This is a genomic window from Stenotrophomonas sp. STEN083 (assembly GCF_056759195.1).
In genome coordinates this window covers 1-46,611 of the sequence record NZ_JBRRCU010000031.1, presented here as the reverse complement: position 1 = coordinate 46,611, position 46,611 = coordinate 1, and the positions used below count along the sequence as shown (strand labels likewise).

The following is a 46,611-nucleotide window of genomic DNA, read 5'->3' as shown; positions in this document are numbered from 1 at the left end:
CGGGGCGCCTGCGGGTGGCTGAGTGCTGGGCGCCCCTGTCGGGGCCGCGCCCGGGGGGGGCGGGGGCGTCGCCGGAACACCGGGTTGCGGTGTTGGGGCGGGCACTACAACCTCGCCAAACATACGTACCAGTAGGGATTGCGCCAGAGCCAGTGCTGCAACTTTGGTCGCAGTGGTGAGCTAGACTGTGGGCCCTGTCGTGGCCGCAAGGCCACCCTGAACGGAATTGTCATCCCGCATGAGTTGGCTCAGCAAGTTGATGCCGTCCGGCATCCGTACCGACAACACGCCCTCCAAAAAACGCAGCGTCCCTGAGGGGCTGTGGGAAAAATGCAGTAGCTGCGGCGCGGCCCTGTACCGCCCGGAGCTGGAAGAAAACCTTGAGGTCTGCCCGAAGTGTGGGCACCACATGGCCATCCGCGCGCGCGCGCGCCTGGCCTCGTTGTTTGATGCCGACAGCACCAGCGAGATCGCCGCCCGCCTTGGGCCGACCGACGTGCTCAAGTTCAAGGACCAGAAGAAGTACGTCGAACGCATCAAGGCCAGCCAGAAGAACACTGGCGAGTACGACGCGCTGGTTGCAATGCGTGGCCTGCTGAAGGGCCGCCCGCTGGTGGCCTCTTCGTTCGATTTCGCCTTCATGGGTGGTTCGATGGGTTCGGTGGTCGGTGAGCGTTTCACGCTGGCGGCTGAGACGGCGCTGGAAATCGGCTGCCCCTATGTGTGCTTCTCCGCCTCCGGTGGCGCACGCATGCAGGAAGGCCTGTTCTCGCTGATGCAGATGGCCAAGACCTCGGCCGCGCTGGCCAAGCTGCGCGAAGCCGGTCTGCCCTACATCTCGGTGCTGACCCATCCCACCACTGGTGGCGTGTCAGCCTCATTCGCGATGCTTGGTGATATCAACATTGCGGAACCGCAGGCGCTGATCGGCTTTGCCGGCCCGCGCGTGATCGAGCAGACCGTGCGCGAGAAGCTGCCGGAAGGCTTCCAGCGCTCGGAGTTCCTGCTCGAGCATGGTGCCATCGATCAAATTTGCGACCGCCGTGAAATGCGTGACCGCCTGGCCGATCTGCTGGCCATGTTGGGCCGTCAGCCGCAGCATGAGGAAGTAGCAGCCTGATGGGTACGCGCAAGTATTTTGGTACCGACGGCATCCGTGGCCGGGTCGGCAAGGGTGTCATTTCCGCTGATTTTGTACTGCGGGTTGGTAACGCATTGGGCCGCGTACTGGTAGCGCGTAGCGGCGGTGCACAGCCGACCGTGGTGATCGGCAAGGACACGCGCATCTCCGGCTATATGTTTGAGTCGGCGTTGGAGGCGGGCCTGGTCGCTGCAGGCGCCAACGTGCAGCTGATTGGGCCGATGCCGACCCCGGCGGTGGCGTTCCTGGCGCAAACGCTGGGTGCCGATGCCGGCATCGTGATCAGTGCCTCGCACAATCCACACTATGACAACGGCATCAAGTTCTTCTCGGCCGAAGGTGAGAAGCTCGATGACGCCACCGAGCTGGCGCTGGAAGCGGCGATGGATCAGCCGTTCTCGACGGTGGAGTCCGAGCAGCTCGGCAAGGCGGTCCGCGCGCGCGATGCGGTCGGTCGTTATATCGAGTTCTGCAAGGCCAGCGTGCCGCGTAATTTCTATCTGCGCGGGCTCAAAGTCGTGCTCGATTGCGCCCACGGTGCTACCTATCACGTGGCGCCGCTGCTGTTCCGCGAGCTGGGTGCCGAGGTGACCGCGATCGGTGCCGAGCCCAACGGCGTCAATATCAACGACGGTGTGGGCTCGACCCATATCGACAATCTGGCACGTAAGGTGACCGAGGTTGGCGCCGATATCGGTATTGCCTTCGACGGTGATGGTGATCGTGTGCTGATGGTCGACCACACCGGCGCAGCGGTGGATGGCGACGGCTTGCTGTACGTGCTGGCCAAGGCGTGGCAGGCCAATGGCCGCTTGCGTGGTCCGGCGGTTGGCACGCTGATGACCAATTACGGGTTGGAGCAGGCGCTGGAGCGCCTGGGCATCCCGTTCGTCCGCGCCAATGTCGGCGACCGTTATGTGCACAAGGCGCTGGTCGAGGGCAATGGCGTGCTGGGCGGTGAAGCCTCTGGTCATATCCTGTGCCTGGATCGTGCCACCACCGGTGATGCCATCGTCAGTGCATTGCAGGTGCTGGAAGTGCTCGGCGATGCTGGTGTGAATCTGCACCAGGCCCTGCAGGGGCTGGTGATGGTGCCGCAGAAGACGATCAATGTGCGCCTGGAAAGTGGTGCGCGTGAAGTCGTTGCCAGTGCCCCTGTACAGGCTGCGCTTGCAACCGCACAGGCAGCAGTTGCTGGGCGGGGCAGGGCATTCCTGCGGCCGTCGGGTACCGAGCCGGTGGTCCGGGTCACGGTCGAGGCCGATGAGGCCGGGCTGATGACTGCCACCCTTGAGGCGCTGGCCGACGCGGTTCGTTCGGCTACCGCACAGGTTTGAGCTGGATCATAGTGGTGTCGCCGGGACGTCGGTTTCAATAGCCGGCGTCCCGTTCCCTTCTTTGGAGTTTTGTATGAGTTCCCGTATTCCCACCCTCGATATCACCCGTTTCGATACTGACCGTGACGCCTTCGTGGCCGAACTTGGCGCGGCGTATCGTGAGTGGGGTTTTGCGGGTATTCGCAATCACGGCATTCCGCAGGCGGACATCGACGCCGCGTATGACGTGTTCAAGGCATTCTTCGCGCTGCCTGAAGATGTGAAGAAGCAATACCACATCGCTGGCGGCGGCGGTGCGCGTGGCTATACCCAATTCGGCGTGGAAACCGCCAAGGGCTCCAAGCATTTCGACCTGAAGGAGTTCTGGCATATCGGTCGCGAGATCGCCGATGACTCCAAGTACCGGGAGGTGATGCCGCCGAACTTGTGGCCGAGCGAAGTGCCGGGCTTCAAGGAGCATGGTTATGGCCTGTACCAGAAGCTCGATCAGCTGGGCTCACGCGTGCTGTCGGCGCTGGCCCTGCATATCGGCCTACCCGAGACCTATTTTGCCGACAAGACCAACAACGGCAACTCGATCCTGCGCCCGATCCACTATCCGCCGATCACCACCGATGACATCCCCAACGTGCGCGCTGGCGCACATGGCGACATCAACTTCATCACCTTGCTGGTCGGTGCCAGTGCGGCCGGCCTGGAAGTGCAGTCGCATGAGGGTGAGTGGGTGCCGTTCACCTCCGACGCCGACACCATCGTGGTCAACATCGGCGACATGCTGCAGCGCCTGACCAACCATGTTTACCCGTCCACCATCCACCGCGTGGTCAATCCCCCGGGTGAACTGGCACGCAAGCCGCGCTATTCGGTGCCGTTTTTCCTGCACCCGAACCCGGACTTCCTGATCGACGTGCTGCCTTCGTGCATCACCGCGGAGAATCCGAGCCGCTATCCGGAGGCGATCACCGCCCATGGCTTCCTGGAAGAGCGCCTGCGCGAAATCAAGCTGAAGTAAGCCGGCGCTGGTTTCGCCAGCTGTCCTATCGCGCCGCCGCGGCCCTGGCCCGGCGGCGTTTTTGCGTCTTGTCTTCCGTTGTCCGCAGGTTGTCCTGCCGATGTCCGCATATCGGCTATCCTTTGCCGATACTTTTTACCGGGGAGTTATGCCTGAATGCGCCAAAAAATCGTTGCTGGTAACTGGAAGCTGCATGGCAGCCGTCAATTCGCCACCGATCTGGTCGGGCAGGTGGCTGCTGGCCTGCCGCTGCCTGGCGTGAGCCTGCTGATCCTGCCGCCGCTGCCGTACCTGGGCGATCTGGTCGAGGATTTCGAGGGCGCGGAGCTGCTGTTCGGGTCGCAGGATGTGAGCAGCAACGAAAAGGGCGCCTATACCGGCGAGGTTTCGGCCAGCATGCTGGTGGACGTTGGCGCCACTCATGGTTTGGTCGGTCACTCCGAGCGCCGCCAGTACCACAACGAAAGCAGTGAGCTGGTGGCGCGCAAGTTTGTTGCCGCGATCCATGCGGGCCTCATCCCGGTCTTATGTGTTGGTGAGACGCTGGAGCAGCGTGAAGCTGCGCAGACCGAGGCGGTGATTGCCTCGCAGCTGGCGCCGGTGTTGGATCTGGCTGGGGTCCAAGCCTTCGCCAAGGCCGTGGTGGCGTATGAGCCGATCTGGGCAATTGGCACTGGCCGTACCGCCTCGCCGGAGCAGGCGCAGGCCGTGCATGCGTTCATTCGTGGCGTAGTCGCCGAGCGCGATGCTAGAATTGCCGATTCGTTGTCGATCCTTTATGGCGGCAGCGTCAAGCCCGACAACGCAGCAGAGCTGTTTTCACAGCCTGACGTCGATGGCGGGCTGGTAGGTGGCGCTTCGCTGGTGGCGGCTGATTTTCTGGCCATCGCGAGGGCGGCCGCCAGTCGCTAACGGGTAATTGTCCGGGACGGATTTCTAAAATGCTGATGTTGATCCTCAATGTGGTCTATGTGCTGGTGGCGCTCGCGATGATCGCGCTGATCCTGATGCAGCGTGGCTCGGGTGCCGCCGCTGGTTCGGGTTTTGGTGCCGGTGCGTCGGGTACGGTGTTCGGTGCGCGTGGTGCGTCCAACTTCCTGTCCAAGAGCACCAAGTGGCTGGCCGTGGTGTTTTTCGGCATCAGCTTGTTCATGGCGTGGTATGCCAGCCATGGTTCGCGTCCGACGGACCAGGGCGTGGGCCTGATGAGTACGGTCGAAACGGCGGCTCCGGCTGCTGCGCCGGCGGCGCCGGCAGGTGAGTTGCAGGCCGTTCCGGCGGCTCCGGCTGCCGCGGCGGTGGGTGAAGTGCCGCAGGCAACGGCTCCGGCGGAAAATATTCCTGCCAAGAGTGAAGAAAAGCCCGCTGAACCCGCACAGAAAGACTGAAGACGGTTACAATACGCGGCGCACTGCGAAGCAGCTGCGCTGACGTAAGCCCAGGTGGCGGAATTGGTAGACGCACTACCTTGAGGTGGTAGCGACTTAGGTCGTAGGGGTTCGAGTCCCCTCTTGGGCACCATTGTTTTATGCGGGTACACGGGTTGCAGCAGCTTCCCGTCGTGGCAAGTCCCGTTCATCCCCCATGCCTTGGCACCTGCAGGTGTCCCGGGCAGAGGCAAGAGAGAATCGCTGTGCTGGCCGAATATTTGCCGTCTCTGCTGTTTCTGATCGTCGCCACCGGCATTGGCGTTGCGCTGATGTTGATCGGTCGGTTCCTCGCTCCGCGTTCGCCGGACACCGAGAAACTCTCCGCCTACGAGTGTGGCTTCGAGGCGTTCGAAAACGCGCGCATGAAGTTCGACGTGCGTTACTACTTGATCGCCATCCAGTTCATCGTCTTTGACCTGGAAATCATCTTTATTGTGCCCTGGACCCAGGTGTTCATGGAGCTCGGCGCCCGTTCGCTGGTCACCATGGGCTTGTTCGTGGGCATGCTGTTCCTCGGCTTTATCTACGTGTGGAAGAAGGGAGCGCTGGAATGGGAGTGATCCAAACTCTCGACGGCCTGATGAACAACCCCGTCCCGGAAGGGCGGGTTGATGACATTCTGCGGCCTGAAGGCGATAACCCCCTGCTCGAGAAGGGCTATGTGACCACCAGCGTTGATGCGCTGTTGAACTGGGCACGTACCGGCTCGATGTGGCCAATGACCTTCGGTCTGGCCTGCTGCGCGGTGGAAATGATGCACGCTGGTGCGGCGCGTCTGGACCTTGATCGTTATGGCGTGGTGTTCCGTCCCTCGCCGCGACAGTCCGACGTGATGATCGTTGCAGGCACCCTGGTCAACAAGATGGCCCCGGCGCTGCGCAAGGTCTACGACCAGATGCCGGACCCGAAGTGGGTCATCTCGATGGGTAGCTGCGCCAATGGCGGCGGTTACTACCATTACTCCTACGCAGTGGTGCGCGGTTGTGATCGCGTGGTGCCGGTGGACGTCTACGTCCCGGGTTGCCCGCCGACCGCCGAAGCGCTGGTGTACGGCATTTTGCAGCTGCAGAAGAAGATCTGGCGAACCCAGACCATCGCACGCTGACCCCTTTTCAAATCAAGAGCACGCCAGCCCCCATGGCCCAGCAAGCACCTTCTCTCATCGATAAACTTCGCGCCCGCTTTGCCGGTGCGCAGGTTGTGGTGGTCGAACCGCGCGGCGAAGTAACGCTGGAAGTGGCTGTTGCCGATTGGCACGCAACCGCTCTGGCGCTGCGTGACGAGTTCGGCTTCGAGCACGCCACTGATCTGTGCGGCGTCGACTACCTTGGCTACGGCAGCGACGAGTGGGATACCTCGGACGTTTCCTCGCACGGCTTCAGCCGTGGCGTTGAAGGCAGTGGCGCAGGCCGTTTCGCCTGGGGTGAATTCCCCAGCCACGAAACCGCCGAAGGGGCCCAGCCGGACGCACTGCCCAAGCAGCGTTTCGCGGTGGTCTGCCAGCTGCGCTCCTACCAGCACAACCAGCTGCTGCGCATCCGTTGCTACGCGCCGAGTGAGTCGCTGCCGGTGGTGGCCTCGCTGACCGATATTCATCCGGGCCTGAACTGGTTCGAGCGCGAAGCGTTCGACCTGTACGGCGTGATCTTCGAAGGTCACCCGGACCTGCGTCGCATCCTGACCGACTACGGTTTCGTGGGCCATCCGTTCCGCAAGGATTTCCCGCTGATCGGCAACGTCGAAGTGCGTTACGACGAAGAAAAGAAGCGTGTGGTCTACGAGCCGGTGACTTCGGTCGAGCCGCGCGTAGGCGTGCCGCGTGTTATCCGCGACGATGCCCGCTTCCAGACTGCTGAAGGCGAGCGCGCGCAGACGGAGGCAAGCAAGTGAGTGCGGACGTAAAGAAGGAATTCCACCAGGCCTCGCAGGCCTTTGCGAGCAATCCTGCTGAAGCCAAGCAGGAGATCCGCAACTACACCATGAACTTCGGCCCGCAGCATCCGGCCGCACATGGTGTGTTGCGCTTGATCCTGGAAATGGACGGCGAGACCATCATGCGCGCCGATCCGCATATCGGCCTGCTGCACCGCGCGACCGAGAAGCTGGCCGAGTCCAAGCCGTTCAACCAGTCGATCGGTTACATGGATCGACTGGATTACTGCTCGATGATGTGCAACGAGCACGCCTATGTCCGCGCCATCGAAACCCTGGTGGGTATCGAAGTGCCGGAGCGTGCGCAGTACATCCGTACCATGTTCGACGAAGTCACCCGCGTCCTGAACCACTTGATGTGGCTGGGCTCCAACGCGCTCGATCTGGGCGCGATGGCGGTGATGCTGTACGCCTTCCGTGAGCGCGAAGAGCTGATGGACTGCTACGAAGCAGTCTCCGGCGCGCGCATGCACGCGGCGTACTACCGTCCGGGCGGCGTGTACCGCGATCTGCCGGACACCATGCCGAAGTACAAGGAATCGCGTTGGCACAAGGGCAATGCGCTGAAGCGTCTGAACGCTTCGCGCGAGGGCTCGCTGCTCGACTTCCTGGAGAACTTCACCAAGGAGTTCCCGGGTCGCGTTGACGAATACGAAACCCTGCTGACCGACAACCGTATCTGGAAGCAGCGGACCGTTGGTATCGGCGTGATCACCCCGGAGCATGCAATGGCTTGGGGCATGACCGGCGTGATGCTGCGCGGTTCGGGTATTGCCTGGGATCTTCGCAAGAAGCAGCCCTACGCCAAGTACGACGCGGTCGATTTCGACCTGCCGTTGGGCACCAAGGGCGACTGCTACGACCGTTACCTGGTGCGTATTGCCGAGATGCGCGAATCCAACCGCATCATCAAGCAGTGCGTGGCTTGGCTGAAGGCCAACCCGGGTCCGGTGATGGTCAAGAACTTCAAGGTCGCCCCGCCGGCTCGCGCCGAGATGAAGGACGACATGGAAGCGCTGATCCATCACTTCAAGCTGTTCAGTGAAGGCTACTGCGTGCCGGCCGGCGAAACCTATGCGGCGGTTGAAGCGCCCAAGGGCGAGTTTGGCTGCTACTTGGTTTCCGACGGTGCCAACAAGCCGTTCCGCGCCCATCTGCGCGCGCCGGGCTTCGCTCATTTGTCCTCGATCGACTCGGTCGTGCGCGGCCACATGCTGGCCGACGTGGTGGCGATGATCGGCACCTACGACCTCGTGTTCGGCGAGGTTGACCGGTAATGCCGGCGGATCACACATCGTCCGTTGCCTGCGCGGCCCTGCCGCCGCAGGCATCGGTTTTTCAGCTTTTGGTATTCGTTGAGGTCGGCCTATGAAGGCGACGGGTAATTTCGAGGCGGCGCGCAACGTCGACCCGATGGTGGTGCTGAGCGACAAGACGCGCGCTCACATCGATCACTGGCTGTCCAAGTTCCCGCCGGACCGCAAGCGTTCGGCGGTGCTGCAGGGCCTGCATGCCGCACAGGAGCAGAACCAGGGTTGGCTGAGCGACGAGTTGATCGCCGGCGTGGCCAAGTACCTGGATCTGCCGTTCGTGTGGGCGTACGAAGTTGCAACCTTCTACTCGATGTTCGAGACCGAGAAGGTTGGCCGCAACAACGTCGCCATCTGCACCAACGTCAGCTGCTGGCTCAATGGCGCCGACGACATCGTCCGCCACTGCGAGAAGAAGCTGGGCATCAAACACGGTGAATCGACCGCCGACGGCCGCGTCTACCTCAAGAAAGAGGAAGAGTGCCTGGCTGGTTGCGCTGGCGCACCGATGATGGTCATCAACGGCCATTACCACGAGCGCCTGACGCTGGACCAGGTCGACGCGCTGCTGGACGGGCTGGAGTAAGGCATGGCACACCACGAAACCAAGGGCCCGGTTGGACCGGCGCCGCTTCCGCACAACGTGGTCTACACCACGCTGCATTACGACACCCCGTGGTCGTACGAAAGCTATCTGAAGACCGGTGGCTACGCCGCGCTGCGCAAGATCCTCGAAGAGAAGATCCCGCCGGCCGACGTCATCGAGATGGTCAAGCAGTCCGGCCTGCGTGGCCGTGGCGGTGCGGGCTTCCCGACCGGCCTGAAGTGGTCCTTCATGCCCAAGGGTGATGTGCAGAAGTACATCCTCTGCAATTCCGATGAATCCGAGCCAGGCACCTGCAAAGACCGCGACATTCTGCGTTACAACCCGCACTCGGTCGTGGAAGGCATGGCAATCGCCTGTTACGCCACCGGCTCGACCGCGGCGTACAACTACCTGCGCGGTGAGTTCCACCACGAGCCTTTCGAGCACTTCGAGCAGGCCCTGGCCGATGCCTACAAGCACGGCTGGCTGGGCAAGAACGTGCTGGGCAGCGGCTGCGACATCGATATCTATGGCGCGTTGGGCGCTGGCGCCTACATCTGCGGCGAAGAAACCGCGCTGATGGAATCGCTGGAAGGCAAGAAGGGCCAGCCGCGTTACAAGCCGCCGTTCCCGGCCAACTTCGGCCTGTACGGCAAGCCGACCACGATCAACAACACCGAGACCTATGCCTCGGTGCCGGCGATCATCCGCAACGGCGCGGAGTGGTTCAAGAATCTGAGCCTGACCAACAACGGTGGCCCGAAGTGCTTCTCGGTCTCCGGTTGCGTGACCAAGGGCGGCAACTTCGAAGTGCCGTTGGGCACCACCTTCGACGACCTGCTGGCGATGGCCGGTGGCCTGCGTCCGGGCCGCAAGCTGAAGGGCGCAATCCCGGGCGGCGTGTCGATGCCGGTGCTGACCGCCGAGCAGCTCAATGGGTTGGCGATGGACTACGACACCATCCGTGCACTGGGCTCGGGTCTGGGTTCGGGTGCCATCGTGGTGCTGGATGACAGCGTCTGCTGCGTCAAGTTCGCCTGCCGCATCAGCCAGTTCTTCCACAAGGAATCCTGTGGCCAGTGCACCCCGTGCCGTGAAGGCACTGGCTGGATGCACCGTGTGCTGGAGCGCATCGTCGCCGGCCAGGCCACGATGGAAGACCTGCATCAGCTGAAGACGGTTGCCGGCCAGATCGAAGGCCACACCATCTGTGCGTTCGGTGAGGCGGCAGCGTGGCCGATTCAAGGCTTCCTGCGCCAGTTCTGGAACGAATTCGAGTACTACATCGTCAACGGTCATTCGATGGTTGACGGCAAGAAGGTGGAGACTGCTGCCGCATGAGCGCGCAACCGGTAAATCCCAACGTACCGCCGGATCACGTGACCATCGATATCGATGGTCAGTCCCTGGTCGTACCCAAGGGTTCGATGATCATCCAGGCCGCCGACAAGGCTGGCATCCCGATTCCGCGCTTCTGCTACCACGAGAAGCTGCCGATCGCCGCAAACTGCCGCATGTGCCTGGTCGACGTTGAAAAGTCGCCCAAGCCGTCGCCGGCCTGCGCAACTCCGGTCATGGATGGCATGAAGATCCAGACCCGCAACGAAAAGGCGCTCAAGTACCAGCGTTCGGTGATGGAGTTCCTGCTCATCAACCACCCGCTGGACTGCCCGATCTGCGATCAGGGCGGCGAGTGCGAATTGCAGGACGTGTCGCTGGGCTACGGCCGTTCGGTCAGCCGCTTCAACGAGCGCAAGCGCGTCGTGGTCGACGAGGACATGGGGCCGCTGGTCGCCACCGAGATGACCCGCTGCATCCAGTGCACCCGCTGCGTGCGCTTCACCGCTGAAGTCGCTGGCACCTACGAGCTGGGTGGCATGTCGCGTGGTGAAAACCTGCAGATCGGTACCTACGACGGCAAGCCGTTGACCACCGAACTGTCCGGCAACGTCATCGACGTGTGTCCGGTCGGCGCGCTGACCAACAAGGTGTTCCAGTTCAAGGCACGCCCGTGGGAACTGACCGCGCGCGAGTCGCTGGGTTACCACGATGCGATGGGCTCGAACCTGTTCCTGCACACCCGTCGCGGCGAAGTGCTGCGCGCGGTGCCGCGTGACAACGAGCTGGTCAACGAATGCTGGCTGTCCGATCGCGATCGTTATTCGCATCAGGGCCTGTATGCAGCCGACCGCGCGGTCAAGCCGCTGCAGAAGGTCAATGGCGAGTGGAAGGAAGTGAGCTGGGCCGAAGGTCTGGCCGCTGCCCGCGAAATCTTCGAAGCCAACCGTGGCGACGAGCTCGGCGTGCTGGTGCACCCGGCAACCTCGAACGAGGAGGGCGCGTTGCTGGCCCGCCTGGCCGCTGGCCTGGGTTCGAACAACATCGACCACCGCATCAACAACCGCGACTTCTCCGATGCGCCGGTTGCTGAAGCGTTTGGCATGTCGCTGGCCGATATCGAACACGCGGATCAGATCGTTGTGCTGGGTAGCAATATCCGCCACGAACTGCCGCTGCTGCACGCCCGTCTGCGCAAGGCGCAGACCACCAACGGCGCCAAGATCCATTCGATCAACCCGGTTGATTTCGACTTCGCGTTCAAGCTGGCTGGCAAGCACATCGTTGCACCGTCGCGCTTCGTTGAAGCCCTGGGCAACGCGCAGCTGGTCGACGCGGTGAAGGGCGGCAACAACACCGTCATCATCGTTGGCGCGATTGCTGAAAATCACCCGCAGGCCGCTGCCATCCGTGCCGCTGCCAGCGCGTTTGCCGCTGCTACCGGCGCCAAGCTGTGCCGCATCCCGCAGGGCGCCAACGCACTGGGCCTGGCCCAAGCTGGCGTGCTGCCGGCCGGCAAGGACGTCAATGCAATGCTGGCGCAGCCGCGCAAGGCTTATGCCCTGTACGGCATCGAGCCGGGCCTGGACTTCGCCGATACCGCCGCTGCCCGCAAGGCGCTGGCTGGTGCCAAGGTTGTGGCCTTCAGCCATTTCGCCTGCACCTCGACCCGCGATGTGGCCGATGTGATCCTGCCGATCGGCGCGCTGCCGGAAATCGACGCCACGCTGACCAATCTGGACGGCCGCAACCAGGTCGCCCGTGCTGGCGGCAAGCTGCAGGGCGAGGCCCGTGAGGGCTGGCGCGTGCTGCGTGCGCTGGGTGGTGACATGCAGTTGGCCGGTTTCGGTTTCACCGATCTGGCAGGTCTGCGTGCGGGTCTGCAGCCGGTCACGGTCAAGGTTGCCGCTTCGGCGCAGCCGCAGCTGACAGGCGAGGGCTTTGAAGTGGCCTCGACCCCGGCGATCTACCGCACCGATGCCGTTGTGCGTCGTGCGCAGGCGCTGCAGTCGCATCCGCTCAACAATGATCCGCGCATCGTGCTCAATGCCGATGATGCCGCGCGTCTGCAGCTGAGCGAAGGTCAGATGGCCAAGGTCGGTACCGATGCTGGTCGCGCCACGCTGTCGGTTGTGGTCGACGCCCGCGTCGCCGCCGGTACGGTGTGGATTGAATCGGGCCACGGCGCAACCGCGCCGCTGGGTGCCGCTCGGGTAACGGTGGTGGCTGCATGAACGAGTTGCTGTTAAACGCGATCGACCCCTTGTTCCAGTGGTTCATGTCACTGGGTGACATCGGCATCGTGCTGTGGACGGTGATCAAGATCCTCTTGATCGCCATGCCGGTGATCATTTCGGTTGCCTTCTACGTGCTGTGGGAGCGCAAGCTGATCGGCTGGATGCACGTGCGCCACGGGCCGATGTATGTCGGTCTGGGCGGCCTGCTGCAGGCCTTCGCCGACGTCACCAAGTTGCTGTTCAAGGAAATCATTGCCCCGGCCAGCGCACACAAGGCGATGTACATCATCGCGCCGCTGATCGTGCTGGCACCGTCGTTCGCGGCGTGGGCAGTGGTTCCGTTCGACTACAAGCTGGTGCTGTCCAACGCCAACGTCGGTCTGCTGTACCTGCTGGCGATGACCTCGCTGGGGGTGTACGGCGTGATCCTCGCCGGTTGGGCCTCCAACTCCAAGTACGCCTTCCTCGGTGCGATGCGTTCGGCCGCACAGGTGGTCAGCTACGAAATCGCGATGGGCTTCGCCCTGGTTGGCGTGATGATCGCCGCCGGCAGCCTGAACCTGACCGACATCGTGCTCGCGCAGAAGGGTAGTTCGGGTCTGTTCGACTGGTTCCTGCTGCCGCTGTTCCCGCTGTTCGTCGTGTACTGGGTGTCCGGCGTTGCCGAAACCAACCGCGCGCCGTTCGACGTGGTGGAAGGCGAGTCGGAAATCGTTGCTGGCCACATGGTTGAGTACTCCGGCGGTGCGTTCGCACTGTTCTTCCTGGCCGAGTACGCCAACATGATCCTGGTCAGCTTCCTGATCTCGATCTTCTTCCTCGGTGGCTGGCTTAGCCCGCTCCAGGGTTGGATCACGGCGGACATCTCGCCGTGGATCAACTGGATCTGGACCGGCGGTTGGCCGTGGCTGCTGCTCAAGGTGCTGTTCTTCGCCAGTGCGTATATCTGGTTCCGTGCCAGCTTCCCGCGCTTCCGCTATGACCAGATCATGCGTCTGGGCTGGAAGGTGTTCATCCCGCTGACCATTTTCTGGATCGCGGTGACGGCACTGATGGTGTTCTACGGCGTGATCCAGAAGGGCGTTTGATTCATGAATAAGATCACCCACTATTTCAAAAGCCTGCTGCTCCTGGAGTTGCTCGGCGGCTTGTGGCTGACGCTGAAATACGCGTTCAAGCCCAAGTACACCGTGATGTACCCGATGGAGAAGTTCCCGCAGTCGCCGCGTTTCCGTGGCCTGCACGCCCTGCGCCGTTATCCCAACGGTGAAGAGCGCTGCATCGCCTGCAAACTGTGCGAAGCGGTGTGCCCGGCACTGGCGATCACCATCGACTCGGCCAAGCGCGAAGACGGCACCCGCCGTACCACGCGTTACGAAATCGATCTGTTCAAGTGCATCTTCTGCGGCTTCTGCGAAGAAAGCTGCCCGGTGGACTCGATCGTCGAGACCCACATTCTCGAGTACCACTTCGAGAAGCGTGGCGAGAACATCATCACCAAGCCGCAGCTGCTGGCAATTGGCGACCGGCTTGAAGCCGAAATCGCCGAGCGCCGCGCCGCCGACGCTGCCTTCCGCTGAGGTCTTGAGATGGATTGGGTAAATATTTGTTTCTGGTTCTTCTCCATCATTGCCGGCATTTCCGCGGCAGCGGTGATCAGTGTGCGCAACCCGGTGTACGCCGTGCTGTGCTTGATCCTGACGTTCTTCTCCATTGCCTGCGTCTGGCTGCTGGTGGGGGCCGAGTTCCTCGGTGTCACCCTGGTGCTGGTCTACGTTGGCGCGGTGATGGTGTTGTTCCTGTTCGTGGTGATGATGCTGGACATCGACACGACGAACCTGCGAGAAGGCTGGGTGCGTTACCTGCCGGTCGGCCTGGTGGTCGCGGTGGTGATGCTGGTGCAGATGCTGACCCTGATCGGCATCAAGGCACGCACCGCGCCGTTCCCGGTGGACAACGCCGCTGCGGTGGCCGCCGATACGTCCAACATCACCTGGCTGGCACGCAGCCTGTTCACTGAATACCTGCTGCCGTTCGAGTTCGCGGCCGTGATCCTGACCGTGGCCGTGGTGGCAGCCGTGATGCTGACCCTGCGCCGTCGTGAAGGCCTGAAGACGCAGAACCCGACCGAGCAGACCATGACCAAGGCAAAAGACCGCCTGCGCATGGTCAAGATGGCCGCCGAGAAGCCGGTGGTGCAGGTCGATACGCAACATGACGGTGGCGAGGAGGCCAAGCCATGATTTCTCTGGGCCATATGCTCGCGCTGGGCGCTGTGATGTTCTGCATCAGCGTTGCCGGCATCTTCCTCAACCGGAAGAACATCATCGTGCTGTTGATGTCGATCGAACTGATGCTGCTGTCGGTGAACATCAACTTCATCGCCTTCTCGCGTGAGCTGGGCGACACCGCCGGTCAGCTGTTCGTGTTCTTCATCCTGACCGTGGCCGCGGCCGAAGCTGCAATCGGCCTCGCGATCCTGGTGACCTTGTTCCGTACTCGCCACACCATCAACGTGGGCGAAGTCGATTCGCTGAAGGGCTGATCCGAAGATGGAAATCACTCTCTCCAAGAGTCTGTTGATTGCAGTGGTGCTGGCACCACTGTTCGGCAGCATCATCGCCGGCCTGTTCGGTCGTCAGGTGGGGCGCAAGGGCGCCCAGTACATCACCATCCTGGGCGTGGCCATCAGCTGCGGCCTGTCGGTCTACATCTTCTCCCAGCTGTTGTGGGGCGGGGCGCAGCCGTACAACCAGAACGTCTACACCTTCTTTGAAGTTGGCCAGTACGCGGCCCACGTCGGTTTCATGATCGACCGTTTGACCGCGATGATGATGGTGGTGGTGACCTTCGTGTCGCTGCTGGTCCACATCTACTCGATCGGCTACATGTCCGAAGACGACGGCTACCAGCGTTTCTTCAGCTACATCTCGCTGTTCACCTTCTCGATGCTCACCCTGGTGATGAGCAACAACTTCCTGCAGCTGTTCTTTGGCTGGGAAGCGGTGGGCCTGGTGTCGTACCTGTTGATCGGTTTCTACTTCAAGAAGCCGACCGCCATCTTCGCCAACATGAAGGCGTTCCTAGTCAACCGCGTTGGTGACTTCGGCTTCCTGCTCGGTATTGCCGGCATCCTGTGGGCCTTCGGCTCGCTGGACTACGCAACCGTGTTTGCCAATGCCAGCACCGTGCTGGGCACTGAGACCACCGGTCACGCCATGGTGCAGCTGATTGGCGACAACCAGTGGAGCGTGGCGACCATCATCTGCATCTGCCTGTTCATCGGTGCGATGGGCAAGTCGGCACAGGTGCCGTTGCACGTGTGGCTGCCGGACTCGATGGAAGGCCCGACCCCGATCTCGGCACTGATCCACGCCGCGACCATGGTCACCGCGGGTATCTTCATGGTCACCCGCATGTCGCCGCTGTTCGAGCTGTCGCAGACCGCGCTGGACTTCATCCTGTTCATCGGTGCCACCACTGCGTTCTTCACCGGCCTGATCGGCATCGTGCAGACCGACATCAAGCGCGTGGTTGCCTACTCCACCTTGTCGCAGCTGGGCTACATGACGGTTGCTCTGGGTGTGTCGGCCTACTCGGGCGCCGTGTTCCACCTGATGACCCATGCCTTCTTCAAGGCGCTGCTGTTCCTCGGTGCCGGTTCGGTGATCATGGGCATGCACCATGAGCAGAACATGATGAAGATGGGCGGCCTGCGCAAGTACATGCCGATTACCCACATCACCATGTGGATCGGTACGCTGGCCCTGGTCGGCACCCCGTTCTTCGCCGGTTTCTACTCCAAGGACACCATCATCGAAGCTGCCGCGATGCACGCGCACGCTGCCGATGCTGGCTGGGTTGCCCTGTACGGTTACTGGGCGGTGCTGGGTGGCGTGATCGTCACCAGTTTCTACAGCTTCCGTCTGCTGTTCCTGACCTTCTTCGGCAAGGAACGTTTCCGCGACGCGCATGATGATCACCACGCTGATCATGCTCACGGCCACGATGACCACCACGGTCATGGCGCGCACGAGCCGCATGAGTCGCCGCTGGTAGTGACCATTCCGCTGATCCTGCTTGCCATCCCGTCCATTCTCATCGGCTTCTTCACCATTGGCCCGATGCTGTTTGGTACCGGTTGGGACGGCCATGCCGCCGCTGCCGGCATCCCCGGCCAGACCATGTCGTTCTTCACCGGCATCGTCGATTTCTACGACCCGGCGCGCGATACCATTGCCGCGGTTGGCAAGGAGTTCTGGCACGGTTCGGTGGCCTATGCTGTACACGGCATGCAGATGCCGGCGTTCTGGCTGACGGTTGCAGGTTTCGCGCTGGCCTGGGTGTTCTACATCTGGAAGCCGGAGCTGGCAGGACAAGCTCGCAAGACCCTGGCACCGGTGGTATCGGTGCTGGAAAACAAGTACGGCTTCGACAAGCTCTGGATCGACGGCTTTGCCGGCGGTGGTGTGCAGCTCGGCAAGGCCGCCCGTGCCGTTGATAGCACGGTCGTCGATGGGGTGATGGTCAATGGTTCGGCGCGTCTGGTCGACCTGGCTGCCAACCTGTTGCGCCGCACCCAATCCGGTTTCCTCTACCACTACGCGTTCGCGATGATCATCGGCCTGATTGCCCTGTTGGGCGTGCTGATGCATTTCTGGCGTTGACCTGTACGGAATAGAAGACGTGTCGAACTGGCCTCTACTTAGTATTCTCATTTGGCTGCCGATCATCGGCGGAGCCTTGATCCTCGCCTTGCGTAACGCCCAGGCTGCTCGTTGGGCATCCCTGGCGGTGGCATTGCTCACCTTCCTGCTCAGCCTTGGCTTGCTCAGCGGCTACGACCGCGGTGCTGCCGACGTGATGCAGTTCGTCGAACAGCATCCGTGGATCCCGGCGTTCGACATTGGCTACAACCTGGCCGTTGACGGTATTGCCATCGCCCTGATCCTGCTGACCACGCTGATCGGCGCGTTGGCACTGATCGGTGCCTGGGGCGTGGTCGACAAGCGCGTCAATCAGTACGTGGCTGCCTTCCTTATCCTGGAAGGCGTGACGGTCGGTATTTTTGCCGCCACCGACGCGATGCTGTTCTACGTGTTCTTCGAAGCCATGCTGATCCCGATGTTCCTGATCATCGGCGTCTGGGGCGGTCCGCGTCGTATCTACGCGGCGATGAAGTTCTTCCTGTACACCTTCCTCGGCTCGGTGCTGATGCTGGTGGCACTGATCTATCTGTACCTGAAGGGCGGCAGCTTCCAGCTGGTTGACCTGTATCAGCTGCAGCTGTCGGGCAAGGAGCAGACCTGGATATTCTTCGCGTTCCTGATCGCTTTCGCGGTCAAGGTGCCGATGTTCCCGGTACACACCTGGCTGCCGGACGCGCACGTTGAAGCGCCGACCGCCGGTTCGGTGATCCTGGCGGCGATCGCACTGAAGATTGGTGGCTACGGCTTCCTGCGCTTCAACCTGCCGATCGTCCCCGATGCCAGCCACGAGTGGGCATGGCTGGTGATCGCGCTGTCGCTGGTGGCGGTGATCTACGTTGGCCTGGTGGCGATGGTGCAGGACGACATGAAGAAGTTGATTGCTTATTCGTCGGTCGCGCACATGGGTTTCGTCACCCTGGGTACCTTCATCGCGCTGTGGCTGGTACGTGATGCCGGCAGCGCCGACGCCGCTCGCCTGGGCCTGCAGGGCGCCATGGTGCAGATGATTTCGCACGGCTTTGTGTCCGGCGCGATGTTCTCCTGCGTGGGCGTGCTGTATGACCGCATGCATAGCCGCCGCATCGCCGATTACGGCGGCGTGGTCAATGTGATGCCGTGGTTTGCTGCCTTTGCATTGCTGTTCTTCATGGCCAACTCCGGCCTGCCGGGCACCAGCGGCTTCGTTGGTGAGTTCATGATCGTGCTGGCTGCATTCCAGTGGAACCCGCTGGTTGCCCTGGGCGCTGCTACTACGCTGATCATCAGTGCTGCGTATTCGCTGTGGCTTTATAAGCGAGTGTTCTTCGGTGAGGTGGGCAACGCCCACGTCGCCGAGCTGAAGGACATGAATGGTCGTGAGTGGCTGGTAATGACCGTGTTTGCGGTCGGTACGCTGGTGCTGGGCTTCTATCCCAAGCCGTTGACCGATCTGATGGAGCCGTCCATTGCCCATCTGGCGATGCAGATCGCTTCTAGCAAGCTGCTGTAAGCGGCTCGTCGAGAGTATTGATTCCAGGATTTGATGATGACCACGCCGACGCCCCTGCCGTTGACCATGACCGACCTGCTGCCGTTGCTGCCCGAACTGGTAGTGATTGGCGGTGCCTTTGCCCTGCTGATCCTTGATCTGTTCATCAGCACCAAGCACAAGGTCTGGACCCACTTCATTTCGGTGGCGATCCTCGCTGTCGCCTTCATCATGCTGTTGAACGGCGTGGGCGGGCAGGGCGAGGTATTCCACGGGATGTTCATCCGTGACAACGCTGCTGACGTCATGAAGACCGTCGTAGTGCTGGTCAGCGGCCTGAGCCTGATCTACGGCTGGAGCTACCTGCGCGAGCGCAATCTGTACCAGGGCGAGATCCCGGTGCTGATCCTGTTCGCCACCGCTGGCATGATGATCCTGGTGTCGGCCGGCAGCTTGCTGATGGTCTACCTGGGCCTTGAGCTGCTGGCGCTGTGCTCCTACGCGCTGGTTGCCAGCAACCGTGAGAACAAGCTCGCGGCCGAAGCCGGCATGAAGTACATCGTGCTGGGTTCGCTGGCGTCCGGCCTGCTGCTGTACGGCATGTCGCTGATCTATGGCGCCACCGGCTCGCTGCACCTGGACGTTATCCATGCATCCATTGCTCATTCCGATGAGCGCCTGCTGCTGTTGACCGGTGCGGTGTTCATGGTTGCCGGCGTTGCCTTCAAGCTGGGCGCCGCACCGTTCCATATGTGGCTGCCCGACGTGTATCAGGGTGCGCCGGCGCCGATCGCGCTGTTCATCAGCTCGGCACCGAAGCTGGCTGCGTTCGGCATGGCCTACCGCCTGCTGGAAATGGGCGTTGGCCCGCTGTCGGCCGAACTGCAGTACGTGCTGGCCGGCCTTGCCGCGCTGTCGCTGGTCATCGGTAACCTGATGGCCATCGCCCAGAGCAACCTGAAGCGCATGCTGGCTTACTCGACCGTGTCGCACATCGGCTTCCTGCTGATGGGCATCGCCGGTGGCGGCGAGGCGGGCTATTCGGCGGCGCTGTTCTACGCCATCGCCTACGCCATCATGTCTACGGCGGCATTCGGCGCGATCATCGCCATGTCGCGTGCTGGTTTTGAAGCCGAGAACATCGAGGACTTCAAGGGCCTGAACGCGCGCAGCCCGTGGATGGCAGGCCTGGTCCTGTGCATCATGGCGTCGCTGGCTGGTATCCCGCCGTTCCTGGGCTTCTGGACCAAGCTGTCGGTGCTGAGCGCGGCCGTCAATGGCGGCCTGCTGTGGCTGGCAATGGTCGGTGTGCTGTGCGCTGTGATTGGTTGCTTCTATTACCTGCGTGTCATCAAGGTCATGTACTTCGATGAGCCGGTGGGCGAGCCGCTGCCGCGCAACAATGACCGCATCCTGGGCATCGTGCTGGGCGTGAATTCCGTGCTGCTGCTGGTGCTGCCGCTGGGTCTGGGCCCGATCATGGAGTGGATGCGCAATTCTTTTGCACATTTGTAATAAAAGACGTTACAAATCTGCGCGAAGTGTGTATTATTCACCTCCTGAGTTGACGACCTCACCGCCCAGCGGAAAGGTCGGAACCGCCTGATAAGTGGTTCAGCCGGAAGGGTTTTTCCGGGTTTCTCTAGCGGTTAGAGAGAAACGCGAAGTAAATAAGTCTTGCATTATCGACTTGGTTACTTCATAATTCCGCTTCTGATGCGGGGTGGAGCAGTCTGGCAGCTCGTCGGGCTCATAACCCGAAGGTCGCAGGTTCAAATCCTGCCCCCGCTACCAGCTTCGGTCTTTGCAACACGATGTGTTGATGAGGCAAAAGTTGGGCTCGCAAGAACGGCTGCTTCCGTTCTTGCAACCGGGATCCGGTCATCGGATCCAAACGGACAAAGGGCCCACGTGGGCCCTTTGCTGTTTCTGGAAATCAGAAACCCCGGTTGGGTAACAACCGTTCTCTAACTTACGAATCAAGGCTGGCTGTGAGCGACAAGGCTACTGAAATCGCGAATCTGCTGGGCCCCACCGTGCAGGCGTTGGGGCTCGAGTTGCTTGGCGCCGAGTATCTGCCGGCCCCGGGCGGCGCAACGTTGCGCCTGTATATCGACGTGCCGCTGGCCGAGCAGCCTGAGCGCATGGTCAACGTTGAAGACTGCGAGCGGGTGAGCCGCGAGGTTTCCGCGCAGCTGGACGTCGAGGACCCGATCAGCGGCAATTACACGCTGGAAGTGTCTTCGCCGGGCGTGGACCGTCCGTTGTTCTCGCTGGAGCAGTTCGAGCGCGCCATTGGTGAATCCGCCAAGGTCGGCTTGAAGCTGCCACAGGAAAACCGCCGTCGCCTGCAGGGCGAAATCGTCGCGGTTGACCTGGAGCAGGGCACGGTGACGTTTGTGGTCGACAACAAGCCGTTTGTGGCTTCGTTCGACAACATCGACAAGGCACGCATCATTCCGGACTGGGCCGCGCTTGGCCTGGCACCGACCAAACCGACGGGTCCGGCCCCCAAGCAGGGCAAGACCAAGAATAATTCCAATAACGAAACGGCGGCCAAAAAGCCGCGCGCGGAGTGAGCCGATGAGCAAGGAACTTTTGCTGGTAGTTGACGCAGTCGCCAACGAGAAGGGCGTGCCGCGTGAAGTCATTTTTGACGCGATCGAGGCCGCACTGGCTTCTGCCGCGAAGAAGCGTTATGCCGAGGAAGAAGTCCTGGCGCGCGTTTCGATCAACCACAAGGACGGCACCTACGAAACTTTCCGTCGCTGGGAAGTGGTTGCTGATGACGTGGTGATGGAGTCGCCGGACCGTCAGATCCGTTTGATGGACGCTATCGATGAGGCCGACGGCGTTGAAGTCGGCGACTACATCGAAGAGCAGATTGAAAACCCCGATTTCGGCCGTATCGCAGCACAGGCTGCCAAGCAGGTCATCGTCCAGCGTGTGCGCGAAGCCGAGCGCCAGCAGGTGGTGGATGCGTGGAAAGACCGCGTTGGCGAACTGGTCACCGGTGTGGTCAAGCGCGCTGAGCGCGGCAACATCTATGTTGATCTGGGCGGCAATGCCGAGGCCTTCATTCCGAAGGACAAGGGCATTCCGCGTGACACGCTGCGTGCCGGCGACCGCGTACGCGGTTACCTGGCCGAAGTGCGTTCGGAGCCGCGTGGCCCGCAGCTGTTCATCAGCCGCGCTGCCCCGGAATTCATGATCGAGCTGTTCAAGCTGGAAGTGCCGGAAGTCGGCCAGGGCCTGGTTGAGATCAAGGCCTGTGCACGTGACCCGGGCGACCGCGCCAAGATCGCCGTGCTGGCCCACGACACCCGCACCGATCCGATCGGCGCCTGCATCGGCATGCGCGGTTCGCGCGTGCAGGCAGTGTCCAACGAGCTCAATGGCGAGCGCGTGGATATCGTGTTGTGGAACGACAACCCGGCCAACTTCGTCATCAATGCGATGGCACCGGCTGAAGTCCAGTCGATCATCGTTGACGAAGAAAAGCATTCGATGGACCTGGCCGTGGCGGAAGATCGCCTGGCCCAGGCAATCGGCAAGGGCGGCCAGAACGTGCGTCTGGCCAGCCGCCTGACCGGTTGGCAGCTGAATGTGATGACCCAGGACCAGGTGACCGCCAAGTCGGAAGCCGAGCAGGGCGTCGCCCGTCAGCTGTTCATGGACAAGCTGGAAGTGGACGAGGAAATCGCCGGCATCCTGGTGTCCGAAGGTTTTGGTACGGTGGAAGAAATCGCCTACGTGCCGGTTGGTGAGTTGCTGGCAGTGGAAGGCTTCGACGAAGATATCGTTGAAGAACTCCGTGCCCGCGCCCGCGATGCGCTGCTCAATGAAGCGCTGGCGGTGGAAGAGGGTGCTGACGGCGATGTGCCGGCAGCAGATCTGCTGGCGCTGAAGGGCATGGATGAGGCTACGGCGTATGCGCTGGCTGGCCACGGCGTGCGCACAAGTGAGGATCTGTCGGATCTGGCTGCCGACGAGGTTCTGGAGTTCGGCATCGAGGGCATGGATCTGGAGCGCGCCGCGGCGTTGGTCCTGGCAGCCCGCGCCGAGGAGATCGCCCGCCTGGAGCGCGGCGAATGAGCCAGCGATGAACAGTGCCCTGAGCCGCTCAGGGCGTAGACTCCGCGCTGCCTTCGTTCGTGACGAGGGGGCGCAAACAAGATCATAGGATCCGAATGTCGCAGCAAACCACCATCCGCAAGCTCGCCGAACTGGTCAATACGCCGGTCGAGAAACTGCTTGAACAGCTGTCCCAGGCCGGGATGAAGTTCAGCGGTCCCGACCAGGTCGTCACCAGTACCGAGAAAGTGAAGCTGCTTGGCTTCCTCCGCCGTTCGCACGGCAAGGAAGAGCAGCCGGTCGAAGACGCCGAAGCCGCAGCCAAGAAGATCACCCTGAATCGCCGCAAGCATCAGGAAGTGACCGTCAACGCTGGCCGCAGCAAGACCACCGTCAATGTGGAAGTGCGCCAGAAGCGCACCTATGCAAAGCCGGAAGGTGGCAAGCCTGCGATGACGCCGTCCGAAGAGCGCGCCGATATCCTGCGCAAGCTCGAAGAATCGCGTCAGCGCAATCTCGACGAGCAGCGCATGCTGGCCGAGAAGGATCGCGCCCGCGACGAAGGTATTGCAGCCAAGAAGGCCGCTGAAGAAGCCGAGGCTGCTCGCGTTGAAGCCGAGAAGCTCGCGGCTGAAGAGGCTGCCAAGGCCGCTGCTGCAAAGCCGGCGCCGGCACCCGCACCGGCAGCTCCGGCACCGCGCGCAGCGCGTCCGGCAGCCGCCGCTGCACCAGCCCGTGCACCGGCGCGCGATGACCGCGGCAACAACGCCAATGCAAATGCCAATGCAAAGCCGGGCAAGCGCAATGAAGGTGGCGGTGATGGCAACCGTTTTGGTGGCCAGCTGCACCTGTCGGCGTCTGATCGTGCCCGTCGCGGTAATGGCAACAACAGTAATTCGCGCGGTCGTCCGGGTGCACGTGCACCGCAGGGTCGCCGTGGCAATGAGGCATCGCGTAGCGGTGGCGGTAGCCACGCCTTCGAACGTCCGACCGCACCGGTGGTGCGTGAAGTCGCCGTCGGCGACACCATCACCGTAGCCGATCTGGCGCAGAAGCTCGCGCTCAAGGGCGGCGAGGTGGTCAAGGCGCTGTTCAAGATGGGCGTGATGGCTACCATCACCCAGACCATCGACCATGACACCGCTGCGCTGGTTGTTGAAGAGCTCGGCCACACCGTCGTGCGCGCCAACGCCAACGATGCCGAAGATGCACTGCTGGCAATCACTGGTGCCGATGAGCGCGTGGCTGTGCCGCGTGCACCGGTCGTGACCATCATGGGCCACGTCGATCACGGCAAGACCTCGCTGCTGGATTACATGCGCCGCACCAAGGTTGCCAACGGCGAAGCCGGTGGTATCACCCAGCACATCGGTGCTTACCATGTGACCACGCCGAAGGGCGTGATCAGCTTCCTCGATACCCCGGGCCACGCCGCGTTCACCTCGATGCGTGCACGTGGTGCGCAGCTGACCGATATCGTGGTGGTGGTTGTCGCCGCCGACGATGGCGTGATGCCGCAGACCAAGGAGGCCATCCAGCACGCCCGCGCCGCAAACGCGCCGATCGTGGTGGCAATCAACAAGATCGACAAGGCCTCGGCCGACCCGATGCGCGTCAAGAACGAACTGCTTGCTGAGCAGGTCGTGGCCGAAGATTTCGGTGGTGACGTGCAGATGGTGGAGATCTCGGCCAAGACCGGTCTGGGTATCGACGACCTGCTGGACGCGATTTCGCTGCAGGCCGAAGTGCTGGAGCTGAAGGCCGTGGCCGATGGCCGCGCCAACGGTGTGGTCATCGAATCCTCGCTGGACAAGGGCCGTGGCCCGATCGCGACGGTGCTGGTGCAACAGGGTCTGCTGAAGAAGGGCGACTACCTGGTATGCGGTATCCAGTACGGCCGCGTGCGTGCACTGTTTGACGAAACCGGCGCCCAGGTCTCCGAGGCTGGTCCGTCGATTCCGGTGCAGGTGCTGGGTCTGTCGGGTGTGCCGGAAGCCGGTGATGACTTCGTCGTGGTTGAAGACGAGCGTCTGGCCAAGGACGTCGCGCAGACGCGTGAAACCAAGCGCCGCGAGTCGCGTCTGGTCGCCACTGCCGGCAGCCGCATGGAAGACATCATGTCGCAGCTGGGCAAGGGCGAAGGCCAGCAGGTGCTGAACCTGCTGATCAAGGCCGACGTGCAGGGTTCTGTGCAGGCGCTGAGCCAGGCACTGGTCGCGCTGTCCAGCGACGACATCCGCATCAACGTGATCCACTCCGGTGTGGGCGGCATCACCGAGTCCGACGCCAACTCGGCTGTGGCTTCCAAGGCCACCGTCATCGGCTTCAACGTGCGTGCGGATGCTTCGGCCCGTCGCATCATTGAATCCAACGGCGTTGATCTGCGTTACTTCTCGATCATCTATGACGTGATCGATCAGGTGAAGCAGGTAGCTTCCGGTCTGCTCGGCGTGGAAATCCGCGAAGAGATCATCGGTATCGCCCAGGTCCGCGACGTGTTCCGCAGCTCCAAGTTCGGCGCGGTTGCAGGCTGCATGATCATCGAAGGCGTGGTGAAGCGGAACAAGCCGATCCGCGTGCTGCGCGACAGCGTGGTGGTGTTCGAAGGCGAGCTGGAATCGCTGCGTCGCTTCAAGGAAAACGTCGAAGAAGTTCGCAACGGTACCGAGTGCGGTATCGGCGTGAAGGCTTACAACGACGTCAAGCCGGGCGACCAGATCGAGTGCTTCGAGCGTATCGAAGTGCCGCGCACGCTGTAACGGCTGCGATCGAGGTGCCGGGAGTCGGGACGCGCTGAGGCGGGTCCTGATGAGCGGGGCCTGCAGCGGTCGGGTTGGGGAATCGTGAGTTGTAGCCGTCAATGCGGTTGCAGCGAGCGGTTCCCTTCCGGTTTCATTGAAATTCACTCTTTATTGCTGATACTTGCCTGATGCCTAAGACTTTCCATCGTACCGACCGTGTTTCCGCTCAGATCCGCCGTGATCTGGGCACACTGGTGCATGCCGCCGTGCGTGAATTCGGCCTGCCTTCGGTCAGTGTGTCGGACGTGGAAGTCACCCGTGACATGGCCCACGCCAAGATCTTCGTCACCGCGCTGATGCCGGAACGTGCGGATGAGGCGATGAAGGGGCTGCGCGAACTGACGGTTGAGCTGCGCATGTCGCTGGCCAAGGCAATGAAGCTGCGGCATGTGCCGGAGCTGCATTTCCACTACGACGATTCCGTCGACCGTGGCGAGCGCATCGACAATCTGCTGCGCGACCTGGTGCCGCTGGCGGAGCCTGAGTCCGACGCCGACAAAGGCACCGATAAAGAGTAATCGCAGCAGCCCGTAAGGGCTGTTGTCATGTCTGGCCTGCGCGTTGGCGCAGACGGCTTTTTCGTTTTCCGCCAGGTGTGCCGCGTGCGCACCGGCCCGCCTATGGTGTTGCATGCGTCCCCGAATCCAATTCCGCCGCCTGGACGGCATCGTTCTGCTCGACAAGCCGGCAGGCATGAGCTCCAACACCGCGCTGCAGGTTGCGCGTCGCCTGTTCCGTGCTGAAAAGGGCGGTCACACCGGCAGCCTTGATCCGCTGGCCACCGGCTTGCTGCCACTGTGCTTCGGCGAGGCGACCAAGATCGCCGGCCTGTTGCTGGGCTCGGCCAAGGCCTACGACGCCGAGATCCGGCTGGGCAGCACCACTGATACCGATGATGCCGACGGTGCCGTGTTGCGCGAGCGGCCCGTACCCGAATTCAGCGATGTGCAGCTTCAGGCGGTCTTGGCCACCCTGACCGGCACGATCCTGCAGCGTGCGCCGATTTACTCGGCGCTGAAGCAGGGCGGCGAGCCGCTGTACGCCAAGGCCCGTCGTGGTGAGGCCATCGAGGCACCCGAGCGTGAAGTGCAGGTGCAGGCAATCGACGTGCTGGCCCGTGAAGGCGAGCGCCTGTCGCTGCGCGTGACCTGTGGCTCGGGCACGTATATCCGCAGCATCGCCCGCGACTTGGGCGAGTTGCTGGGCTGTGGCGCACATGTCACTGCGCTGCGCCGGCTGTGGGTGGAGCCATTCATGGCGCCGAAGATGATTGGCCTGGATGCGCTGCGCACAGTGGCCGAATCCGGTGATGAAACTGCCTTGCTGGACTGGTTGCTGCCGATCGAGCAAGGCTTGAGTCAGTTCGCCCGGGTTGAGCTGGATGCCGGCCAGGCGGCTCGGTTCTGCCTCGGTCAGCGTCTGCGCAATCCGGCTTGGCCGGCAGGGTTGGTGGTGGTTTACGGCGAAAGTGGCAAGCCACTGGGTCTGGGCCAGGTCGAAGAAGGTGGGCGGTTGGGCCCGCAGCGCCGCTTCAATCTCTGAACGGGCAGGGACGAACAGTACCTTTAACGGCACTCCCGCCTTGTCCCGGATGGTTGTGACCGTTACAATTTTGCGGCCCTAGAAAGGGCAACTGCCTGCTTCGGTAGGCAGCCTATTAATCGGCGAGCTTCGCGGTGCGTCATGAGACGTTCCTGCCGGCCCCGCATCTGAAGAGAAAAACCATGTCGATCGACACCCAGAAAGTAATTGAAGAAAACAAGCGCGCCGCTGCTGACACCGGCTCACCGGAAGTCCAGGTCGCCCTGCTGACCGCTCGCATTGAACTGCTGACCGGCCACTTCAAGGAACACAAGAAGGATCACCACAGCCGCCGTGGTCTGCTGCAGATGGTCAATCGCCGCCGTAGCCTGCTCGACTACCTGAAGAAGAAGGATGTCGCACGTTACAAAGCATTGATCGAAAAGCTCGGCCTGCGCCGCTAATCGATATCCGCCGCGGCGCAGCGATGCGCCGCGGCTTTGTTTTAAGCGCTTCAAAATCGTAGTAGACCGGCCGGAACCGCCCGGCCAGCCGTTACCGGCATGGGCTGGCAACGGACCAATCGAAGAAAGCATTTCAAGGATCCCCCGTGGCAAAAATCACCAAAACCTTCCAGTACGGCAAACACACCGTCACGCTTGAAACCGGCGAAGTCGCCCGTCAGGCCGGCGGCGCAGTCATCGTCAAGATGGACGACACCGTGTTGCTGGTCACTGCCGTCGCCGCCAAGAGCGCGCGCGAAGGCCAGGACTTCTTCCCGCTGACCGTTGATTACCAGGAAAAGTTCTACGCCGGTGGCCGTATCCCGGGTGGCTTCTTCAAGCGTGAAGGCCGTGCGACCGAAAAAGAGACGCTGATCTCGCGTCTGATCGATCGCCCGATCCGTCCGCTGTTCCCGGAAGACTACAAGAACGAAGTGCAGATCATCGCCACGGTGATGTCGCTGAACCCGGAAGTGGACGGCGATATCGCTGCCCTGATTGGTGCTTCGGCCGCACTGTCGCTGGCCGGCACCCCGTTCAAGGGCCCGATCGGCGCTGCCAAGGTTGGTTACAAGGACGGCCAGTACATCCTCAACCCGACCGTGTCGGAGCTGAAGGAATCGCAGCTGGAGCTGGTGGTCGCTGGTACCGCCAATGCCGTGCTGATGGTGGAATCCGAAGCCGCACTGCTGTCCGAAGACGTGATGCTGGGCGCCGTGACCTTCGGTCACCGCGAAATGCAGAAGGTCATCAACGCGATCAACGAACTGACCGTTGAAGCCGGCACCAAGCCGAGCGATTGGGTTGCCCCGGCCAAGAACACCGCGCTGATCAGCGCCCTGCAGGAAGCCGTCGGCGGCAAGCTCGGCGAAGCCTTCCAGGTGCGTGACAAGCTGCAGCGTCGTGACGCCATCTCGGCGATCAAGAAGGACGTGGTCGAGACCCTGGCTGGCCGCGTTGCCGCTGAAGGTTGGAACTCGGCCGAGCTGTCGAAGGAATTCGGCGAGCTGGAATACAGCACCATGCGTAACTCGGTGCTGGACACCAAGGTCCGCATCGACGGCCGTGCGCTGGACACCGTCCGCCCGATCGCCGTGAAGACCGGCGTGCTGCCGCGTACCCACGGTTCCTCGCTGTTCACCCGCGGTGAAACGCAGGCCATCGTGACCATCACCCTGGGCACCGCCCGTGATGGCCAGGTGATCGACGCCGTTGCCGGTGAGTACAAGGAAAACTTCCTGTTCCATTACAACTTCCCGCCCTACTCGGTCGGTGAGTGCGGTCGTTTCGGTGCGCCGAAGCGTCGTGAAATCGGCCACGGCCGTCTGGCCAAGCGCGGTGTGCTGGCTGTGATGCCGTCGCTGGAAGCCTTCCCGTACACCATTCGCGTGGTGTCGGAAATCACCGAATCCAACGGCTCCTCGTCGATGGCTTCGGTCTGCGGTTCCTCGCTGGCCCTGATGGACGCCGGCGTGCCGGTCAAGTCGCCGGTTGCGGGTATCGCCATGGGTCTGGTCAAGGAAGGCGAGCGTTTCGTCGTCCTGTCCGACATCCTGGGTGACGAAGATCACCTGGGCGACATGGACTTCAAGGTCGCCGGTACCGCCGAGGGCATCTCCGCCCTGCAGATGGATATCAAGATCGAAGGCATCACCGAAGAAATCATGAAGCAGGCATTGCAGCAGGCCAAGGCTGGCCGTCTGCACATCCTGGGTGAAATGGCTCATGGCCTGACCACCCCGCGTGCCGAGCTGTCGGATTACGCGCCGCGTCTGCTGACCATCAAGATCCACCCGGACAAGATCCGCGAAGTGATCGGCAAGGGTGGTTCCACCATCCAGGCCATCACCAAGGAAACCGGCACCCAGATCGACATCCAGGACGATGGCACCATCACCATTGCTTCGGTGAACAACGCCGCTGCACAGGCCGCCAAGGCCCGCATCGAGCAGATCACCTCGGACGTCGAGCCGGGCCGCATCTACGAAGGCAAGGTCGCCAAGATCATGGACTTCGGTGCATTCGTCACGATCCTGCCGGGCAAGGACGGTCTGGTCCACGTGTCGCAGATCTCCAGCGACCGCGTCGAGAAGGTTGGCGACGTGTTGAAGGAAGGCGATCTGGTCAAGGTCAAGGTGCTGGAAGTCGACAAGCAGGGCCGTATCCGCCTGTCGATGAAGGCAGTCGAAGAAGGCGAGGGCACCCCGGCCGAATAAGGCTGCGGTGTTGTATCGCTGAGAAGAAAAGCGGGCCTTGTGCCCGCTTTTCTTTTGCCCGGCAAACAGCTGTTGGACGGCTAGCCCCTCCTCCTGTAGTGCCGAGCCATGCTCGGCAGGGGCCTTCCCGGCAATACATCAGGTTTTGTAGGAGCGGCAGCAGCCGCGAAGCCGATAGCCGATCAGATTGCGGGCATCACCGGAGTTTCGTTACTGCCAGCTTCGCGGCTTACGCCGCTCCCACAAAGCATCGCGTGCGAGCACCCGTAGTGCCGAGCCATGCTCGGCAGGAGCTGTCCCGACAATCCATCAGGTTTTGTAGGAGCGGCAGCAGCCGCGAAGCCGATAGTCGATCAGATTGCGGACATCACCGATGTCTCGTTACTGCCAGCTTCGCGGCTGACACTGCTCCCACAAAGCATGGCGCGCGAGCACCCGTAGTGCCGAGCCATGCTCGGCAGAGGCTTTCCCGGCAATCCATCAGGTTTTGTAGGAGCGGCAGCAGCCGCGAAGCATGGCCTGTAGTGCCGAGCGATGCTCGGCAGGGACTGTCCCGACAATTCATCAGGTTTTGTAGGAGCGGCATCAGCCGCGAAGCCGATAGCCGACCAGATTGAAGGTATAGCCGGTGTTTCATTGCTGCCAGCTTCGCGGCTGATGCCGCTTCTACAGGATTTTTGCGGGCCTTACCCAGTGCAGCATGGCTGCGTGTACAGCCGGCACTCTCTATCCCTGATCCGCAATCACCTGCTTCGGCCGATAGCGTGCAAACACACGCCTGCCAGCATTCCCCAAGGTGCAAGCGGGAGTGGATATGGCAGCTTGGCGAAGTGCGGGCAAGGCGATTCAACATCACTCAAACATCGCGTTCGCCGGAAAGGCTGTAGCTGCGTGTTTTCTGGCCGGTATCTGCATGGCCATCCTGGCGCCAGCTTTGCCCCCGGCTTGGCTGCGCTGGGCAGCATTGTCGGCAGGCGTTTTGTTATGGGTCGCAGCTCCGAACGGTCGCTGGCTGGGCGCGATGTTGGCCGGCTTGGGCTGGACTTGCCTGCATGCAGGCTGGGGCTTGGATCAGCAACTGGTGGCACACAGGGAGGCGCAGGAAATCACGGTAACTGGCGTTGTAAGCAGCCTTCCCCAGCATGAGGTTCGCCGTACTCGTTTCCAACTACGCTTGGATGCCGGTGCTGATCTCCCTGCAGACCTGCGCGGGCGCGTGGCGCAGGTCGCCTGGTACGACGACTTCGGTGCGACAGAGTCCGGTCCGCGAATGCAGCTGCACGCGGGCGAACGCTGGCGGTTGAATCTGCGCCTGCGCGCACCGCGAGGACTGATCAACCCCGGTGGCTTTGACGCCGAGAGACACGCCCTGGCGCAAGGCATTGCCGCCAACGGAGTCGTGCGCCATTCGCCTGCACCGCAACGGTTGGCTGCAGCTGCAGGCCTGGCAGCATGGCGTGAACGCATGGCCGCGCGGATCGCAGCACAGGTTCCGGCCGCGTCCTCGCGCCATGTTCAGGCCCTGGCGCTAGGCGATACACGCGGTCTTGGCGAGGGCGACTGGCAGGTGCTGCGCGCAACCGGCCTGACCCATCTGATAGCAATCTCGGGGTTTCACGTTGGCATGGTTGCACTGTGCGCAGCATGGTTGGTGGCAGGGCTCTGGCGCCTGCTGCCTTGGTGCGGCCGCTATTGCCCGCGTCCGCAAGCTGTTGCTATTGGTGCGTTGTTTGGAGCAACGACGTACGCGGCAGTGGCTGGGTTCGGCTTGCCAACGGTGCGCACCGTGTTGATGGTTGCGGTGGTGGTGCTGGCACGACTTGGGCGCAGGCCGGTCGATGTGGCTGGCGCATTGGCCTTGGCGGCATTGCTCGTACTGTGTCTGGCGCCATTGTCGGTGTTGACCGCTGGCTTCTGGCTGAGCTTTGCCGGGGTGGCGTGGTTGCTGTGGTGTCTGCCTGAGCGCACACATTGGCTGCGCGGGTTTTTGTCGGCGCAGCGCGTTGCGACGCTGGGTCTGTTGCCACTGACGGTACTGTTGTTCGGCCAGGCCTCGGCGATCGGTCCATTGGCCAATCTGGTCGCAATTCCCTGGTGGAGTCTGGTCGTGGTGCCGCTGGCGCTGATCGGTACGGCACTGGAGGCGGTCTGCAGTGACGCGGGCGGTCTGGCCTGGCGGGCCTCGGCATGGTGCTTCGATCTGAGCTGGCCGCTGTTCCAGTTGCTGGGCAGTGGTCGCTATTCATTGTGGTGGCTGCCCGAGCCGGTGTGGTTCGCCTTGCCTTTGGCATTGCTCGCGGCAGTGTGGCTGTTGCTGCCGGCTGGTGTTCCGGGCAAGTACCTGGCCGTTCTGCTGTGGTTGCCGCTATGCCTGCCATGGCGCGACAAGCCCGAGTCCGGCGAGTTCGAGCTGGTCACGCTGGATGTGGGGCAGGGCTTGGCAGTGCTGCTGCGTACCAGTCAGCACACACTGCTGTTCGACACCGGGCCGGCGGTAGCTGATGGCTTTGATGCCGGCGAGCGGGTGGTGGTGCCTGCATTGCGTGCCTTGGGCGTACCGCGTCTGGATCGGGTGGTGGTCAGTCATGGCGATCATGATCATGCCGGCGGACTGGCGGCGGTGCAGGGCGTTCTGCCTCTTGCGCAGGTATTGATGCCGCCAGGACTGGGCTCGGGGACAAACGCCGAATCTACCTGCGAGGCAGGTCAGGCCTGGCAATGGGACGGGGTGCTGTTTGAGTTTCTACACCCCACGCCAGGTTTTCCCTATCTGGGCAATGAGTCCAGTTGCGTGCTGCGTGTCCAGGGCGCTTATGGAGCGGCCTTGCTGACCGGCGACATCGGCGAGGTGATCGAGCAGCGCCTGCTCAAGCAAATCCCGGCAAAGCTGCGTGCTGATGTTGTGCTGGTTGGCCACCATGGCAGCGGAGGGTCCTCCAGCCATCGTTTTGTCGCGGCAACCGATGCGCGGCTGGCGCTGATCTCCAGTGGCCATGGCAATCGCTTCGGTCACCCGCGGGGTGACGTGGTGGCGCGCTGGCAGCGTTCCGGGGCCGAGGTGCTGACCACGGCCGGGAGCGGGGCGCTACAGGTCTGGCTGGGCAGGGAGGGTTTACAGTTGCGTGAGCGCAGAATCTGGCGTTCAAGGCTATGGGACGCCGCTGAGCGGGTGCGGGCGGCTGCTATCCTATCTGACATCAAATACGCGGCCACGGCGCCGGAGGGTTGAAACGTGTGGGAATTGGTCAAAGCCGGCGGATGGCCGATGGTGCCGTTGCTGTTGTTGGGCGTGCTGGCGTTGGCGATCGTCCTGGAGCGTTTCTGGAGCCTGCGCCGTAACGAGGTGCTGCCGCCGGGTCTGGGTCAGGAGGTCCGCAACTGGGCCGCTCGCGGCAAGCTGGATGCCTCGCATATTGACTCCCTGCGCGCCAACTCGCCGTTGGGTGCATTGCTGGCGGCCGCGCTTGAGGCGCGCAATCGCCCACGTGACCAGATCCGTGAGCGTATCGAAGACACTGGCCGCCATCTGGTGCACCGGATGGGCCGTTTCCTCAATGCCCTCGGCACCATTGCCTCGGCTGGCCCGTTGCTCGGCTTGTTGGGCACGGTGGTCGGCATGATCCAGATGTTCCTGGGCATTCTCGATCACGGTGTCGGCGATGTCGGCCAGCTCGCTGGCGGTATCGGCAAGGCGCTGGTGTGTACCGCAACCGGCATGATGGTGGCGATCCCGGCCTTGATGTTCCATCGTTACTTCCGTGGCCTGATCGATGGCTATGTGATCGAGATGGAGCAGGAAGCCAGTGCGTTGCTGGATGCACTTGATGGCCGGCCGGCGGTGATGGCTGCCAGCAAGGCCGCCGCGCCGCGTCCGGCGGCAACCGAGAAGGTCTGAACCCATGCGGATTGGTAGCAATAGCACCCAGGATGAGCCGCATATCGATCTGGTGCCATTGATCGATGTGATCCTGGTGCTGATCATCTTCTTTGTGGTCACCACCACCTTTGATGCGCGCTCGACGCTGCAGGTGCAGTTGCCCACGGCCAGCGACCAGAAGACCAGCTCGCCGCAGAGCTCGCTGAGCGTATTGGTCAATGCCGATGGTCGTTACTTCGTCAACGATCAGGAAGTGCTGCGCACCGACATCGAATCGTTGAAGCAGATCATCGCGCAGTTGGCCGGTGCCGATCGTGAGCAGACAGTGTTGCTGCGGGCTGATGCGCGCACGCCCTATCAGGCCGTGGTGACAGCGCAGGATGCCTTGGGTCAACTCGGCTTTCGCCGGATTGCGATTGCAACCGCACCGGAGGCCAAGCAATGAGTGATAACGAATCGGCCTGGAAGATTTACAAGCGCTTGTTGAGCTCCGCCAAGCCCTATCGGGCGCTGTTGTTGATGGCAGGCCTGGGCATGTTGATCGAGGCCGGTGCAGGCAGTGGCTTCCTGATCTTGATGAGCCCGATCACCAACAGTCTGGTGAACCCGAAGGACATCAACCAGTGGATGCCGTTGGCCGTCATTGGTTTGTTCCTGCTGCGTGGTGTGGCCGGTTATCTGACCGACATGGGCATGGGCAAAGCTGCACGCAGCATCGCCCGTGATTTCCGGGTGCTGGTGCTGGGCAAGTACCTGCGGCTGCCGGGACAGCGCTTTGACTCGGAGCCAGTGCCATCGATGTTGGTACGGCTGGGCTCGGACAGCGACCAGGTGGCACAGGCTGCGATTGATGCGATGAAGGTGGTGCTGCAGCAATCACTGCAGGCGCTGGGTTCGTTGGCAGTGATGCTGTACTACAGCTGGCAGGTGACGCTTGCGATCTTCGTGCTGGCACCGCCTCTGGCCTGGGTGATGAACATTGTGGCCAAGCGCTACCGGCGCATCAGTCACCGTATCCAGGAGAGCGGTGCGGATCTGTTGCAGTCAGCCGACCAAGCGCTGTCCAGCCATCAGGAAGTGAAGATCTACGGTGCGCAGCCGGCCGAGTTGGATCGCTATACCGGGTTGGCAAATACCAATCTGCGATTGGCGATGAAAGTTGAGGCTACGCGCAGCATTTCTTCCAGCATGGTGCAGTTGATCGGTGCAGTCGGCCTGGCTGCGCTGCTGCTTATCGCTGGTCACGAAGCAGCTGCAGGGCGGCTGACAGTGGGGGATTTCGTCGGTCTGTTGATGGCGATGCTGGCGATCATTCCCGCATTGAAACAGCTGACCAACGTGCAGAACATGACCCAGCGTGGCATTGCCTCGGCACAGCGTCTGTTCGTCGTGCTGGATGCCGAAGATGAAGTCGACAGCGGCATTGTTCCGCTGCAGCGCGCCAAGGGCCTGTTGGAGTTCCGTCATGTCACTGCCCGCTATGTAGGGCAGACCAAGCCGGCGCTGGAAGACGTCAGCTTCATCGCCAAGCCTGGCACGGTAACCGCCATCGTTGGACGTTCCGGCAGTGGCAAGTCGACCCTGATCAAGTTGATCCCGCGCTTCTATGAAATTGAAGCCGGTCAGATACTGCTCGACGGTCACCCGTTGCAGGACTACAAGCTGGCCGATCTTCGTCGGCAGATTGCCTTGGTTGGCCAGCAGGTCACTTTGTTCAACGGCAGCATCGCGCAGAACGTCGCCTATGGTGAGTTGCAGGAGCGCGACGCAGAGGCGCTGCAGCGGGCGATCGAAGGCGCAAATGCCAGTGAGTTCGTCGAGCAGCTGCCGCAGGGCGTGGATGCGCCGGTTGGGGCAAAGGGCGGTCGTCTGTCCGGCGGCCAGCGTCAGCGCCTGGCGATTGCGCGCGCAATGCTCAAGGACGCGCCAATCCTGATCCTGGATGAAGCCACCGCTGCCTTGGACAACGAATCCGAGCGACTGGTACAGGACGCGCTGCAGAAGCTGATGCCAGACCGCACCACGCTGGTCATCGCCCATCGCCTGTCTACCATCGAGCACGCCGACCAGGTGTTGGTGATGGACCAGGGGCGCATTGTTGAACGTGGTACCCATGCAGAATTACTGGCAATGGGCGGTTTGTACGAACACCTGCATAGCATGCAGTTCCGCGATAGGCAGGAATGATGGCCAAGCAAGGACCGCAAACGCCGGCCTACTGGTATGGCGATGCGCCGGTGCCACTGCTGGCGCGACTGGTTGCACCACTGTATGGCGCGGTAACCGGTCTGCGTCGCAGCCTGTACCGACGTGGCTGGCTGCGCGCCCGGCAGGTAGCGCTGCCGGTGATCGTGGTCGGCAATATCACTGCCGGCGGTACCGGCAAGACCCCGCTGACCATCGAACTGGTCAACCGCCTGCGTGAAGCGGGTTGGAAGCCCGGTGTTGCCAGTCGCGGTTATGGTCGCGATGAGGCCGATACGGCGCGTTGGGTCACCGCCGATATGGACGTGCGCCTGGGCGGCGATGAGCCGGTGCTGATTGCCTGGAAGACCGGCGTGCCGGTGCGGGTGGACAAGGATCGGGTCGCGGCGGCCAAGGCTTTGCTCGATGCCGGCTGCGATGTGGTGGTCTGCGATGATGGCCTGCAGCACTACCGCTTGGCGCGCGATATCGAAATCGAAGTGGTGGACGCAGTGCGCCGCTATGGCAACGGTCGGCTGCTGCCGGCCGGGCCGCTGCGCGAGCCGAGGTCACGCGCAGCGCAGTGTGACTTCCGTGTGGTCAATCTAGGACAGACCAGCGATGCATCCACCCAGGCGGAAGACGCCGGTTTTGGCGAGTGGGCGATGCGTCTGTCCATCGAATCGGCGCGGCCGCTGAAGGGCGGTCGCGACAAGCCCTTGAAGGCATTTGCGGGGCTGCGCGTACACGCGGTGGCCGGCATCGCCAATCCGCAGCGGTTTTTCCAGATGCTGCGCAGCCGCGATATCGGCGTGGTGCCGCATGCCTTTGCCGACCATCATCGCTATACGGCGGAAGATCTTTCCTTCGGCAGCGAGTTGCCGGTATTGATGACCGAAAAAGACGCAGTCAAATGCCAGGGCTTCGCCACGGCGTGGCACTACGCGGTGCCGTTGCAGGCCGAGTTGCCGGCAGCATTCTGGGTGGCCTTACTGGACCGCTTGGGTAAGCTTTCCCGCGGCTGAGACAGGCCGTTGTTGCGCATGCTGGAAGGAGTTGAGATGAGCGCTGTTCCCGAATTCGTGGTGGCCATTCCGGCGCGTTATGCATCCACGCGCTTGCCCGGTAAGCCGTTGGCGCTGATCGCCGGAGAACCAATGGTGCTGCACGTGGCGCGTCGCGCCCTGGCCGCGGGTGCCCGCGAAGTCTGGGTTGCCACCGACGATGCGCGTATCGCGCAGGCGGTGGCGGGATTGCCTGGCATCCATGTGGCGATGACAGACCCCGCCCATGCCTCCGGTACCGACCGTCTGGCCGAATGCGCGCGCCAAGCCGGTTGGGCCGAGGATGTGATCGTGGTGAACCTGCAGGGCGACGAGCCGTTCGCTCCGGCCGCGGGCATACAAACGGTGGCAAGAATTCTCGCCGACAGCGGCGCGCCGATGTCGACGCTGGCAACGCTGGTGGAGGATGCCCCGACCTTGTTTGATCCCAATGTGGTCAAACTCGTGCGGACCGAGCAGGGGGACGCCCTGTACTTCAGCCGCGCGCCGATTCCGTGGCATCGCGACGGCTTCGCCAGCAGTCGCGATGTGCTGCCGACGGGGCAGTGGCTGCGGCACATCGGTATCTACGGCTACCGGGCCGGTTTCCTGCAGCAGTTTGCCGCCATGCCGCCCGGCAATCTGGAGCGGATCGAATCGCTGGAGCAGCTGCGGGTGCTGGAAGCTGGTTTTCGCATCGCGGTGGCCTTGTCGCCAGCGCCGTTCCCGCCAGGAATCGACACCCCGGAAGATCTGCACCGCGCCGAGGCGCAGATGAAGGCGGCGCAATGAAGCTGCTGGTGGTCTGCCTGGGCAATATCTGCCGCTCGCCGATGGGCGAAGGTGCTTTGTGTGCGCGGATCGCCGAGGCAGGGCTGGGTAGTTGGGTTCAGGTCGATTCGGCTGGCACTTCGGGCCATTGGCATGCCGGGCGCGGCCCGGATCCACGTGCCGTTGCCTGCGCCCGCCAGCACGGCGTGGACATCTCCGCTCAACGTGCCCGTCAGCTCCTGGCCGAGGATTTCGAGGAATATGACCTGATCCTGTGCGCTGATGGCGACAATCTGCGTAATGCCCGGGAGCTGGCGCCGGCCGGGTTCGAAGCGCGTGCGGTGTTATGGCTGCCGTGGGCGGGCATTGACGGGGCAGATGTGGTGCCGGACCCCTATTACGGTGACATGGCAGATTTCGAGCACAGCTGGGCACTGCTCGATACTGCGGCCCAAGCCACAGTGCGCCGCCTGTCGCGGCGCGATGACTCCGGCATAATCCCTGCATGAACGAAACCCGCGTAACGGAACTGCCCACGTCTGGTATCTGGCTGAACGCAGCGCCTGCGACCCTGCAGGACATGCGCGGCCGCCCGCTGGTGCTGGCCTTCGTCAACGGCGCCTCGGTGTGGTGCATGCAACGGCTGGCCGAGGTCATGCGCTGGCAGGCACGCAACCCTGGCAAGGTGCAGCTGCTGGTGGTGCAGGTGCCGCGCTTCGAGTTCGAGCGCGAGCCGCAACATGCATTGAAATTGCTGCGTCGGCACGGCATCAGCGCGCCGGTCGTGCTGGACGCGCAGTGGGATGCCTGGCGCCGGTTTGACGTGCAGTCCTGGCCAACCTTGTTGATGCTCGATGCCTATGGGCAGGAACAGGAGCGACTGGTCGGCGCGACCGGTGATCTGGAGCGGGCCTTGAACAGCCTGGGTGAAGGCGTGATGCGTCAGCTGGACGACGACGCCTACGGCGTCCGCGAGATCAACGCCGAGCCGCGCCTGCCGCTGCTGTTCCCGGCCGGTCTGGTAGCTACGGCAGATCGTCTGTACGTGTCCGACACCGGCCATCACCGGATTCTTGAGTGCAACCATGATGGTCGTGTGCTGCGCCAGTTCGGTCTGGGCAGCGCCGATCTGATCAATGGCGGTACCGGCGAGGCAGCCTTCAATCGTCCGCAGGGCTTGGCGCTTGTGCGCGAGATCCTGTACGTGGCCGATACCGGCAACCATGCCCTGCGCAGCATCAATCTGATCAGCGGGCAGGTGGATACCCTGTGTGGCAATGGCCGCGCCGGCGATCCGCGTGCCGGCGTGCTGGCCCAGCCCTGGGACAGCCCGCTCAATTACCCGGCAGCAGTGGCGGTGGCGGACAATCAGGTCCATATCGCGATGGCCGGTGACAATCACATCTGGAGCTATGACCTGGGCACGCGCGAGCTACGCTGGCGTGCCGGTGCCGGCGCTGTGGAAGTGCGCGATGGCAGTGGCCATCTGGCCGCATTCGCGCAGCCCTGCAGTCTGGTTGCGGTCCAGCAGACGCTGTATGTCTGCGATGCGCTGGGCTCGGCGATCCGTTCGGTACAGCTGCGTGGCGACCTGGTGCAGACCCTGGTCGGGCAGGGGCCGTGGGAGTCGGGCAATGTTGATGGCCCACGTCTGCGTGCACGTCTGCAGTATCCGTTGGCCTTGGCAATGGGGCCGGATTCGCCACTGTTGTGGATTGCCGATGCCGGCAATGGTTCGCTGCGTACCCTGCGCCTGGGTGGCGGTGATCTGTCCACGGTCAATCTGCCGCGTCGTCTGCATGGACCGGCCGCGTTGGCGGTGGCTGCAGGCGCGATCTGGATTGCCGAAGCCGACGCGCACGCAGTGCTGCGTTTTGATCCACTCAGCGGCGAACTGAGTGAAGTGCCGATTGAAGGATGACCGCCGTAGTTGCCAATGAATTCGATGGCAAGGCCTTCGCTGCGGCGCTGAGTACTGCGCCAGGTGTGTACCGGATGTACGCCGCCGACGACACCTTGCTGTACGTCGGCAAAGCGGGCGCGCTGCGCAAGCGGGTAGGTAGCTATTTCAATGGGTCGCCGAAGAGCCGGCGCATCATGATGATGTTGTCGCAGGTGGCGCGCATGGATGCCACCGTTACCCGTACCGAGGCTGAAGCGCTGCTGCTGGAAAACCAGCTGATCAAGTCGCTGAATCCGCGCTACAACGTTTCGCTGCGTGACGACAAAACCTACCCGCAGGTGTTGCTGACCCGTGAGCAATGGCCGCGGATTGCGCTGCATCGCGGGCCGCGTGCGCTGCCCGGGCGTTACTACGGGCCGTATCCGGGCGTCGGTGCGGTGCGCGAAACATTGAATCTGATGCACAAGCTGTTCAAGCTGCGCAGCTGCGAGGACAGCGTGTTCCGCAACCGCTCACGGCCCTGCCTGCAGTACCAGATCGGCCGTTGCAGCGCGCCCTGCGTGGAGCTTGTGCCGCAGGCCGAATACGACGAATCGGTGCGGCGCGCGGCGATGTTCCTGGAAGGCAAGAGCGATCAGCTTGCCGAGGAGTTGATGCAGGCGATGCAGCAGGCCAGCGATGCGCTGGAGTTCGAGCGTGCCGCGCGACTACGTGATCTGGTCGCTTCACTGCGCAGCATGCAGAACCGCCAATACGTGGATGGACGCGCTGCCGACCTGGATGTGCTGGCCTGCGCAACCCAAGGCGCCAGCGCCTGCGTGATGCTGCTGGCGTTCCGTGATGGTCGCAACCTGGGCACGCGCGCGTTCTTCCCGCGTACCAATGGCGAAGACAGTGCTGAGGAAGTGTTGGCAGCGTTTGTCTCGCAGTACTACGTCGAACATGAGCCGCCAGCGGAAGTGCTGTTGGATCGGCAGATTCCTGATGCGGAGATGATCGAGGCTGCGCTCAGTGCCTCGGCCGAGCGCAAGGTGGCCTTGAAGTGGAACGTGCGCGGCGAACGCGCCGGTTACGTGGAGCTGGCCAGTCGCAACGCGCAGATCACTCTGGTGGCCGAGATGGACAGCGCCGGTGCGCAGCAGGCGCGCAGCGAAGCGGTGCGCGAGATGCTGGGGATGGCCGAGCCGGTCAAGCGCGTGGAGTGCTTCGATATCAGTCACACCATGGGTGAGGCCACGGTGGCCTCGTGCGTGGTGTTCGATGCCGCCGGCCCGGTGCGCGCGCAGTATCGGCGCTACAACATCAGTGGCATCGAGCCGGGCGACGATTACGCCGCTATGCGCCAGGCCATCGACCGGCGCTTCCGCCGGGCGGTGGAAGAGGGTGGGGTGTTGCCGGACGTATTGCTGATCGACGGCGGTGCCGGACAGTTGGCACAGGCACAGGCGGCGCTGGCTGACCTCGGCGTGGAAGGGGTGATGCTCGTAGGCGTGGCCAAGGGCGTGGAGCGCCGTGCCGGGCACGAAGCGCTGGTGCTGCCTGATGGTCGCGAGCTGCGCCCTGGCGCGGCGTCACCGGCCCTGCAGTTCATCCAGCAGGTGCGTGACGAGGCCCATCGGTTTGCCATTACCGGTCACCGCGGGCGTCGCCAGAAGGCGCGCATGACCAGCAAACTCGAAGATATTCCCGGTATCGGCCCGCGCCGGCGCGCCAGTCTGCTCAAGCATTTCGGTGGGATTGCCGGTTTGAAGGCGGCAGGTGAGGCTGAAATCGCCCGTGTGGAAGGCATCAATGCTGCCCTCGCTGCGCGTATCTACGCTAACCTTCATGGTCTGTCGGTACCCGATCCGGCGGCGGAGTAAGTTTGTAATGAAATTGACCATCCCCACCTGGCTGACCTTGCTGCGGATCATGATGATCCCGGTGCTGGTGCTGGTGTTCTACCTGCCCTATGCCTGGACCAACTTCGCCTCGGCGGCGATTTTCGGCCTGGCTGCGATCACCGATTGGCTGGACGGCTGGGTGGCGCGCAAGTACGAGCAGCATTCGGCTTTCGGCGCGTTCCTTGATCCGGTGGCGGACAAATTGATGGTGGCGGTGGCCTTGTTCCTGATCGTGCAGGGGCACCCAACGCCGTGGATGGCGTTCTGGGCGGCGGTGATTGTTGGCCGTGAAATCGCAGTGTCGGCATTGCGCGAGTGGATGGCCGAGATCGGCCAGCGCGCCAAGGTGCGGGTGGCGATGATCGGCAAGGTCAAGACCACCGCGCAGATGGTAGCGCTGCTGTGCCTGTTGTACTCGGTATCGCCCAATACCTCGTACAAAACCATCTGGATGGGCGAGCCGGTTTTCCATATTGGTGACTGGATGTTGGCCATCGCCGCTTTGCTGACTCTGGTGTCTGCCCTGCAGTACCTGCGTGCGGCTTGGCCGAGCCTGCGTGAAGATGAAAAAGCCGCCCGCAATGGTGCGGTAAAAAAGTGAACGGGCTGTTGACACTGTAGCCAATGCATGTAGAATTTCGCCTCCCAAGCGGGAATAGCTCAGTTGGTAGAGCGCAACCTTGCCAAGGTTGAGGTCGCGAGTTCGAGTCTCGTTTCCCGCTCCAGTCTTGCAATACATCTCGAATGTTGGTGCTCTGTTTAGCAGATGCTGCATTCAATCCGCGGGAATAGCTCAGTTGGTAGAGCGCAACCTTGCCAAGGTTGAGGTCGCGAGTTCGAGTCTCGTTTCCCGCTCCAGATAATGACCGGCAGACTCCATGTGATATCTGCAGGTAAGGAAAAAGCCCCTGACGGGGCTTTTTTATTGTCCAGTGTTTTTGCTTGCAGCCACTGCTGCCGGTGTCGGCCTCAGTGGCGATGCGACGGGGCGCTCAGCGCGCGCCGTGCGCAGCGGGTTCCGCAGCCGGGGTGTGCGCCGCTGCAGTCCATGCACGCAGCCCGACCACGGCAAGGCCGAGGAAGAACACATACAGCGCCGCAGTCACATGCAGTGACTTGAACAGATACGCGCCCACGTAGACCACGTCGACCACGATCCATAGCCACCAAGTGGCGGTATGACGGCGTGCCTGCCACCACTGCGCGACCAGGCTCAATCCGGTCAGCATCGCGTCCAGCCACGGCAGCGAGGCATCGGTGAAGCTGTGCATGCCGGCGCCAAGAGCGACGCCGCCGAGCAGGCCGATGCCCAGGTCACGCAGCATCTTGCTGCGTGACAAGGGCACGATACGCACGCTGCCTTCGTCGGCGGCGTGGCGCCGCCAGTTGATCCAGCCATAGACGAGGAAAACGGCAAAGGCGAGCTGCAGCAGCGTGTCCGAGTACAACTTGGCCTCGGCGAACACCAATGCATACAGTGCAACCGACAACAGGCCGACCGGCCATGCAAGCATTCGCCGTTGCGCCATCAACCAGACGCCGAGAATGCTGCATAGCGCGGCCGACCATTCGAGCGTTGCGCTGTTCACAGCGCGAAGCTCACCGACACGCGAGCCTGCCGCGGTGCGCCCGGGAACAGGTAGTAGTCGCCCATGCTGCTACCGGTATCGCGCCAGTAGAAGCGGTTGAATACATTGTCCACTGACAGGTTCCAGCTCACTGCGTGGCCCTGTAGCTGGTGCTGGAAGCGCAGCCCGGCATCGAACACGTTGTAACTCGGTGCGCGAACTGCACCATCAGCGCGTGCGGTGTTGGCCGAGGCGTAACGCCAGCCACCGGTCAGGTCCAGCCCTTCAGCGAAGGGCAGTGCATAGCTCAGGTGCACGCTGGTGCGCAGCTTGGGCACGTTGACCAGCTGGTGGCCTTCGTAGCTCGGCGTGCCGGTGTCGCGTGCCCGTGCCTGCAACACGCTGGCGCTGGCGACGATCTGCAGTGCATCGGTGAGCTGGCCGTTGGCGGTCAGCTCCAGACCGACGTGCGCCTGCTTGCCCTCCTCGACGAAGGTGTAGCCGACGCCGCTGTCATCGGGCTTTGCGTACTGGTAGGGCTGGGTGGTGCGGAACAGTGCTGCGCCCAGCGTCAGCTGCTCGCTGCTTGCGTACTTCACGCCGATTTCGAGCTGGCGTGATTGAACTGCCGGCAGGAAGGTATCGGCATTGGCGGTCCAGAACGGTGCTTCCTGGCCGAGCGAGATGCCTTCGACATAGCTGGCGTAGGCATTGATGTTGTCGCTGGCTTTCCACATCAGCGCGGTCTGCGGCAGGAAGCGCGATAGACGGCTGCGACGTTGTGGGTTGCCGCGCTTGTCGTAGGCGCGTTCGTCCAGGCGCACGTAGCGACCGCCGGCCAGCCACTGCCAGTCTTCATTGAGCTGGATGCGATCCAGTGCGAATACCGCGGTCTGGCGGCTGTCCAGGCGACGTGCGGAAGCGCCCGGCATCAGCGGCGAAGGCTCGAACTCTGGCAGTTGCTTGTCATGGATGTTGACCGTGCCTACGTACTCGTTGACGTTGCGGCGCTTGTCGACGGTGCGACGGAACTGGTCAGCACCCACGGTCAGCTGATGGCCGACGTTGCCGGTGTCGAAGCTGCCGCGCAGCTCGGCGCGCAGTTCCTGATTGCGGCGGGTGTCGTCCGGGCTGCGGTAGTCGTAGATGTCGTAATCGCCGTTAGGCGCGAAGTAATTGCCGGGCACGCTGCCATCGGCGCATTGCGCGGCGTAGTAGCAGCCGTAGGCGAAGGCGACGTTGTCATCGATCACCGTGCGGCTGTGGCTGACGGCAACGCGGGATTGCCAATTGGCGTTGAAGTCGTAGGTGTGCAGCGCGGTGATATTGGTGCTGGCAATGCCTACCGGCGTCTGCCACGGCTGGTAGCCGAGCATGTGTTCGCGATCCACGCCGGTCGGCAGTTCACTCCCGCCCAGCAACTGATAGCCGGATGCCGAGCGCTGCGCGCTGGTCTGGTAATTGGCGTCCACTTCGAGCTTGCCGCGCTCACCGATCAGCCAGTCGGTCGCCAGCGAATAGAAATTGCGGCGGCCATCGGCATGTTCGATATAGGAACTGCTGTCGTCCCAGGCGGCGTTGAAGCGCAGGCCGATGCGCGGGGTCAGCCAGTGGCCGACGTCGATGGCGGCATAGCGCGAGCCTTCGTTGTCGGTGCCGAGGGTGGCGGTGCGTACTTCCGCCGGCCGCTTGCCGACGTAGTTGATGATGCCGCCCGGCGCCATCACACCGGCCGCCAGACCAGCTTCGCCCTTGAGCACTTCCACCGACTGCAGGTTCTCCAGTGCCAGACGCTGTTCGCCGGCAATCGACATGCCGTTGAAGCGGTAGCCGGTGGCGGTGTCCAGCGCGAAGCCGCGGATGGCGACGTTCTGGTAATAACCGACGGGCGCGTAGGCATCACCCAGCGAGGCGTCATTGCTGGCCAGCTCGGACAGCGAACGCACCTGTTGGTGGTCAAGGAAGTCGCGGTCCAACACGTTCATCGATGCCGGCGTACTTTTCCAGTCGCCGCTGCCAAAGCTGTTGGCGCGGGAATTGTCTGCTTCCGGCTGACGGGCCTGTACGCGTACGGCGGCCAGTTCGGTCGGGGAGTGTTCGGCAGCAGCATCAAGGCCGGTGTCGCTGGCGTACAGCGGCAGGGCGGTGCTCAGGGCGAGAGACAGCAACGTGGGGCGCAGGCAGCGGTTCATTCGATTCGTCTTCAGGCAACAAGGGAGACGAAGCGAAGGCGCGCATGCGCAGCGCCAATGACGGCGCTGCGGCTGCTGCTCAAAGCTCCCTACGCCGGTGCAAACCGGATCAGGTTCCAAGGGACTCTCTCAGCCTGGCAAATCCAGGCACCCCCGCTTCAGGGCGCCATTTCACTACAAATGCGAATGATTTGCGAGTCGAGCCGCTTCAGGCGGCGGCGTGCAGCGCCTGCAACAAGGCCTGGCCGTGCTGGCTGGCGAACCACTCGGGGTGGCCAAGCATGAATGGCTGCCAGGCGACATCGGCATTGGCGGTAGAGCCGGTAACACCTTCGAAATACTCGACTTCGGACAGTGCAAAGTCGAAATGCACCATGGGCAACAGGTCGGCCAGCAGGTGTACCCGTTCGGCCGACAGCGGCAGTACTTCGCGGTAGCCGTCGAGCACGGCCAATGCGATATCGATACGGACAGCCTCGGCGCCGCGCTCCAGTTCCAGCCAGGCCACGGCGTTGCGTTCGATGGCGGTGGCCAGGTCGAACAGGGCGCTGGTCGGGGAGGCCAGGCCGAAATCGAGCACGCTGCTGACCTGCATCGCGTTGTCGTCGTGGCCCCACAGCAGGTTGGAAACATGCCAGTCGTTGTGCGCCCAGAGTCGAGGTTCGGCCTGCAGGCGCGCTGCCAGTCCGGTGTGCCAAGGCATGACGCTGCGCTGCAGTTGTTGCTCCCAGGGAATCCGCGACAAGTAGCGGGCCAGCCCGGGTCGGATGCCGAGATCGGCCTTGAGGGTTGCGATCGGATCTTCCGCACGGATCAGCTCATCACGTGCGACCAGCAAGTGGGTGCTGCGCTGGGGTGCGTGATAACTGGAGGAGGCGCGGTGCAGGGTGGCCAGCATGCGGCCGGCAGCGCGCGCGCGTTCGACTTCGGTCAGCAGCGTCCACGATGGGGCATCCCGGTACAGGTCCTGTCCATCGGCCACGGCGTGCAGCTCGTAGGTCCAGTCGCCATGTTCGATGGCGGTCTGGTCATCGTGGCTATGCAGGAGCTGGGTAACCGGCACCCCTGCCTTGGCGAGGTGGGTGATGAAGTGATGCTCTTCCTGCAGGCAAGCAGCGCTACGGACCAGTCGATGGTGCCGTTTGACGAAAACCTTGCTGTGCGAGCCCTGAACAATAGCTGCGGCCGACATCGGGCGCGGGCTGTGCCAAAGCAGGGTGCTGCCCGCGTCCAGCTGCGGGTAGCGATCACCCAGCCAGGCAAGCTCGGTCGCATTGATGGCGGGCCAGTCGGCGGCCACCTCATCATTGTTCAGGCCTTGCACGCGGTGTGATTGCTGGGTCATCAGGACAGGGTGGGATTGGGGTTGCGAGGGAGGCGCGATGGTACGTCAGCTCCGCCAAGGCTGCAGAATGTAGTGCCGAGCCATGCTCGGTAGGGGCCTTCCCGGTAAAGCAGCCAGGTAGTGGCGCGCCATACGAGGGGAAGGGCGTGACACTAAAAGAACAGCCGCGCAGGGGTGGGCGCTGAACGGATTTAGAATAACTATAAACAAGGCAAACCCACCCTGAGGAA

Annotated in this window: 39 protein-coding genes, 4 tRNA genes and 1 riboswitch; of the genes, 40 read left to right on the top strand and 3 right to left on the bottom strand. The window is 62.7% G+C overall.

Features of this window, described 5'->3' with window-relative positions; genetic code table 11:
• Positions 1–238: 238 nt before the first annotated feature.
• From accD to ACVOK8_RS10870, 40 genes are all read left to right on the top strand, one after another.
• Positions 239–1,120: an acetyl-CoA carboxylase, carboxyltransferase subunit beta gene (accD, locus tag ACVOK8_RS11065; RefSeq protein WP_481566844.1), complete on the top strand. Its 882-nt coding sequence runs from the start codon at positions 239–241 to the stop codon at positions 1,118–1,120.
• Positions 1,120–2,478, top strand: coding sequence for a phosphoglucosamine mutase (glmM, locus tag ACVOK8_RS11060; protein ID WP_481566843.1), 1,359 nt, complete (start codon positions 1,120–1,122; stop codon positions 2,476–2,478). Before accD ends, glmM begins: the two co-directional genes overlap by 1 nt.
• A 73-nt stretch (positions 2,479–2,551) precedes the next feature.
• Positions 2,552–3,490 (top strand): isopenicillin N synthase family dioxygenase, encoded by a 939-nt coding sequence (locus tag ACVOK8_RS11055; RefSeq protein ID WP_481566842.1) that lies wholly within the window; start codon positions 2,552–2,554, stop codon positions 3,488–3,490.
• A 156-nt stretch (positions 3,491–3,646) separates the two neighbouring features.
• Positions 3,647–4,402 (top strand): triose-phosphate isomerase, encoded by a 756-nt coding sequence (gene tpiA / locus ACVOK8_RS11050; protein WP_481566841.1) that lies wholly within the window; start codon positions 3,647–3,649, stop codon positions 4,400–4,402.
• Positions 4,403–4,431: 29 nt separating this feature from the next.
• Entirely contained in the window at positions 4,432–4,878 is a 447-nt protein-coding gene (secG, locus tag ACVOK8_RS11045; protein ID WP_481566840.1) for a preprotein translocase subunit SecG, read from the top strand.
• Between the two features lie 48 nt (positions 4,879–4,926).
• Positions 4,927–5,011, top strand: a tRNA-Leu gene (locus tag ACVOK8_RS11040).
• 112 nt (positions 5,012–5,123) lie between these two features.
• Positions 5,124–5,480: an NADH-quinone oxidoreductase subunit A gene (locus tag ACVOK8_RS11035; protein WP_282268401.1), complete on the top strand. Its 357-nt coding sequence runs from the start codon at positions 5,124–5,126 to the stop codon at positions 5,478–5,480.
• The gene (locus tag ACVOK8_RS11030) at positions 5,471–6,025 is read left to right on the top strand and encodes a NuoB/complex I 20 kDa subunit family protein (protein ID WP_017354657.1); all 555 of its coding nucleotides are present in this window, start codon (positions 5,471–5,473) and stop codon (positions 6,023–6,025) included. The genes ACVOK8_RS11035 and ACVOK8_RS11030 overlap by 10 nt, the downstream gene beginning before the upstream one ends.
• A gap of 32 nt (positions 6,026–6,057) precedes the next feature.
• The gene (locus tag ACVOK8_RS11025) at positions 6,058–6,810 is read left to right on the top strand and encodes an NADH-quinone oxidoreductase subunit C (RefSeq protein WP_481544931.1); all 753 of its coding nucleotides are present in this window, start codon (positions 6,058–6,060) and stop codon (positions 6,808–6,810) included.
• A gap of 89 nt (positions 6,811–6,899) precedes the next feature.
• Positions 6,900–8,129 carry an NADH-quinone oxidoreductase subunit D gene (locus ACVOK8_RS11020; protein WP_481536345.1) on the top strand — a complete coding sequence of 410 codons (1,230 nt, stop codon included), beginning with the start codon at positions 6,900–6,902 and terminating at the stop codon, positions 8,127–8,129.
• A 91-nt stretch (positions 8,130–8,220) separates the two neighbouring features.
• Complete coding sequence (nuoE, locus tag ACVOK8_RS11015; RefSeq protein WP_282268404.1) at positions 8,221–8,748, top strand: NADH-quinone oxidoreductase subunit NuoE; 528 nt, start codon at positions 8,221–8,223, stop codon at positions 8,746–8,748.
• A 3-nt stretch (positions 8,749–8,751) separates the two neighbouring features.
• Positions 8,752–10,089 (top strand): NADH-quinone oxidoreductase subunit NuoF, encoded by a 1,338-nt coding sequence (gene nuoF / locus ACVOK8_RS11010; protein ID WP_481566839.1) that lies wholly within the window; start codon positions 8,752–8,754, stop codon positions 10,087–10,089.
• Positions 10,086–12,320 carry an NADH-quinone oxidoreductase subunit NuoG gene (gene nuoG / locus ACVOK8_RS11005; protein WP_481566838.1) on the top strand — a complete coding sequence of 745 codons (2,235 nt, stop codon included), beginning with the start codon at positions 10,086–10,088 and terminating at the stop codon, positions 12,318–12,320. Before nuoF ends, nuoG begins: the two co-directional genes overlap by 4 nt.
• Positions 12,317–13,411 (top strand): NADH-quinone oxidoreductase subunit NuoH, encoded by a 1,095-nt coding sequence (gene nuoH, locus ACVOK8_RS11000; protein WP_481566837.1) that lies wholly within the window; start codon positions 12,317–12,319, stop codon positions 13,409–13,411. The genes nuoG and nuoH overlap by 4 nt, the downstream gene beginning before the upstream one ends.
• Before the next feature lie 3 nt (positions 13,412–13,414).
• On the top strand, positions 13,415–13,903 hold the full coding sequence (gene nuoI / locus ACVOK8_RS10995) for an NADH-quinone oxidoreductase subunit NuoI (RefSeq protein ID WP_481513021.1): 489 nt from the start codon (positions 13,415–13,417) through the stop codon (positions 13,901–13,903).
• 9 nt (positions 13,904–13,912) lie between these two features.
• Positions 13,913–14,566: an NADH-quinone oxidoreductase subunit J gene (locus tag ACVOK8_RS10990; RefSeq protein WP_296246080.1), complete on the top strand. Its 654-nt coding sequence runs from the start codon at positions 13,913–13,915 to the stop codon at positions 14,564–14,566.
• Positions 14,563–14,868 (top strand): NADH-quinone oxidoreductase subunit NuoK, encoded by a 306-nt coding sequence (gene nuoK / locus ACVOK8_RS10985; protein WP_054656949.1) that lies wholly within the window; start codon positions 14,563–14,565, stop codon positions 14,866–14,868. Before ACVOK8_RS10990 ends, nuoK begins: the two co-directional genes overlap by 4 nt.
• A 7-nt stretch (positions 14,869–14,875) precedes the next feature.
• Positions 14,876–16,990, top strand: a complete 2,115-nt coding sequence (gene nuoL / locus ACVOK8_RS10980; protein ID WP_481566836.1) for an NADH-quinone oxidoreductase subunit L — start codon at positions 14,876–14,878, stop codon at positions 16,988–16,990.
• Positions 16,991–17,009: 19 nt separating this feature from the next.
• The gene (locus ACVOK8_RS10975; protein WP_481566835.1) at positions 17,010–18,521 is read left to right on the top strand and encodes an NADH-quinone oxidoreductase subunit M; all 1,512 of its coding nucleotides are present in this window, start codon (positions 17,010–17,012) and stop codon (positions 18,519–18,521) included.
• A gap of 36 nt (positions 18,522–18,557) precedes the next feature.
• Positions 18,558–20,015 (top strand): NADH-quinone oxidoreductase subunit NuoN, encoded by a 1,458-nt coding sequence (nuoN, locus tag ACVOK8_RS10970; protein ID WP_481566834.1) that lies wholly within the window; start codon positions 18,558–18,560, stop codon positions 20,013–20,015.
• Positions 20,016–20,217: 202 nt separating this feature from the next.
• Positions 20,218–20,294: transfer RNA gene (locus tag ACVOK8_RS10965), tRNA-Met, on the top strand.
• A gap of 197 nt (positions 20,295–20,491) precedes the next feature.
• The gene (gene rimP, locus ACVOK8_RS10960; protein ID WP_296246084.1) at positions 20,492–21,079 is read left to right on the top strand and encodes a ribosome maturation factor RimP; all 588 of its coding nucleotides are present in this window, start codon (positions 20,492–20,494) and stop codon (positions 21,077–21,079) included.
• A gap of 4 nt (positions 21,080–21,083) precedes the next feature.
• Positions 21,084–22,595, top strand: coding sequence for a transcription termination factor NusA (nusA, locus tag ACVOK8_RS10955; protein ID WP_481566833.1), 1,512 nt, complete (start codon positions 21,084–21,086; stop codon positions 22,593–22,595).
• A gap of 95 nt (positions 22,596–22,690) precedes the next feature.
• A complete protein-coding gene (gene infB, locus ACVOK8_RS10950; protein ID WP_481566832.1) occupies positions 22,691–25,333 on the top strand; it encodes a translation initiation factor IF-2 in 2,643 nt (880 codons plus the stop codon).
• 170 nt (positions 25,334–25,503) lie between these two features.
• The gene (gene rbfA / locus ACVOK8_RS10945) at positions 25,504–25,893 is read left to right on the top strand and encodes a 30S ribosome-binding factor RbfA (RefSeq protein WP_481566831.1); all 390 of its coding nucleotides are present in this window, start codon (positions 25,504–25,506) and stop codon (positions 25,891–25,893) included.
• A 112-nt stretch (positions 25,894–26,005) separates the two neighbouring features.
• Complete coding sequence (gene truB / locus ACVOK8_RS10940; RefSeq protein ID WP_481566830.1) at positions 26,006–26,917, top strand: tRNA pseudouridine(55) synthase TruB; 912 nt, start codon at positions 26,006–26,008, stop codon at positions 26,915–26,917.
• A gap of 182 nt (positions 26,918–27,099) precedes the next feature.
• Positions 27,100–27,360, top strand: a complete 261-nt coding sequence (gene rpsO / locus ACVOK8_RS10935; RefSeq protein ID WP_481536314.1) for a 30S ribosomal protein S15 — start codon at positions 27,100–27,102, stop codon at positions 27,358–27,360.
• 146 nt (positions 27,361–27,506) lie between these two features.
• The gene (gene pnp, locus ACVOK8_RS10930; protein ID WP_481566829.1) at positions 27,507–29,615 is read left to right on the top strand and encodes a polyribonucleotide nucleotidyltransferase; all 2,109 of its coding nucleotides are present in this window, start codon (positions 27,507–27,509) and stop codon (positions 29,613–29,615) included.
• A 913-nt stretch (positions 29,616–30,528) separates the two neighbouring features.
• Entirely contained in the window at positions 30,529–32,844 is a 2,316-nt protein-coding gene (locus ACVOK8_RS10925; protein WP_481566828.1) for a DNA internalization-related competence protein ComEC/Rec2, read from the top strand.
• Between the two features lie 3 nt (positions 32,845–32,847).
• Positions 32,848–33,510 (top strand): MotA/TolQ/ExbB proton channel family protein, encoded by a 663-nt coding sequence (locus ACVOK8_RS10920; RefSeq protein ID WP_481566827.1) that lies wholly within the window; start codon positions 32,848–32,850, stop codon positions 33,508–33,510.
• A gap of 4 nt (positions 33,511–33,514) precedes the next feature.
• Positions 33,515–33,937: an ExbD/TolR family protein gene (locus ACVOK8_RS10915; RefSeq protein WP_481532050.1), complete on the top strand. Its 423-nt coding sequence runs from the start codon at positions 33,515–33,517 to the stop codon at positions 33,935–33,937.
• Positions 33,934–35,679: a lipid A export permease/ATP-binding protein MsbA gene (gene msbA / locus ACVOK8_RS10910; protein WP_481566826.1), complete on the top strand. Its 1,746-nt coding sequence runs from the start codon at positions 33,934–33,936 to the stop codon at positions 35,677–35,679. Before ACVOK8_RS10915 ends, msbA begins: the two co-directional genes overlap by 4 nt.
• Entirely contained in the window at positions 35,679–36,701 is a 1,023-nt protein-coding gene (gene lpxK / locus ACVOK8_RS10905) for a tetraacyldisaccharide 4'-kinase (RefSeq protein ID WP_481566825.1), read from the top strand. The genes msbA and lpxK overlap by 1 nt, the downstream gene beginning before the upstream one ends.
• 36 nt (positions 36,702–36,737) lie before the next feature.
• Positions 36,738–37,511, top strand: a complete 774-nt coding sequence (gene kdsB, locus ACVOK8_RS10900; protein ID WP_481566824.1) for a 3-deoxy-manno-octulosonate cytidylyltransferase — start codon at positions 36,738–36,740, stop codon at positions 37,509–37,511.
• Complete coding sequence (locus tag ACVOK8_RS10895) at positions 37,508–37,999, top strand: low molecular weight protein-tyrosine-phosphatase (protein WP_481566823.1); 492 nt, start codon at positions 37,508–37,510, stop codon at positions 37,997–37,999. The genes kdsB and ACVOK8_RS10895 overlap by 4 nt, the downstream gene beginning before the upstream one ends.
• The gene (locus ACVOK8_RS10890) at positions 37,996–39,411 is read left to right on the top strand and encodes a hypothetical protein (RefSeq protein ID WP_481566822.1); all 1,416 of its coding nucleotides are present in this window, start codon (positions 37,996–37,998) and stop codon (positions 39,409–39,411) included. The genes ACVOK8_RS10895 and ACVOK8_RS10890 overlap by 4 nt, the downstream gene beginning before the upstream one ends.
• Positions 39,408–41,255: an excinuclease ABC subunit UvrC gene (gene uvrC, locus ACVOK8_RS10885; protein ID WP_481566821.1), complete on the top strand. Its 1,848-nt coding sequence runs from the start codon at positions 39,408–39,410 to the stop codon at positions 41,253–41,255. The genes ACVOK8_RS10890 and uvrC overlap by 4 nt, the downstream gene beginning before the upstream one ends.
• A 7-nt stretch (positions 41,256–41,262) precedes the next feature.
• Positions 41,263–41,877 carry a CDP-diacylglycerol--glycerol-3-phosphate 3-phosphatidyltransferase gene (pgsA, locus tag ACVOK8_RS10880; protein WP_481532043.1) on the top strand — a complete coding sequence of 205 codons (615 nt, stop codon included), beginning with the start codon at positions 41,263–41,265 and terminating at the stop codon, positions 41,875–41,877.
• Between the two features lie 48 nt (positions 41,878–41,925).
• A tRNA-Gly gene (locus tag ACVOK8_RS10875) sits at positions 41,926–42,001 on the top strand.
• A 57-nt stretch (positions 42,002–42,058) separates the two neighbouring features.
• Positions 42,059–42,134, top strand: a tRNA-Gly gene (locus tag ACVOK8_RS10870).
• 134 nt (positions 42,135–42,268) lie between these two features.
• On the opposite strand, the gene pnuC is transcribed toward ACVOK8_RS10870, so the two are convergent.
• From pnuC to ACVOK8_RS10855, 3 genes are all read right to left on the bottom strand, one after another.
• Positions 42,269–42,865, bottom strand: a complete 597-nt coding sequence (pnuC, locus tag ACVOK8_RS10865; protein WP_481566820.1) for a nicotinamide riboside transporter PnuC — start codon at positions 42,863–42,865, stop codon at positions 42,269–42,271.
• Positions 42,862–45,036 carry a TonB-dependent receptor gene (locus ACVOK8_RS10860; RefSeq protein WP_481566819.1) on the bottom strand — a complete coding sequence of 725 codons (2,175 nt, stop codon included), beginning with the start codon at positions 45,034–45,036 and terminating at the stop codon, positions 42,862–42,864. The genes pnuC and ACVOK8_RS10860 overlap by 4 nt, the downstream gene beginning before the upstream one ends.
• Before the next feature lie 69 nt (positions 45,037–45,105).
• Positions 45,106–45,201, bottom strand: a riboswitch (TPP riboswitch).
• A 43-nt stretch (positions 45,202–45,244) separates the two neighbouring features.
• Positions 45,245–46,381, bottom strand: a complete 1,137-nt coding sequence (locus ACVOK8_RS10855) for a phosphotransferase enzyme family protein (RefSeq protein WP_481566818.1) — start codon at positions 46,379–46,381, stop codon at positions 45,245–45,247.
• Positions 46,382–46,611 lie beyond the last annotated feature (230 nt).

Coding starts and splice junctions, on each gene's coding strand:
- uvrC (WP_481566821.1), top strand. CDS start 39,408: ATGACCGCCGTAGTTGCCAATGAATTCGATGGCAAGGCCTTCGCTGCG.
- nuoN (WP_481566834.1), top strand. CDS start 18,558: ATGACCACGCCGACGCCCCTGCCGTTGACCATGACCGACCTGCTGCCG.
- ACVOK8_RS11025 (WP_481544931.1), top strand. CDS start 6,058: ATGGCCCAGCAAGCACCTTCTCTCATCGATAAACTTCGCGCCCGCTTT.
- rbfA (WP_481566831.1), top strand. CDS start 25,504: ATGCCTAAGACTTTCCATCGTACCGACCGTGTTTCCGCTCAGATCCGC.
- nuoE (WP_282268404.1), top strand. CDS start 8,221: ATGAAGGCGACGGGTAATTTCGAGGCGGCGCGCAACGTCGACCCGATG.
- ACVOK8_RS11055 (WP_481566842.1), top strand. CDS start 2,552: ATGAGTTCCCGTATTCCCACCCTCGATATCACCCGTTTCGATACTGAC.
- nusA (WP_481566833.1), top strand. CDS start 21,084: ATGAGCAAGGAACTTTTGCTGGTAGTTGACGCAGTCGCCAACGAGAAG.
- ACVOK8_RS10915 (WP_481532050.1), top strand. CDS start 33,515: ATGCGGATTGGTAGCAATAGCACCCAGGATGAGCCGCATATCGATCTG.
- secG (WP_481566840.1), top strand. CDS start 4,432: ATGCTGATGTTGATCCTCAATGTGGTCTATGTGCTGGTGGCGCTCGCG.
- truB (WP_481566830.1), top strand. CDS start 26,006: ATGCGTCCCCGAATCCAATTCCGCCGCCTGGACGGCATCGTTCTGCTC.
- tpiA (WP_481566841.1), top strand. CDS start 3,647: ATGCGCCAAAAAATCGTTGCTGGTAACTGGAAGCTGCATGGCAGCCGT.
- nuoG (WP_481566838.1), top strand. CDS start 10,086: ATGAGCGCGCAACCGGTAAATCCCAACGTACCGCCGGATCACGTGACC.
- ACVOK8_RS10895 (WP_481566823.1), top strand. CDS start 37,508: ATGAAGCTGCTGGTGGTCTGCCTGGGCAATATCTGCCGCTCGCCGATG.
- ACVOK8_RS11030 (WP_017354657.1), top strand. CDS start 5,471: ATGGGAGTGATCCAAACTCTCGACGGCCTGATGAACAACCCCGTCCCG.
- nuoI (WP_481513021.1), top strand. CDS start 13,415: ATGAATAAGATCACCCACTATTTCAAAAGCCTGCTGCTCCTGGAGTTG.
- nuoK (WP_054656949.1), top strand. CDS start 14,563: ATGATTTCTCTGGGCCATATGCTCGCGCTGGGCGCTGTGATGTTCTGC.
- glmM (WP_481566843.1), top strand. CDS start 1,120: ATGGGTACGCGCAAGTATTTTGGTACCGACGGCATCCGTGGCCGGGTC.
- ACVOK8_RS10890 (WP_481566822.1), top strand. CDS start 37,996: ATGAACGAAACCCGCGTAACGGAACTGCCCACGTCTGGTATCTGGCTG.
- ACVOK8_RS10855 (WP_481566818.1), bottom strand. CDS start 46,381: ATGACCCAGCAATCACACCGCGTGCAAGGCCTGAACAATGATGAGGTG.
- msbA (WP_481566826.1), top strand. CDS start 33,934: ATGAGTGATAACGAATCGGCCTGGAAGATTTACAAGCGCTTGTTGAGC.
- rpsO (WP_481536314.1), top strand. CDS start 27,100: ATGTCGATCGACACCCAGAAAGTAATTGAAGAAAACAAGCGCGCCGCT.
- lpxK (WP_481566825.1), top strand. CDS start 35,679: ATGGCCAAGCAAGGACCGCAAACGCCGGCCTACTGGTATGGCGATGCG.
- nuoH (WP_481566837.1), top strand. CDS start 12,317: ATGAACGAGTTGCTGTTAAACGCGATCGACCCCTTGTTCCAGTGGTTC.
- accD (WP_481566844.1), top strand. CDS start 239: ATGAGTTGGCTCAGCAAGTTGATGCCGTCCGGCATCCGTACCGACAAC.
- nuoF (WP_481566839.1), top strand. CDS start 8,752: ATGGCACACCACGAAACCAAGGGCCCGGTTGGACCGGCGCCGCTTCCG.
- pgsA (WP_481532043.1), top strand. CDS start 41,263: ATGAAATTGACCATCCCCACCTGGCTGACCTTGCTGCGGATCATGATG.
- ACVOK8_RS10990 (WP_296246080.1), top strand. CDS start 13,913: ATGGATTGGGTAAATATTTGTTTCTGGTTCTTCTCCATCATTGCCGGC.
- nuoL (WP_481566836.1), top strand. CDS start 14,876: ATGGAAATCACTCTCTCCAAGAGTCTGTTGATTGCAGTGGTGCTGGCA.
- ACVOK8_RS10925 (WP_481566828.1), top strand. CDS start 30,529: ATGGCCATCCTGGCGCCAGCTTTGCCCCCGGCTTGGCTGCGCTGGGCA.
- infB (WP_481566832.1), top strand. CDS start 22,691: ATGTCGCAGCAAACCACCATCCGCAAGCTCGCCGAACTGGTCAATACG.
- ACVOK8_RS11020 (WP_481536345.1), top strand. CDS start 6,900: ATGAACTTCGGCCCGCAGCATCCGGCCGCACATGGTGTGTTGCGCTTG.
- kdsB (WP_481566824.1), top strand. CDS start 36,738: ATGAGCGCTGTTCCCGAATTCGTGGTGGCCATTCCGGCGCGTTATGCA.
- ACVOK8_RS10860 (WP_481566819.1), bottom strand. CDS start 45,036: ATGAACCGCTGCCTGCGCCCCACGTTGCTGTCTCTCGCCCTGAGCACC.